45 protein-coding genes and 3 pseudogenes are annotated in these 47660 nt (G+C 66.1%); 18 read left to right on the forward strand and 30 right to left on the reverse strand.

Annotation, left to right across the window (positions count from 1 at the left end; all coding sequences use genetic code 11):
* The 4 genes and pseudogenes from JNB50_RS20075 to JNB50_RS20090 form a co-directional block, all read left to right on the forward strand.
* Window positions 1–1137, forward strand: a pseudogene (locus JNB50_RS20075) (hypothetical protein); the annotation flags it as partial.
* Entirely contained in the window at window positions 1134–2033 is a 900-nt protein-coding gene (locus JNB50_RS20080) for a hypothetical protein (protein WP_208041924.1), read from the forward strand. The pseudogene JNB50_RS20075 and the gene JNB50_RS20080, both read left to right, overlap by 4 nt.
* A gap of 481 nt (window positions 2034–2514) precedes the next feature.
* Entirely contained in the window at window positions 2515–3060 is a 546-nt protein-coding gene (locus JNB50_RS20085) for a hypothetical protein (protein ID WP_208041925.1), read from the forward strand.
* Window positions 3061–3086: 26 nt separating this feature from the next.
* Window positions 3087–3722 (forward strand): hypothetical protein, encoded by a 636-nt coding sequence (locus tag JNB50_RS20090; RefSeq protein WP_208041926.1) that lies wholly within the window; start codon window positions 3087–3089, stop codon window positions 3720–3722.
* An 85-nt stretch (window positions 3723–3807) separates the two neighbouring features.
* Here the strand turns inward: JNB50_RS20090 and JNB50_RS20095 are convergent, their stop codons facing one another.
* Entirely contained in the window at window positions 3808–4284 is a 477-nt protein-coding gene (locus JNB50_RS20095; RefSeq protein WP_208041927.1) for a hypothetical protein, read from the reverse strand.
* Window positions 4285–4647: 363 nt separating this feature from the next.
* Between JNB50_RS20095 and mobF the strand changes: the two genes are divergently transcribed.
* Window positions 4648–8421, forward strand: coding sequence for a MobF family relaxase (mobF, locus tag JNB50_RS20100; protein WP_208041928.1), 3774 nt, complete (start codon window positions 4648–4650; stop codon window positions 8419–8421).
* A gap of 79 nt (window positions 8422–8500) precedes the next feature.
* Here the strand turns inward: mobF and JNB50_RS20105 are convergent, their stop codons facing one another.
* The 12 genes from JNB50_RS20105 to JNB50_RS25850 all read right to left on the reverse strand — a co-directional run bounded on the left by JNB50_RS20105 (window position 8501) and on the right by JNB50_RS25850 (window position 19821).
* Window positions 8501–8752, reverse strand: a complete 252-nt coding sequence (locus tag JNB50_RS20105; protein ID WP_208041929.1) for a hypothetical protein — start codon at window positions 8750–8752, stop codon at window positions 8501–8503.
* 20 nt (window positions 8753–8772) lie between these two features.
* Window positions 8773–9453, reverse strand: coding sequence for a hypothetical protein (locus JNB50_RS20110; protein WP_208041930.1), 681 nt, complete (start codon window positions 9451–9453; stop codon window positions 8773–8775).
* Window positions 9450–11123: a type IV secretory system conjugative DNA transfer family protein gene (locus JNB50_RS20115; RefSeq protein ID WP_208041931.1), complete on the reverse strand. Its 1674-nt coding sequence runs from the start codon at window positions 11121–11123 to the stop codon at window positions 9450–9452. Before JNB50_RS20115 ends, JNB50_RS20110 begins: the two co-directional genes overlap by 4 nt.
* A gap of 25 nt (window positions 11124–11148) precedes the next feature.
* Complete coding sequence (locus tag JNB50_RS20120; RefSeq protein WP_208041932.1) at window positions 11149–11697, reverse strand: hypothetical protein; 549 nt, start codon at window positions 11695–11697, stop codon at window positions 11149–11151.
* A gap of 12 nt (window positions 11698–11709) precedes the next feature.
* Window positions 11710–12813: a hypothetical protein gene (locus tag JNB50_RS20125; RefSeq protein ID WP_208041933.1), complete on the reverse strand. Its 1104-nt coding sequence runs from the start codon at window positions 12811–12813 to the stop codon at window positions 11710–11712.
* Window positions 12810–13277 (reverse strand): hypothetical protein, encoded by a 468-nt coding sequence (locus JNB50_RS20130; protein ID WP_208041934.1) that lies wholly within the window; start codon window positions 13275–13277, stop codon window positions 12810–12812. The genes JNB50_RS20125 and JNB50_RS20130 overlap by 4 nt, the downstream gene beginning before the upstream one ends.
* The gene (locus JNB50_RS20135; protein ID WP_208041935.1) at window positions 13274–14725 is read right to left on the reverse strand and encodes an ATP-binding protein; all 1452 of its coding nucleotides are present in this window, start codon (window positions 14723–14725) and stop codon (window positions 13274–13276) included. Before JNB50_RS20135 ends, JNB50_RS20130 begins: the two co-directional genes overlap by 4 nt.
* Window positions 14722–16374, reverse strand: coding sequence for a hypothetical protein (locus JNB50_RS20140; protein ID WP_208041936.1), 1653 nt, complete (start codon window positions 16372–16374; stop codon window positions 14722–14724). The genes JNB50_RS20135 and JNB50_RS20140 overlap by 4 nt, the downstream gene beginning before the upstream one ends.
* A 3-nt stretch (window positions 16375–16377) precedes the next feature.
* Window positions 16378–17832: a hypothetical protein gene (locus JNB50_RS20145; RefSeq protein ID WP_208041937.1), complete on the reverse strand. Its 1455-nt coding sequence runs from the start codon at window positions 17830–17832 to the stop codon at window positions 16378–16380.
* On the reverse strand, window positions 17832–18287 hold the full coding sequence (locus JNB50_RS20150) for a hypothetical protein (protein WP_208041938.1): 456 nt from the start codon (window positions 18285–18287) through the stop codon (window positions 17832–17834). The genes JNB50_RS20145 and JNB50_RS20150 overlap by 1 nt, the downstream gene beginning before the upstream one ends.
* Before the next feature lie 230 nt (window positions 18288–18517).
* Window positions 18518–18868: a hypothetical protein gene (locus tag JNB50_RS20155; RefSeq protein ID WP_208041939.1), complete on the reverse strand. Its 351-nt coding sequence runs from the start codon at window positions 18866–18868 to the stop codon at window positions 18518–18520.
* Window positions 18869–18960: 92 nt separating this feature from the next.
* On the reverse strand, window positions 18961–19821 hold the full coding sequence (locus tag JNB50_RS25850) for an FHA domain-containing protein (protein WP_208041940.1): 861 nt from the start codon (window positions 19819–19821) through the stop codon (window positions 18961–18963).
* 656 nt (window positions 19822–20477) lie between these two features.
* Between JNB50_RS25850 and JNB50_RS20165 the strand changes: the two genes are divergently transcribed.
* Both JNB50_RS20165 and JNB50_RS20170 read left to right on the forward strand, forming a co-directional pair.
* On the forward strand, window positions 20478–20939 hold the full coding sequence (locus JNB50_RS20165) for a hypothetical protein (protein WP_208041941.1): 462 nt from the start codon (window positions 20478–20480) through the stop codon (window positions 20937–20939).
* Between the two features lie 49 nt (window positions 20940–20988).
* Window positions 20989–21448, forward strand: a pseudogene (locus JNB50_RS20170) (single-stranded DNA-binding protein).
* A 44-nt stretch (window positions 21449–21492) separates the two neighbouring features.
* On the opposite strand, the gene JNB50_RS20175 reads toward JNB50_RS20170, so the two are convergent.
* Window positions 21493–21720, reverse strand: a complete 228-nt coding sequence (locus JNB50_RS20175) for a sigma factor-like helix-turn-helix DNA-binding protein (protein ID WP_208041942.1) — start codon at window positions 21718–21720, stop codon at window positions 21493–21495.
* Window positions 21721–21814: 94 nt separating this feature from the next.
* Between JNB50_RS20175 and JNB50_RS20180 the strand changes: the two genes are divergently transcribed.
* Window positions 21815–22381, forward strand: a complete 567-nt coding sequence (locus tag JNB50_RS20180; protein WP_208041943.1) for a hypothetical protein — start codon at window positions 21815–21817, stop codon at window positions 22379–22381.
* Window positions 22382–22513: 132 nt separating this feature from the next.
* A complete protein-coding gene (locus tag JNB50_RS20185) occupies window positions 22514–23770 on the forward strand; it encodes a hypothetical protein (RefSeq protein WP_208041944.1) in 1257 nt (418 codons plus the stop codon).
* Between the two features lie 143 nt (window positions 23771–23913).
* On the opposite strand, the gene JNB50_RS20190 is transcribed toward JNB50_RS20185, so the two are convergent.
* The 13 genes from JNB50_RS20190 to JNB50_RS20250 all read right to left on the reverse strand — a co-directional run bounded on the left by JNB50_RS20190 (window position 23914) and on the right by JNB50_RS20250 (window position 37911).
* Window positions 23914–24609, reverse strand: coding sequence for a hypothetical protein (locus tag JNB50_RS20190; RefSeq protein ID WP_208041945.1), 696 nt, complete (start codon window positions 24607–24609; stop codon window positions 23914–23916).
* Between the two features lie 44 nt (window positions 24610–24653).
* The gene (locus tag JNB50_RS20195; RefSeq protein ID WP_208041946.1) at window positions 24654–26672 is read right to left on the reverse strand and encodes a hypothetical protein; all 2019 of its coding nucleotides are present in this window, start codon (window positions 26670–26672) and stop codon (window positions 24654–24656) included.
* An 11-nt stretch (window positions 26673–26683) separates the two neighbouring features.
* Window positions 26684–28231: a hypothetical protein gene (locus JNB50_RS20200; protein WP_208041947.1), complete on the reverse strand. Its 1548-nt coding sequence runs from the start codon at window positions 28229–28231 to the stop codon at window positions 26684–26686.
* 56 nt (window positions 28232–28287) lie between these two features.
* Window positions 28288–29100 carry a hypothetical protein gene (locus JNB50_RS20205; RefSeq protein WP_208041948.1) on the reverse strand — a complete coding sequence of 271 codons (813 nt, stop codon included), beginning with the start codon at window positions 29098–29100 and terminating at the stop codon, window positions 28288–28290.
* A 58-nt stretch (window positions 29101–29158) separates the two neighbouring features.
* On the reverse strand, window positions 29159–29545 hold the full coding sequence (locus JNB50_RS20210) for a hypothetical protein (RefSeq protein ID WP_208041949.1): 387 nt from the start codon (window positions 29543–29545) through the stop codon (window positions 29159–29161).
* 74 nt (window positions 29546–29619) lie between these two features.
* On the reverse strand, window positions 29620–30093 hold the full coding sequence (locus tag JNB50_RS20215; protein ID WP_208041950.1) for a prepilin peptidase: 474 nt from the start codon (window positions 30091–30093) through the stop codon (window positions 29620–29622).
* Between the two features lie 19 nt (window positions 30094–30112).
* A complete protein-coding gene (locus JNB50_RS20220; RefSeq protein ID WP_208041951.1) occupies window positions 30113–31285 on the reverse strand; it encodes a type II secretion system F family protein in 1173 nt (390 codons plus the stop codon).
* Window positions 31285–31683 (reverse strand): hypothetical protein, encoded by a 399-nt coding sequence (locus JNB50_RS20225; protein WP_208041952.1) that lies wholly within the window; start codon window positions 31681–31683, stop codon window positions 31285–31287. The genes JNB50_RS20220 and JNB50_RS20225 overlap by 1 nt, the downstream gene beginning before the upstream one ends.
* Window positions 31680–32423, reverse strand: coding sequence for an ATPase, T2SS/T4P/T4SS family (locus JNB50_RS20230; RefSeq protein WP_208041953.1), 744 nt, complete (start codon window positions 32421–32423; stop codon window positions 31680–31682). Before JNB50_RS20230 ends, JNB50_RS20225 begins: the two co-directional genes overlap by 4 nt.
* Entirely contained in the window at window positions 32423–33625 is a 1203-nt protein-coding gene (locus JNB50_RS20235) for an ATPase, T2SS/T4P/T4SS family (protein WP_208041954.1), read from the reverse strand. The genes JNB50_RS20230 and JNB50_RS20235 overlap by 1 nt, the downstream gene beginning before the upstream one ends.
* 81 nt (window positions 33626–33706) lie before the next feature.
* Entirely contained in the window at window positions 33707–36472 is a 2766-nt protein-coding gene (locus tag JNB50_RS20240; RefSeq protein WP_208041955.1) for a hypothetical protein, read from the reverse strand.
* A 111-nt stretch (window positions 36473–36583) separates the two neighbouring features.
* The gene (locus JNB50_RS20245; protein WP_208041956.1) at window positions 36584–37423 is read right to left on the reverse strand and encodes a hypothetical protein; all 840 of its coding nucleotides are present in this window, start codon (window positions 37421–37423) and stop codon (window positions 36584–36586) included.
* Window positions 37420–37911, reverse strand: a complete 492-nt coding sequence (locus tag JNB50_RS20250; protein WP_208041957.1) for a hypothetical protein — start codon at window positions 37909–37911, stop codon at window positions 37420–37422. Before JNB50_RS20250 ends, JNB50_RS20245 begins: the two co-directional genes overlap by 4 nt.
* Before the next feature lie 86 nt (window positions 37912–37997).
* On the opposite strand from JNB50_RS20250, the gene JNB50_RS20255 reads away from it, so the two are divergent.
* The 8 genes from JNB50_RS20255 (at window position 37998) to JNB50_RS25925 (ending at window position 45579) form a co-directional block, all read left to right on the forward strand.
* A complete protein-coding gene (locus JNB50_RS20255) occupies window positions 37998–38657 on the forward strand; it encodes a helix-turn-helix transcriptional regulator (protein ID WP_208041958.1) in 660 nt (219 codons plus the stop codon).
* 8 nt (window positions 38658–38665) lie between these two features.
* Complete coding sequence (locus JNB50_RS20260; RefSeq protein WP_208041959.1) at window positions 38666–39190, forward strand: hypothetical protein; 525 nt, start codon at window positions 38666–38668, stop codon at window positions 39188–39190.
* A complete protein-coding gene (locus tag JNB50_RS20265; protein WP_208041960.1) occupies window positions 39190–40155 on the forward strand; it encodes a hypothetical protein in 966 nt (321 codons plus the stop codon). Before JNB50_RS20260 ends, JNB50_RS20265 begins: the two co-directional genes overlap by 1 nt.
* Window positions 40152–41288: a S9 family peptidase gene (locus JNB50_RS20270; protein WP_208041961.1), complete on the forward strand. Its 1137-nt coding sequence runs from the start codon at window positions 40152–40154 to the stop codon at window positions 41286–41288. Before JNB50_RS20265 ends, JNB50_RS20270 begins: the two co-directional genes overlap by 4 nt.
* A 156-nt stretch (window positions 41289–41444) precedes the next feature.
* Entirely contained in the window at window positions 41445–41699 is a 255-nt protein-coding gene (locus JNB50_RS20275) for a hypothetical protein (RefSeq protein WP_208041962.1), read from the forward strand.
* 600 nt (window positions 41700–42299) lie between these two features.
* Window positions 42300–43946, forward strand: a complete 1647-nt coding sequence (locus JNB50_RS20280; protein ID WP_208041963.1) for a hypothetical protein — start codon at window positions 42300–42302, stop codon at window positions 43944–43946.
* Between the two features lie 248 nt (window positions 43947–44194).
* Window positions 44195–45073: a ParA family protein gene (locus JNB50_RS20285; RefSeq protein WP_243768756.1), complete on the forward strand. Its 879-nt coding sequence runs from the start codon at window positions 44195–44197 to the stop codon at window positions 45071–45073.
* Between the two features lie 83 nt (window positions 45074–45156).
* Entirely contained in the window at window positions 45157–45579 is a 423-nt protein-coding gene (locus tag JNB50_RS25925) for a hypothetical protein (protein ID WP_374222277.1), read from the forward strand.
* A gap of 143 nt (window positions 45580–45722) precedes the next feature.
* On the opposite strand, the pseudogene JNB50_RS20290 reads toward JNB50_RS25925, so the two are convergent.
* From JNB50_RS20290 to JNB50_RS20300, 3 genes and pseudogenes are all read right to left on the reverse strand, one after another.
* Window positions 45723–46584: pseudogene (locus tag JNB50_RS20290) on the reverse strand (IS5 family transposase).
* An 11-nt stretch (window positions 46585–46595) separates the two neighbouring features.
* Window positions 46596–47003 (reverse strand): Hsp20/alpha crystallin family protein, encoded by a 408-nt coding sequence (locus JNB50_RS20295; RefSeq protein WP_208041965.1) that lies wholly within the window; start codon window positions 47001–47003, stop codon window positions 46596–46598.
* Between the two features lie 32 nt (window positions 47004–47035).
* Window positions 47036–47281, reverse strand: a complete 246-nt coding sequence (locus JNB50_RS20300) for a hypothetical protein (protein WP_208041966.1) — start codon at window positions 47279–47281, stop codon at window positions 47036–47038.
* On the opposite strand from JNB50_RS20300, the gene JNB50_RS20305 reads away from it, so the two are divergent.
* On the forward strand, window positions 47282–47431 hold the full coding sequence (locus JNB50_RS20305; RefSeq protein ID WP_208041967.1) for an IS3 family transposase: 150 nt from the start codon (window positions 47282–47284) through the stop codon (window positions 47429–47431).
* Window positions 47432–47660 lie beyond the last annotated feature (229 nt).

Raw genomic sequence — 47660 nt, forward strand, 5'->3', positions numbered from 1 at the left:
CCACTTCAACCTGTCAGAAACATCGTCGCCTGGCCGGAAGCCGACAAGGCCCCCGACCTCGACCGCATCCTGCGGCCCCTCGCCTACTGCTGGAAGTGCGGCGAGATGCGCGAGTCGGTCCAGTCCTTCAAGCCGGGCCGCACGGTCGGCCGCTACCGCCAGGCCTACGTCTACTGCTGCCCCGGCTGCGGCTCCATCGTCGAGCCGGGCTACCTCCCCGCGTCCGTCGCGATCGACTGGTCCATCCCGGGCCGTCCGATCGGTGACCGCCTCAAGCCGAAGACCCGGCTGCGCGTGGCCGCCGGAGTCGCCCGCTACTGGGGACCGACGCACCTGGAGGCGGCAGGCAACACCTACGACGCCGCCGACCCGCGCCACCCGCACCACGGCGAAGCCGACGCCTACTACCGCAGCTGGCCCATCACCGAGCCGCTGAAGGCGCTCCACACGAGCAACTCCAAGGCACTCGCCGTCCCCGTCGACGGCCGCGACGGCAAGAGCGCCTACCCCGTCGACGAGGCGCTGCGCACCCAGACCACTCGCCTGGAGACCGCGCTCGCCTACGCACCCGAGCGCACGCCGTTCATCGCCGAGATGTACGGCACTGGCACCGCACGCCCCGTCACCGAAGCCGCCGGCACTTTCACGGCCGGAGGCAACCACCACGCCCTGGTGACCCCGTTCGTCACCCAGTTCCGTGACCGGGTGCGCGACTTCGACCCGTACGCCGAGCCGATGCGGACCGTGGTCGCCGACGGCGCGAACCACGCCCTCATCCACCGCATGAACGGTGGCGGGGCCGAGATGACCACGCCTGCCACGGAGCCGATGCGTACCCTGACCACCGCCGGGCACCAGGCAATCATGCAGCAGCCGCGCGGCCAGCGCGCACCGATCAGCGCCAAGGACCTCGACGCCGCCATGGAGATGGTCCCTGACACCCTGCTGCGGATGTTCCTCCCCACCGAAGTCGCCGCCGGGATGGCCTTCCCCGCCGACTACATGTGGCAGCCGACCAACCGGCTGAAGCCCGTCTCCCAGCGCGACATCACGAAGGCGGCTGGAAACGCGGTCTGCCCCCCGTGTGCCCGCGACATCGTCGGTATCTGCGTCGAGACGATGGGGCTGGTGGGATGAGCGCCCCGGCATCCCTTCTCTCGCAGCGGTGGGGGTTCCGCCAGCACAGCTGGCGGCACCCCGCCGATGGCGGGTTCCATGCCCCGTCCTTCGACGTCGTGCGGCTGCCCGAGCAGCTCGCACGCGATTTCGTCACCCGGCACCACTACGCCGCATCCTTCCCCGCCGCCAGGTTCAGCTACGGACTGACGACCACCGACGACCGCCTCGCCGTCGACGGCGCCACCGTCGGCGGCCGCGCCCTGGTCGGCGTCGCGGTCCTCAGCATTCCGATGCGCGCCAGCGTGCTGAGCAACGTCTTCCCGGAGCTGCAGCCGAACATGCAGACGCTCGAGCTCGGTCGGCTCGTCCTCACCGACACACCAGCGAACGCCGAGTCTTGGTTCCTGCGCCGCGTCTTCGAAAGCGCAGCCGCCGAGGGCATCCGCGGAGTCGTGTCCTTCTCTGACCCCATGCCCCGCACCCGCACCATCGTCGACCAGAACGGCAACGAGCGCGTCGACGAGTACAAGGCCGGTCACATAGGGGTCTGCTACCAGGCTACGAACGCGCTGGCCCTCGGACGCTCCACCCGCCGGACCCTGACCTACCTGCCGCGTCACGGTCTCGTTCTCAGCGACCGCACCCTGCAGAAGATCCGCGCCCAGGAGTCCGGCGCTGACGGCGCGGAACGCCGCCTCGTCGCCCTTGGTGCACCAGCTCGACGCGCCAACGAGAACCCTTCCACCTGGCTCCGTCATGCACTCCAGGAGCTGCAAGTCACGCGCGTGAGACACCCGGGTAACTACCGCTACGCGTGGGCGATCGGCTCGCCCAGCGAGAGGCGTCGCACGCGGATCGGACTGCCCCGCACCCCGTACGCCAAGCCCGACCAGGATCTGCTCGCGCTGTTGTAGCCGCCAGGGCCGGCCCGCGGGCCGGCGTGAAGGCAGGCTCCGCCGCCCTCACGCTCCCGCGGCCGAGGCGAGCAGCGCGACGACCAGCTGACGAGGAACGGGACGGGTAGCCGGAGCATCGAGAGGGGGAATCGTACTAGCGGCCGCTCTCCGCCTGTCAAGGGCCGCTCCCTCCCCTGCATCTCGAAATGGTCGGGGAAGGTGCTCCGCACCTGCGATCCAAGACTCGTGCGCGCTGGGGGTCGGTCGGAACCCTTGACAGGCTCCGGCGTCCGCCAAGTCGGTCCCCTTATTCGATGATCCGCCCACCTCTGATTCCGCGGACACCTAACGAAAGGGAAGAACCGATGAACACGCAGAACACCACCAGCAGCTTCGACCAGATCGGCGGCTACGAGGTCCCCGTCGACCCGATGGACCTCCTCGGCTGCGACTCCTGCCAGTAACCCCGACACCAGCCGACCGCGAGAGGAGAAGACCGATGACCCCCTACACGCCGACCGAGATCCTGCAGGCAGGGATCGACCAGACGCGCGAGACGTTCGCTGACCTGTACGTCGCCACCGCCCGCGCCCGCAAGGCGATCGACTTCCACTGGCACCGTGCGAACGTCGACTCCGCGGTTGAGCCGATCGACGGCGAAGAGCGGCTGGCGGAGTACGCCGCCGGTGCCGGCTTCGGCAACGAGCTCGCCCTCCCCGCCCGCGCCGTCGACCTGACTCGTCTCACCGACGCCGGCCTGGCACTGTTCGCGATCGGCGCGCGCATCGCCCTCCTCGAGCGAGACGAGCTGATCGCGGAGCACGAGCGACTCACCGAGCAGCTCCAGTGGGCTCGCAACCTCCCGACCAACGAGGAATGGCGTCGCTACGTCAGCACCCTGATCCGCAACCACGAGGCCTACCTCCACCGCCAGCAGCCGCTGGTCTCGACCCCCGTCACCCCGTCGGCATGGGCGGTCCGCGTCCCCGGCACCGACACCATCCTTCCCGCGGCCCCACAGAACACGCTGCCCGCGGCCGCCTAGACCGCAGACTCTCGAAAGGAACCCTCATGGCCACCAAGAACGACGCAACTTGGCTCCAGCGCAAGCTCACCAAGCTCTGCCCCAACATCACCGTTACCGTCGACCGCGACGCGCAGAACAACCTGATCGTCACAGGCAGCAGCACTCTCGGCTCGTTCACCGAACGCAGCGCCGACCACGACGTCGACAGCCGGGACGGGTTCTACCAGGCCGTACGCGGATACTTCCTCGACCTCGACAACGACACCGCCCGCGCAGCCGTCAAGGCAGCCGTACCGGAGTTGCCGTACCCGACTCTCCCGCTGACCGGGTTCGAGCCTTCCGGAACCACCAGCCCGGACGACCAGAACGGCGTCGACTACATCGGCTGCGGAGCAGCTGAGTGCGCCGGAGATTGGGACGTGTCTTACCTCGCAGCAGACGGCCACCTTTGGGACAGCGCACGGGTCGACGCGGCCGAAGAGAACGACGTCCTTGCTGGTTACACCGTCTGCAACCACTGCGGCCGCGTCTACCCCAACGCGCACCGCTACCAAGGCCCGATGCCCACCGTCGCTCGCATCGACGTCACCACCGACATCTGGCTCGACGCGCTCGACTTCTACAACCACCGCACCTTCGCCACCCAGCTCACCCGGGCCGCTAACCAGAAGGAGCGGTGAACCATCTGACGGCTGGCAACGACGAAGCGGCGGGGAGAACCGTAGTGGTTCCCCCCGCCGCTTCGTCGTGAGCGCGGTCCGCTGATTACGCGGCCACGTGCTCGCCGTCGCCCTCGGACTCGAACGATTCTTCCGCGGGAGCCTGCGACGTCGCGACGTTGGGCCACGACGGCCCAGCAACCTCCGACGTCGGCTGCTGCTCCGCCGGCGCGCCTGCGGCCGGCGCCGCGTCGACCAGCTTCGACAGTCGCGTGACCTCCGCCGTGCTGATCCCCAGCAGCTCTGCGATAGTGGCGACCGTCTCCAACGAGCGCAGCTCCGCGATCACCTTGCCCTGCTGCAGCTCGAGCGCGCCCTGCTGCGCGTCGAACTCCCGCATGGCCTCCTCGCGCTGCGCCGCGAGCTGATCGAGCTTGTCGAGCGAGAGGTAGTACGACGTCGCCGCATCTTCGATACGGGCTTCCTTCTTCTTCTGCTCCTCCAGCTGCGCTGCACGCGCGGCACGCGCACGCTCACGCGCGAGCGTGGATGCGGACTTGGGCTTCGTGGTCTTTGCCGACATGGGCACACTCCTTCATCGAGTTGTCCATGCTCAACCTCCACTTGAGCACCTAACGCCGCGATTCTATCCGGCCGCCGGCCCTCGCCGCAGGCGGCGAAACACTTCCGGCAGCCAGGCCATCACGCGCACGAGCATCGCAAGAACCAAAGAGCCAGCATCATCCAACAGCTCACCTTTCAGAGCAGGCAGCATCCAGCGACAGTCAATCGCAGAGCCATGCGAAAGCCAGTCTCAGAGCAGCGACCAGCTACACTGAGACACCAGGAACAACACACCTCTTGCACTAGCAGTGTGCGGAACGGCCAAGCAGGAGCAAAAGGGCTGATAAGCCCGCGAATCTGATCCGAAAGGGGGCGGCTGCCGATGATGACAGTCCACGTCCTCCACGCCGGAGACGGGTACACCTACCTCACCCGGCAGGTCGCTTCTCACGACCAGACACGCAAACGCGGCGAAGAACTCACCGACTACTACACCGCCGAGGGCAACCCTGCCGGCGTCTGGTTCGGCAAGGGAGCGGCAGCGCTCGGGATGTCCGGCGAGGTCTCCGAGGAGCAGATGAAAGCCCTCTTTGGTGAGGGGTTGCGCCCGGACGCGGACGAGTTCATCAAGGCCAAGATCGCCGAGGGAATGAGCGCGAAGGAAGCTCACGCGGCCGCGCGTCTGGGACGACGATTCATGGTGCCGCAGACCGGGACCGACGAGTGGGCGAAGATGGTGGGCGCGGCCTACCGCGAGTTCCGCACCGCTCACGGCCGCGTTCCCGAGCCGGGCGTCGAGCGCGATCTGATCCGCTGGGACCTCGCCACTGCCCACCTGCAGGAGCAGCTGGGACGGGCACCGAAGGACAACGAAGTGTCCCGTTTCCTTGCCACGATCGGCAAGCAGGACCGTCAGCCTGTCGCCGGGTATGACCTGGTGTTCACCCCCTCCAAGAGCTTCTCCGTGCTCTGGATCCTCGCCGACAAGGAACGCTCCCAGCAGCTACACGAGATCCACAACGACGCCGTCCGAATGACCCTCAGCTGGATCGAGCAGGAAGCGGGAAAGACGCGCGTCGGCGCCGGCGGGATCGCCCAGATGGACACGCACGGGCTCACAGTGACGATGTTCGAGCACTTTGACTCCCGGTCCGGTGACCCCAACCTGCACACCCACGCGGCCGTCTCCACGAAGGTCCAAGGCATCGACGGCAAGTGGCGGAGCCTGGACGGACGCATCCTCCACAACCTCGGCGTCGCCGCCTCCGAGCGGTACAACATGCTCGTCCAGGTGCTGTCCATGCAGCGCCTCGGGCTGGCCTGGACCGACACCAGCCGCGGCCGCGACAAGCGCCCCGTTCCGGAGATTGCCGGCGTCGACCAGGACCTGTGCCGGGCGCGCTCCAGCCGCAGAGTCGCCATCGAAGACGAGTACGCCAAGCTCGTCAAGGAGTACGTCACCACCCACGGCCACACTCCCCCGCGCAAGGCGCAGCAGGCCATGTTGGAGAAGGCGAACTTGGCCACACGCGAAGCCAAAGACCAGCTGCGCAGCCTGGACGAGATTCGCGACACCGAGGCCGAGTTCGCCGAACAATACCTCGGTGCGGGCGGCACCCAAACCATGCTCGACGCCGCATTCAGTGCGACCGATATCGGCGAACGCGCCCGCATCCTGGAGCCGATGAACCTCGACCAGGTCGCCGAGTACGTGCTGCGCAACGTCGAGAACTCACGCACCACCTGGCGCATCGACCACCTCGAGGCCGAAGCCAACCGAGCCGTCGCCGCGTACTTCACCACCCACCCCGACCTCGACCCGCTCACCTTCCGCGACGCCCTCCTGCAGCGAACGGTCGACCTCTCAGTGCGGCTGACCGCGGACGAACCGAACCCGGTTCCCGCGGCGCTGCAGCTCGCCAACGGGTCCTCGATCTACCGCCTTTACCGCGGCGAGACCTACACCTCACAGCGGATCCTTGACACCGAAGAACGCCTGGTCCAGGCAGCACCGACCACCGCCGGATTCCGCGTCCCGGAAGACGTTTTCGACGCGACCCTCGCGCAGGTGAACGCCGCTCAGATCGCCGCTGGCAAGTACGCGCTCGACCCGACCCAGGCTGCACTCGCCCGCCACTTCGCCTGCAATGGTGGACTCATCGACATCGGAATCGGCCCCGCGGGAACCGGCAAGACCACCTCCATGCGCGCCTTCGCCCGCGCCGTTGAAGCCGCCGGCGGCCGCGTGCTCGCCGTCGCACCCTCGGCCGCGGCGTCGACCGTCCTGGCGGAAGAGATCGACGTCGAAGCCGACACCGCCGACAAGCTCATCCAGATCCACACCACCGGAACGCCCGAACAGCGCGCCAGCGACCGGTACCGCATCGACGCCAACACCGTGCTCCTGATCGACGAGGCCGGCATGGCGAGCCTCCCCATGTACGCCAAGCTCCTAGAACTGGCAGAAGCTCACGGAGCCAGCATCAAGGCCCTCGGCGACTACCAACAGCTGGCCGCTGTCGAAGCCGGCGGCACGCTGCGGCTACTCGACAAGACCGTCGGCGCCGTCGCACTCGAACACGTCTACCGGTTCGTCGACCAGGAAGAAGCCGCAGCCACGCTGCGCCTGCGGGACGGCAAGGAGACCGCACTCGACTTCTACGTCACCCGCGGCCGCACTCACGGTGGACTGCGGATGACGCTGCTGGAGGACATCTACGACGCCTTCCTGCGCGACGAGGCCGACGGCAAGGAAGCGCTCATGCTGGCGGCCACGAACGAGGAAGTCGTCGCGCTCTCCGCCCGCGCCCGCATCGACAAGATCGCGGCCGGAACCGTCTCCCCTGAGGGCCCGACCCTGCACGACGGCAACCGCGCCGGCGTCGGCGACCGGATCGTCACCCGCGACAACAACCGGCGATTGCGCGCCAACCAGGGCAAGGACTTCGTCGCCAACGGTGACCTCTGGCACGTCCTCGAAGTCGGCGACGACGGTTCGCTGAAGGTCAAGAGCATCCGCCACGAGGGCGTCGTGACGCTCCCGGCCTGGTACGTGGCCGAGCACGTCGAGTTGGGCTACGCCACCACCGTCAACCGCTCCCAGGGCATGACCGTCGACACCACCCACACGATGATCGACCCGGACGGGACTGCCCGCGAACAGCTGTACGTGGCAGCGACGCGCGGCCGCCAGGGCAACCACCTGTACGTGATCACCGACGACACGTTGGCCGCCGACGGCCACAGCCCTGACCGGGATAAGGACTCCATCCTCCACGGCCTCGAACGAGTCCTCGCCCGCGAACAGGCAGAGCTCTCCGCTACCGAGACACTAGAGCAGGAGCAGGAGGCTGCAAACTCGCTGCAGCGGCTCGTGCCTGCCTACGAGGACGCCAACGTACGCGTTCTCGGCGAAGTCACCAAGATGAAAATGGAGATCATCCTGCGCAGCGTGCTGGACCGCGACGCGGCCGGCCGCATCACCGACGACCCGGCGTGGGCGGCCCTTGCCGAACGTCTCGCCGCGCACGAAGCGCGCGGGTCGGACGTGCGAACGGTCCTCCGCAACGCCACAGCGAGCCGGGACATCGACGGCTTCAACGAAGCTCGGTCCTTGGCCAAGGTGCTCCACTACCGGGTCGGCGACCCCGCCGGCGTACCCACTATCGAACTGCCGTCGTGGATCACCCCGGCACCGGGAAGCGTCGGACACGACCCGACGGTGCGCGATTGGGTGAACCAGCAGGCCGACCTCATCGCCAACCGCATCAACGCCCTCACCGACCTCACCGAAGCGACCCGGCCTGTGTGGATGGAGTCGCTGGGCAGCGCCCCGGAGGACAGCACCCAGCGGGCACTTTGGCGGCGCAACCTGGCGCGGATCATCGCGTACCGCGACTATCACCACATCACCGCAGACACACCACTGGGGCCGCCACCTGCCCACGATGACCCAGCCTACGCAGACGCGTTGGCGGCCCTGCGAGAGCTTCGGGCGCCGGCGGCAACCAACGGCCGACCCACCGCAGAATCGTCCCCGGCCGATCGCGTCGACGTCGCGGAACGGGTGGACAACGTCACCGCGGCCCAGACCAGCCGCAGACCGCTCGACGTCGACGAGGAACCCCACCGCTCTCTCAGCGGGCCAGAGCTCTAACCGCCCGCCAGCACAGAACGGCCGCCTCCGGGATCACCGGAGGCGGCCGTTTGTACGCGGGATTGGTGGGGACGTCACATCACGCAGTCGCCACGAGGGAAAGTCCTGAGGCTGCAACCGCGGGCGATGGCTCTCCCGCCTTGCGTGTGAGCGCGGTGCGGCGGATCAGAGTGTCAACGATGGTAATGGTGCCGTTGCCGGCGGATGACGTTGTCGTCGTCAGTGTCCAGCCACGCAGGATGAGGGTGGCAAGACGCGTCTCACGCTCGCCGATCCGTCGCTCCTGTTCGGTGCTGGATGCTGGTCGGAAGGTGGTGACAACGGTGGTCACCGGAGAGTTGTCACCATCCCTCATTCGGCCCAGTCCTCCTCCGTCGGCGGTGCGTCCGCATCCGTGAGCGCGGGCGGACCGTCGGCGCGTACCGGCTCCGTGACGTGCTCTCCTTCTGGGCGTGAGCGAAGATCGTCGAGCACGAACTCGGCAAAGTTGTCGTCGTCAGGAGTCCTGGGAAGGGGGTCCGCGGGCGTCCAGGGTGCGTCGGTGGCGTGGCTGGTTGGGAACAGATTCAGCGCCCGCATCCGTTGGAAGGTGGGCCACAAGCAGCGTTCATGCCACTCAACGAGGTCGAATGATGGCGCTGCTCTCGTGCGCCGGTAGACGTACTGGTGGGAGACCATCAGGGCGGTGAGCATTTCGACCGCGACCGGATGCTTGTACCAGTCGTTCAGCAGACGATAGGTGTCGTCGCCGCTGAGATGGACGAGGTATCGGTCGCGCAACCAGTTCACCCAGTCATAGAGCTCAGCCCACAACTCCTTGGCCGCGTCCTGGTCGAGTGTGCGCCACGACCAGGGGCCTCCGGGGCGCGCCTCGAGCCAGTCGAGGATCTTGGTCATCTGACCGCCCAGGCCCTGGAAGGCTCCTTCGAGGTTGTCGATATCCTCTGCTTGCGCTCCGATGCGGCCTTCATGGTCGGCGACTGTCGCGCCGAGCGTGAGTGGCCCGAGCGGCTGCTTCTTCCTGCGGCTCATGCGGCAAGCCCTAGCTCGCTCCGGGTGTGGCTCTGGCTCATCTCGTAGTCACCGGCATCGTCGCTTTCCCACCATGCGGGCAGCCGCACGATTACGGCTGGGAGGTTCCGGTAGAACATGATCGCCATGCCCTCGTCGAGCGCATGCAGACGGCCCACCGTGAATACGTCGGTCTCCTGGGTGGAAGCCGACGTGGACGTGCCGGACGGCCCGTCCGTAGTTGACTCGCGAGTGACCTCACGCTTGTCCGCGAGATTAGAAAGCTCGCGGAGGAAGTCGTAATCGCGCGACCCACCGAACAAGATCAGGCAGGACGAGAGCCGGAGGATGATGTCCGCGCCTTCGGTGCCGAAACGCTGCTCGCATTGCTTGCGGCCCTGGAGGATGGCAGCGACCTGAATGCCGTGCCCGCGCCCGTCGGTCATCAGTGACGGCGCAGACGGGAGCGGACACACGTTGGCCAGCTCGTCGAGCACGATCGTCAGCACGGGGCTGAGCGGCTTCTGCTCGCCTGCGTCCATAGCGGCAGACTGGAGGGACTCGACCAGGGCGGTGATGACCGGAGCCGCCAAGCCCTTCTTCTTGCTCATCAGGTAGAGGGTGTCGGTGGAGGCGATGAACGCCTCGAGGTTCAGCATGATCACGCCGTCGGCCGGGCAGACCGCGTCGAGGATCTCGTCGATCGCCAGCGCCTTCAGCAGGATCGTGATGGTCTGCTGAATGTTGTTACGTGTCTCGACTGCATCCCCGCGGGCAAAGGTCTTCAGGTCATTGAACCAGCGGTGGTTTGCCTTCGGGTGCTCGCGAAGGATCGTGTACGGCGTGTTGTTGGAGAGGTCCTGCATCCAGTCGATGACGTCGCGGAACGTGTACTTCTTGTCACTGCCGGGCATTCCCAAGGCGGCGGCGTGCATCATGCAGCGCAAGATCAGCGAGGCCGACTCTTTGAAGAACCCGGAGTTCTTTGAGTCCCCGGACAGCGGCATCGCGTTGGCGATCGCGTCGGCGCGCTCCATCGCCACCGCCGCACTCTCACACCCCGCGACGATGTCCCAGTGGACGCGCCACTTCCATGGAAGGAGTGTGCGGTATTCGGGGGCAAAGGTGAGGGCACGACCGACGCGGCCGCGGATCCACGCGGTGAGCAGGAACACATCCAGGCGCGTGGAGGTGGTCACGCAGGCGCCGGCAGCGCGCGCGACCATTTGAACGACGAAGCGCATCGTCTTACCAGCGCCGGATGAAGCGACGACGGTGAAGGAGTCCTCGCTGTTGGCGTGGAACGGTTTCCTGCCGATGAACGCGAACGGATGCGGGAGCGTGTTGGTGCGTGCGTTCTGTTTCCGCCGGTGTTGCGCCGTCATCAGGCCGTTGTCGTCCGAATTGCGACCGGGGTGGAGGCGGCGGATCGCGACCACGATTGCCCACCATAGAAGGGCGCCGACGATCAGGCAGGTCACGAGCACCGTCACGAATGCCGGCAACGATCCGAGGGTGACACCGTGCGGGAGCGGCTTCCCGATGACGAGGGAAAGCAGCACGATCAGGCTGCGGAGCGGGTTGGTGATGGGGACACCGGAGCCCGTGAGGACGAGCGCGATGTGGGCGCTGGCGAGAATGATCAGTCCGCCGAGCGTGAAATCGATCTTGGCGCGGGTTTCGCTGGACATGTGAGTTCCCTCTCGTGGGCGGCGGTCAGGCCGGGGGCGGGCAGGCAGTTGCGTTGTCGCAGCTGGCTGGCTGCGGGTCGGTGACTCCGCCGAACCAGCTGTTGGCTTGCGGGACGAGGAAGAGCAGGCCGATGGCGACGACAGCCGTGATTGCGGCGGTGACGATGACCGTGCGCAGCTTCATTCCGTTGAAGGAGCGCGTCCCCCGGGCGCGGGAGGTGCCGGCGACGATGGCGATGACAGACGCGGCGGCACCGACCGAGGCGACAGCGTAGGGGATCAGCTCCGGCCGGGAGAGAACGGTCATCACGACGGCCCAAATAGCCCCGGCGGCGGCCCAGATGAGGGCGAGACGCAGGCGACGGCGCGTGTGCTCGGTTCGACGGCTAACGTCGCCGTCGGGTCCGTTTGGAGTGCTGGTTCGCTGCGAGCCGAGGATCCTGACCAGGAGGATCGTCTGAACGGCGGCGGCAAGGATGCCGACGACGGCGACTGCGGCACCAAGCCAGGAGGTGGAGGTGAGCACGGACAGCGCCCACGCCGAGGAGGGGGACGCGGCGATTGTTTGAACCATCTGTTGTTCCTTTCAGCCGGCGGGGAGGATCAGCTCGGCGGTTGTGCGCTGGAAGTCGACATGGACGTGGTTGCACGTGTCGGCGATTTGCTTGATTCCGGGTAAAGACAGGCTGGTCCCAGCGTTGGCGCGGCAGTCGGACTGGCCGACCTGGGACCCGGCGGGAATGATCGGGCCGATGAACGTGATCAGATCGATCGACGGCTGGTTCGCGCCGGTGAGCGTGTGCCCGCCGGCCATGTAGAAGTCGACCGCTGTGGAGGGGTCGAAGCAGTGCGCGGAGAACTCGCAGTTCTGCTTGGAGCCGATGCAGGGGCGGTTGAGGTCGCTGATCCCGATCGTTTCGAACTTGTGCAGTGCTGCCACCAGGAGCTGCAGCACGCGGACATCGATGTGGCAGCTCGCCGTGACCTTGCCTGACGCGATCGGCGCGATCTCTGCGTCGATCAACCCGGGCTCGGCCTTGTCGGTGAACGTGCCCGCCTTCTGCGCGGCCAGGAGCTCGTTGGAGAGGGCGACAGCGTCGCCTGAGACCGCGCACCCCGCGGCGTTGGTTCCGCTGAGGACCGCGACAACCTGCACTGCGGGCGCCCAGTAAGCGCGGTAGAAGAAGGGATCGGCATTTCCCTGCACTTTGTGGGCAGCGATAGTCGGTTCGAGGTCCTGCCAACCGGCGACACCGGCGAGACGCTGGAAGAACGTCGTCGCGGCGTGGGTGGGGTCCATCACTTCGGCTTTGGTCCCCCAGGTGCCAAGGCACCACTGCTGCTGGAACAGGCCGAGCGAGCAGGTGAGAGATCCGTCGGGATTGGTAACGCCGGCCAGATCGTCTCCGTAGCCGAGGTTCCGCAGCCCGGACTCGCCCATCGCGGTCATCACTCCGATGGTCTGCGCGGTGCGGTCCATGCCGAGCGCGGCGGCAGCATTCATGATGAGGGCCGCGTTCACCAGCCGATCGTGTGCGTACCCGGCGACAGGCTCCGCCTGGACGCTGGCCACATCAACGGAGGCACCGGCCTGGGGGCCGCACGCCGATGCGGCGCCACCGGAGAAGAGGAGAGCGACGATCATTGCGCCAACGATTGCCGGGACGGCGAGGATGGTGAGGATCTTCACTGCTCGGCTCCCGGCGCGATGGCCCGGTCGACCTCCCAGCCGCCGGCCGGGTCGGTGCGTGCGAGCTGGACGAGATATGTGCCTGCGTCGGTGGGGATGCGCACCTGCGCGGCGACGTCGGATGTCGAAATGATCTCGGCCGGCCCGATGACGTGACGAGCCGGGATGAGGTTCGGGTCCGTGTCCGCGTAGGCGGTGCGAGCGTAGGAGGACAGGTACGGCGCGATTCCGTCGAACCACTCATTAGGAGAACGGCTCGTGGCAACAAACGCCTGCATGAAGGCGACGGCAACCTGGTCGGCCGCGGAAGCGTCAGGGGCGGGGGTCACAGCAGCGGGAGTCCAGCCCTCGACGTCGACCGTGGGAGCGACGGTCGGTGTCGTGGTGGCGGGCTGGGCGCATCCTGTCAACGCCGCGGCGATCGCGAAGGCGAGTACGACGATGACGCGCCGACGAGCGCTCATGCGGCGGTCCGTCGCTTCTCGTCACCGACGAGGCCACCGTCGGTGTTGGTGAGCGTCTCCTCGAGCTTGGAGCGCAGATGGCGGACGTGAATCTCTGCCTTCTGCCCGCGCTTGAGGTAGTGGTGCCCCTTCTCCAACGTCATCAGGGTCTGCGCGGCACCCGGCTGCAGGCCGGTGATCCGCTCAACGGCCTCCGCGTCGTCGCGCCGCTCTTGCCGGTACAGGTGCAGGGTTCCGGCCTCTTTGATGAACGCGATCGCGGGGTCATCCGGCGGAATGTCGTTGACGTGGTGCAATCCGACAACAAGGCACAGCCCGAGACCGCGGGAGAGCTTGGCATTGGAGCGGATGATTTTGCCCATCGGGCCGCCGACGAGAAACCACCCCTCGTCGACGATGAAGTAAGTGACGATCTTCTGACCGGCCACACGGGAGCGACGAATCGTTCCGAGCACCCAGACGTTGATCACCATCATCACGATCGAGATCAACGGGCCGTCTTCCGGAAGCCCGTTGATGTCGAAGACGGTGAGCTTCTCGTCGAGCCTCACGTCCTCGCTGGTAGGTCCGTCGAACAGGCCCGGGAACTCCACGATTAGCCGCTCGAGCAGCGCGCCGACAGTCGCGGCCGCCAGCGCGTACGCCTCGGCCACATTCGCTCGCAGGTTGTCGGCGGGGGCGAAGTATTCGAGTTCGGCGATCAGATCCATCAGCTGCGCCCTGTCGCCGCGTGACGTGACAACGTCGGCAAGCGCGTGGCGCAGCATCTTGCGCTCAATGGCTGTCAGCGGGGTGCCATCGTTCAGCAGCTGGCACGCGTTCGAGAGGATCGCGAGCGAGCCGCCGGAGTTTCCCGCGGCGAGCAGCGCAGGGTCCAGCAGGTTGATACGCGAGCCGAACCCATCCAGCGAGAACCGGATCGGATTGACGCCTGCAGTCTTGGCGACGGGCTGATATTCGCCGTAGAGAACCTGTTCGCCGTTGGGGTTCTCGTCCACGCTGCCCGGCTTGTAATCGACGACGACGAACCGGGTGTTCTTCAGCAGCAGTGGGCGCAGGAGGTAGACGCATTTGATGAGAGATGATTTGCCGGAACCGACAGCTCCGAGCACGGCGACATTGGGGGAATCAACGATGCCGAGCAGGTACGCGGTTACGGGGTCGTGGGCGACCATCGACCAGGTGAGTCCGTCCTGGCCGATCAGGATCCCCTCTGTCGAGGTGGGGGCTGCGGTCAGCGCAAGGTTGAGGATCTCCGTCTGCCGAGTCGTCGACGGCGCCCCCTGCACTGCGACCCGGCCGAAGCCGAGCATTCTCTTGAACCAACCCTGCTCTCGTTCCCAGCCTTGAGGCTCATGCGGGGCATCGGCCAGCAGGATCATTTCCATTGATGGAGAGGTCAGACGGTCGATGTCGAGGTCGATCGGGGTTTCTCGGGTGTCGGTCACAGCGCTTCCTTCGGTCCGGTGCCGGCCAGGACGTCGCGCACGCGCGCGTCGGTCGAACGGGGTGTTGGGGTGATGCCGCGGCCGGTGGGCCAAGTGGTCGCGTTCGCGGTGGCGTGCAGGGAGTCGATCCACTCGAGGTGATCGATTCCGGCTTGGCCGGCGGCGTCCTCGATGGCTTCCGTGGCGTCGACCATCGCTGTCTTGTTCGCAGCGTGGATGGTGATGTACCCGACCCAGTTCGCGCCATGGATACCGGTTCCCGGTTCAAGATCGCCGAGGCGGCGGGCTGAGGCGCGCTGCCCGACGTTCGTCGCCGCGTCGACCAGTTCGCCCTTCTTGACCGCGCGGAGCCGGTCCGCTTCATCCGAGGTGAAGTCCGCGGCGGCCGCCTTGCGGGCTTCCTGCTGCGAGGTGACCTCAATGTGGAAGGAGATCGTGCGCACGACCGGGCGGGTCATCCTGGTGAGCAGTGCGTCATGCCAGAACACTCCGCGTTCACCCGTCTCGACGTGCTCGGCCGTGATTCGCGCTGTACGCGCCAAGGAGACGGCCAGCTCACCGTCGAGCTCCGCAGAGTAGGTGGTGTACGACCACTCGTCCTTCGAGGGGAGCCAGCCGCTGTAGGCGGACAGGTCGTCGATGCGGGCGATGTCGTACTGCGGCAACTGAAGGTGCCGGAACACCGCGGCAGTCTGCAGGGCGGTGAGAGCGGTGACGTTCTTGAATCCCGCAGCCAGAAGGTCGGCTTGGATGCTGCGGATCTCATCGTCCATCAAGGCAACCCAGCCCTCACGGCCTTCGCCGCGGCGGGCGGCGCGGGCACGAAAGCGAGGCGACAGCGGCCAGCTGATGGTGATGTACCGATGCTGGACGGGTGATGAAGCGGTGTACTTCGTTAGGAGCTGCCGGTAGGAGACGGCGAGGATACGCGGGACACGCGAACGGACGACCCCGTCGATGGTGACCGTCTCATCATCGAGTCTGCTTCGGAGCCAGGACGCGTGGAGCGCGGAATCGGCGTGCTGAACGTGAGAGACGTACTGAATGCGTTGCGCAAGAGACTGCCGGGAGCCGAAGCCAGCTGCAAAGCGTCCCGCCGCGGCGGACGCGTAGTCGTAGACGGGCTCCCCGTCGAGCCCTTCGACCTGTCCGGCCGTGGCGAAAGTGACCGCCAGGTAGCTCTCAGCACCGTCAGGCTCGTGAAGTTGGATACCCGGCTGACGGCGGCGGGATCGCAGCCACGAAAACCCGTCCATCCCGTCCGGGACATCGCGCATGGCCCGCAACTGAAGCAGCGCCGCCCGTCGCTGGCGGCGACCCTTGGCGGTGTTGTAGGCCTCGGTGAACTCCTCCCACATCTCGGGAATGTAGGGGATGAAGTGGTCGTAGCCGTTCTTCACCTTGCCCCGCCAGGCAGCCCTGCGCACCACCCGGGAAAGGAGGGAGCCGTTCCGGGTGGACATGGTTGCCACCCACGCGGCCGCCACCAGGAGGATCCCGATAAGAAATCCCCAGGGCATGAAAAGCAGCGCGACGATGAAAGCGGCGACGCCGGCGATTGCGAGCGTCCAAAGGCGGCCCTTGCCGACGTTGCCGCCGAGGAAGCCGCGAGATGTCGACTCGCCGCCAAGAACTCCGGTCCGTGCCATTGATCAGTCCCTCTCGTCTCCGGCTTCGCCGATCTGATTCGCGTGCGCCTCCAGCTTCTGAAAGCCAGCGGCAACGGCCCGAGCGCCCGCGGCAAGCAGCATCGGCACGCCAACGGCGGCCCCCACACCGGTTGCGGAGGCTGCCGCCCCCGCCCCGGCCATCGCGCCCGCTCCGCCTGCCGCGGCACCGGCACCACCGGCAGCGGCTCCAGCGCCGCCGAGCGCGCCCCCAGCGCCGCCGAGCGCACCCCCGGCGCCGCCGAGGGCTCCGCCCGCGCCCGTTGCCGCTCCTCCTGCGCTGCCGGCGGACGCTGCCGCGCCGCCTGAAGCCGGGCTCGCTGCGGCACCGCCGCCCTTGGCGGCCGCGGGGCCAGCCGCAGGGATCGGCTCGCCAGAGGCTCCGCCCGGCGATTGTTGAGCGGTTCGCGCGGGCGAGCTGGACCCTTGGGGTGCCGGGATGTTGTTAGGGTTCGGCGCAGACACGCCCCCGTCGCGGGTTGTGCCACCGCCGCCGGCCGGGTTGGTGAATCGAGCCAGGCGCCACAGTGCGGCGGGGGCCAGCGCGGCGATACCCATCATCAGCACGGTCAGTCCGAGTTTGACGAAGGTCTGCGGTGCTTGGAGAGGGTTGGTTGCGTCCGACTCGATGCTCGCGATGTTCGCGTTGACCGCCTTGTAGGCGATGCCGAGGAGCAGGAACAAGAGCACGTGCGAAATGGCGATCCCGGAGAAGATGATCGGGCCCTTCCACCCGAACTTCCGTGTAGCAGGGTGCACGATCCAGACGTAGCCGAGCGGGATGATCGCGCCCATCAGGTACTGCATCGCCAGCTGCACCATCAGCATGAGCACCACGGCGACGAGCGTGACGATCATTGCCAGGAGCAAGAATCCGCCCATAAAGTACCCGATGCCGGATCCGACGACGTCCAGCTTGCTGAAGGAGTGAGCGAGGTTCGAGTAGAAGTCGACCGTGCTCGAGGACACTCCCCACTGGGCCAGCCAACTGACCAGGGACGTAATCAGAGTGGAGGTAGCGATACCGATCGCAGGACCGAATGCCGTACCAATGAGGAAGGCTGGCATCGCGATTCCGAAGGTATCGATCACCGTCCGACCAGAGCTTTTACCGCTCTTGCGCTCGAACACCACGAAGAGACTGATAACAGCAAGGACTAGCAACGAAAGCCCAAACGACAGCGCGTACGACTGGAGGAACCAGCGCGCGGAGAAGTCGGGCTTCAGCGCGTTGAGCACCCAAGGAATCAGCCCTCCGGCGAGGAACTGGATGGCGTTCTGAAACTGCTCGATGATCCATCCGGGCGGGTTGGCCGCGAACTGGATTCCACCGGTGATCGCCTTGACGGGTTCGGGGATGAACCCGCCGATTGCGTCTCCGATGTTCGAGCCCGTGTCGCACACCCACTGAAAGGGCCCGCAGCTGTTGTCGGCGGCCATCAGCAGCCTCCGGAGAACGGGCTGCCGGTACGCTCAACCGCGGCCGCGTCGACAGTGGCCCCGTTGACGAGCTGCCAACCGTCGTCAGTCGGGGTGAGGGTGAACAATCCCCCGCCGCGGATCCCGTGCTGGCCGTCCGTGCTCGACGGTTGCCCGTCCTTCAGCAGGTACCCGGTGAGGGCGACGACGACCTGGTCGGGCTTGGCTGACTCGATCACGTAGCGGGCGGTGTAGAGCGAGAACGCATGGGATGATTCGTCGCCGAAGGGGTTACCCACGCTCGGCAGTGCTGTCGCCCGCTCAAGGACGTTGCCGGCGCTTGCCGCGATCAATGCGTCACGTGCTCCGACCGCCATTCCGGGGTCGGAGTAAGTGGACAGCTGCTGGTAGGCCCCAAGGAACTCGACAGCGCCAACGGGGGTGAAGTTCTTTTCCGCCCGAAGCTTGTTGAACATGACGGCGGTTGGCGGTGTGCCGAGGAGACATCCGCGAGCGGCGGACGCATCTGGGGCGGCAGTTGCCGCGGGCGTCGGGCTCGATGGTGTACGGGTCGGTCGAGGGGCCGCCTCTGGGGCCTTGCCTGCCTGGCCGATCAGAATCCCGGCCGTTACGGCGACCACGAGGGCCGCCCCTACGCCGATCACCCACCAGATGCGCCGACCCTTTCGTGACGTCGCAGGGCTGGTCATGCCTTGCCCGCGTTCGCGAAGAAGATCATGCCGGCGAACAGCGTCGGAACCAGCACCAGGGCGCCGGCTGTGACGAACGCGCCGATGACCTTGTTGCGTCCCTTCGACTTCTTCTGTGGGTTGTCCTCGCTGTTGATGTGACGCAGGTGGATGAGCGAGAAGATGACGATGAACGCGGAGGCGACGATGCAAGCGCCCCAGGCGCCGCCGAGCCACCACTGCCAGGTGCCTTTGAACGCACCGCCGAAGAAGTCCATAGACGGCTTGACGCCGTCGAAGGGGTTCTGGTCGGAATTGTCGGTGTGGACAAGGATTGCGCTTTCGAGACGAACGAGATGGTGCAGCATGGGTGGTCCTTTCTAGGTTGTGGTTGAGGAGAGGTGAAAAGTGCAGTCGGGCGATGTGCGCCGACACGCACCGAAGGTGGGTGATAGGCAGCTCATCCGGCTTCTCCGTCGACACGGAGGGTGATCTGGATACCGCCGCACTCGAAGACATCCCCGGGGGCCAGGGTGTAACGCGTCTCCGGGATCAGCTGCCCGGCCGGGACACCGGCCCAGTTGACTGCCCAGGTTCCGTTGGCCGAGGATCGGTCCATCACCCACACGCCGTCGCCATCGAGTCCGAACGCGAAGTGAGTCCGCGAGAGCTCGCGCCCCAGATCGGCGATCTGTACGACGCGCGTGACGGAGTCCTCGACGTGGGGGGCGCGCCCCACCACCCCTTCGCCCGTAACTGGCACCCGCAGACCGGTGCTGAACTGGAGATACCGGCGGGTTTTGACTTGTGCAATGCGGGGCGGGCGTAGCATCGTGCGCTCGTCGAAGCCGTCGTCGAGGTCCTCGTCAGCGGTGCGGGCTGCGGCGACATCCTCGGGTCCGGCCGCAATGATGAGCGGCGGCGCGGGTGCCAACGGTTGCACGCGCGAGAGCAGTCCGGGATCTACCTGAACGGTCTCGGCCGATGCCAGCGGCGGGACGGCAGGTAGCTCCGGCTCTCCGTGCGGCGATGCTGCAGGCACATTGTTCTTCTCGGAGCGTCGACGCAGCAGTGAGAGCCGCTTTCCTCCGGCTGGAGGCTGTGCAGCGACTTCGGCGACGTGACGCTCCTCAATCACCTGGCGTGCCAGCTCGGCGGCTGTTTCGGGTGCCACCGTGGGGGGAAGGGCGAGTGGTTCCGCGTGGGTGGCAACTCGGCCCGCTTCGGGGAAGAGATCGCTGAGGGTGCCGCCCAGCGGCAAGCTGCAGAAGGAGCAGAAGGCGCCGTTCGGAACGTATTCCTCGCAGTGGGGGCAGGTCACCCACGCTGAGGCGGAAGGGGTGCTTACCACTGGGCCGCCTCGTCACGTTGGGTCTTCTGCTGTGGCCGTGTCAGCCGTGCATTGCCGTTCATTCCCGTCTCCTCCACAGGTCGGTATCGAGGCCAGCTGAGCCGGGGGTGGAGGCCCCGACTCAGCTGCCCTCATTACCTAGATGGGCCAAGCGCGCACCGAGCTCGAACGGAGGCGTAACGGACAGCGTCCAATGCGACTGCGCGCTCGGCCCATCTAGGTAGTGAGCGGCACAGCGCGCTCAGTACCGGAAGGATCATTCGTGGAAGAAGACCCCCGCTCGTCGGTGCCACCGAGCCCGGCAGTCAGCCCAGACACTCAGTCCGACAGCGTCGGCGGCTACCAAGTGCCCATCGACCCGATGGACTTTCTGCAGTGCGACGGATGCCAATGACGGCACGGCGGCGCGAGGTCGAAAGACTCGCTCGCTGCACCGAACCAATCCCCCTAACCCCCGTCGACGCGGACGCTCAGAGAGCGGAAGCGGCCGCCCTGGCTCAGATGAATGCGGATCTAGAGCAGCTCAGGGACCAAGGCTGGCAAGTCAAGCGTGAGAACAGGATGACCAACCTGGAGGAGCGCACCTACATGATCCAGCACATGCTCGAGCGCCCGATCGAGGCTCAATGCTGAACTGGGTGGTCGCGAGCAGGAAGCGGATACTCATCGTCGGTGTCGCACTGTGGATCGGCGTCGCCATCATTGCGGTGCTCAACCCCCTGAAACCGGGCGTCATCGACACAATGGCTGCGACGTGGCCTCTCTGGCTGGGGATTCCGGTTGCTCTAGTAGCGGTCGTTCTCCAGTTCGGCAGCTGGGCTACTTTGGTCATCATCCCCATCACCATGTTCGCGCTGATCGTCTACGGGGAACCCTGGCGCGAACGCACCGCGAATCGATCCGTCGTCGCTGCCCCGCCGAGAGCGGGCAACTACATCGGCCGGAAGGACTCGATCGCCGACACCGCAATCCCGGCACGAGGGGCTGTGGCGGACCGCAGCACCGGCGTCAATCTCGCGCTGGAGGCCACCCTCGAAAAGACCCGCGTCAACTCGCGGCGCACCACCAAGAAGGGAACAACAGCATGACAATCAGCATGTCATCCACAACCGCTAGCTCCGTGACGAGGATTGCCTGATGGCCGGCGAGACGGTCATCACCGTGGTGGGGAACCTGACGGCCGATCCCGAGCTGCGTTACACGCAGAACGGGCTGGCTGTCGCCAACTTCACCATCGCGTCCACCCCCCCGCACGTTCGACCGTCAGGCGAACGAGTGGAAGGACGGTGAGGCTCTGTTCCTCCGTGCCAGCGTCTGGCGCGAGTTCGCGGAGCACGTCGCGGGTTCGCTGACCAAGGGGTCGCGCGTCATCGCGCAGGGCCGCCTCAAGCAGCGTTCTTACGAGACGAAGGAAGGCGAGAAGCGCACCAGCATCGAGCTCGAGATCGACGAGATCGGCCCGTCGCTGCGCTACGCCACCGCTCAGATCACCCGCACCTCGGATTCCGCCAGCGACCCAGAAGCTAGCGCCTCGACTGAAGAAGAACCGTGGGACCGCTGGAATCGACCATCATCCGACGAACCCCTCCCCTACTGATCCTCGCTGCTCCCGATGGCGCCCGGTGTCAACGGCACCGGGCGTCATTTCGTGCGGAATTCTGGGTTCTCCGCGACGTAGCGCTCGTAGTCCTGGCGGGCGCGCTCTCCCGAGACTCCGAGCATGCGGCCGATCTCCGCGAAGCTGTACCGCTCCTTGTATGCATCGAAAACGGCGCGTCGACGCCGGGATGTGAGCGCTTCCTGTTCAGCCCTCACCCGCGCGCCTTCGGCCGCCAACGCGGCCAATCGCTCAGGGATCGGGGTCGTCATGGCGGCCAGCCTAACGCACGCCAACAGGTATTGCCGAAAACCAAGGAACATTGTTGTAGCGCAATGGCTATTGCGAAATCACAATAGCTCTTGTATGTTCGTCCACATCGACCTCGAAGAAAGGAAGGAGCCGACGCCGATGACCGGACACACGAAGATCGCCGACCCGCTCCCGAAACGTGGAGGAGCGATTCAGCTCGTCCACTACTTCCCGACTCGCGACGGCTGGTCCTCCGAAATCGTCCAGGGGAAATACCTCTCGGCGACGACCTCGACGATCAGGATCAGACGCGACGACAGGACCGTGGAACTGGACCGCGGGCAGTGGGCTGTCTGCATTGCAGAACCGTCGCCTGAACCTGAACCTGCAGAGGATGCGCCCCAGTCCGCGCCGGACCCGGTCTCCGACCCCGACGCTCCCCCGCCCTCCTGCCCGGCCGTCCGTACTCGCTTCGTGGATGATCCGGACGTCGTAGACATTCGGCCCGTCGGATCACATGGGAGCCAGCGGGCCGGCACGCGAAAGTGTGGGCAATGCGGCGCGGTGGTGACGGTTACCCAACGACTTGCCGGAGGTGAACCCGCTTCCGCTTGGCTCTACGAGGCGCACACCGTCCCGCGAGAGGACCCCACGCAGGAAATGGAGTCCGCTACCACCTGACACGCCCTTACCGATCCGGGACCAGCGACCGAGAGTGCGAACTGAACCACCTCGGTCTCACCACAGCACCAGCCCGCTTCGGGCGAATCCGTGAGCGCCGAGCGCTCTAATCTACCCAAGGGGGAAATCACCTTGAGCACTGAGAACACCACTGATGCCGCGCGTCCGCGAGGCCTGAACCGACTCTGGACGTGGGCACGCTCGCATCGCGGCTCCGCGATCGCGGCGGGTGCGGGCGCGGTGATCATCATCGCGGCGGCCGCCGTCGGTATCCCGGCGGGCGTCAGCACTGCGCAGCATTCCGACGCGGACGCGGCTTACCAGGCCGCCCGTATCAAGGCGGTCACCCAGTACCGCCAGGACCTCAAGGCGCAGAAGGAGTTCGCCGCCGCCCTCGCTACCGCTGGCGAGCTGCAGAAGCAGCTGACGCAGATCCACGACGAGGCCAAAGTAGGGCAGTACTTGCCGGATGCGCAGGTGAAGGCGCTGGATGCCCAGCTCACTCAGCTGAAGATGTACGCCGCATTCAAGGCCGGAGCACCGGTCCAGGATCCGCGACCAGCCGGTAAGCCGTCTTCGACGACCGAACAGCTCCGGAGTGAGACAGCACGACTGACGGCGCTGGTCGACCGTCAGGCCGGTGCAGCGGGCAACACGCTGAAGGGTGGCCCCGGGATCTCCGCCCAGGTGAAAACCACCAATCGCGCCCTTGCTCAGATCGTCACAGGCCTGGACAAATCGGCCAACGCGGCCGCCGTCCCCGCTCTCGACGTCGACGCGAAGGGCATCATCACCGCCCTGGCGAAGGCCGGTCAGGGTGAGAAAGACGCACTGACCAACGCCGCGGCCGCCGCGAAGAAGGCCGTAACGGACGGCAAGAGCCCGGCACCGCTGCTCCTGGACTTCCTGGCCAAGGCCAAGGCAGTGCACGACTCGCACGACAAGACCGTCGCCGCGGAGGCGGCAGCGGCCGCGCAGGCCGCCGCGGAGGCTGCTGCTCGGGCTGGTCAGTCCAGCTACACCGACCCCAGCACGGGCGAGGTCCGCCAGACCCCGCGCGGAAGCGGCGGGGGCAGCCGTGGCGGCTCCGGCGGTGGCGGGTCGACCGGTGGCGGCGGCTCCACGGGAGGCGGCGGGTCGACCGGTGGCGGCGGCTCCACGGGCGGTGGCGGCGGCGGCGGTGGCGGCGGCTACACGCCTCCGCCGGTGGACCACACCCCGCATGTCAACGCGAACGGTGCGTACACGCCAGGCTGCGATGGAGCGTTCAGCTACTCGCAGACCACCTCGAGCGGCGGGGCGATCAGCATCAACGTCGGCTACCCGTACACCTACAGCACGTTCTCGACAGACAGCGGGTGGGGCCTCTCGGTCTACGCTTGCATCTAGGCCGCATCCCTCCCCCTTGGGATGCTCTCGGCGCCCCGCCCCTCCCCCGGGCGGGGCGCCGCTTTTTCCCAGTCCACACGCGAAGAACCCCGCGAGCTCGATGAGCCCGCGGGGTTCTTTGCGAAGGCCGCCTGCTGTTGCGCTTACGGAGCCACGGCCGCGATCATCACCGCCGTGCGTCCGTCCTCCGTCGACGCCGATGCGAACGACACGTCCGTGCCCGTCGAGGCGAGGAGCAGCTGTCGCACGTCCTGGGGGCCATCCTTCTGGGCGGAGCCGAACAGCAGGATCTTCTCGTCGATACCGCCGGCGCCGGCGATCAACGCGACCTGTCTCCCGCAGAGCGTCGTGACTCCGAACGTGGACTTCCCGTCGAAGTCGTGAACGTGCTCCCGGACCCAGCTCTCCATGCACGAGTTCGGCACCAGCGTCGCAGCGACTGGCTGCGCCGCGGAACCGCTCACCATCGCACGCGCCATCAACAGATCCTTGGCGAAGGAGTCAGCGAACAGCGCCGTCGTCGACCGCGCCGGCGAGGCCGGATCAGCTGCGCCCGGCGGCATTGCGCGGTTGGCAGCCACCTGTGGCTGCGGCGGCGGCGTGTAGGCCGCTTCGGGATCCTGCCCGGACCGCGCGTTCGCCTCCTCCCGCTTCTCCTCCTCGGCCGCCGCCTCCTGCTTCATCTTCAACTCGGCGGCCGCGCGCGTCTCCTGCGTCTCACCGACAGGATGATGCTGCGCGTACACGCGGTCGGCCTCCGACTGGGCACTCAGAGCCCCCACGCCGAAGAAGAGGCCCCCGGCGGCGATCGCCACCCCGAGCGCGGCGATTCCGGCCACAGCAAAAGACCGCGTACGAGGCGACATCCGCTTCCTGTGCGCGCTCACGGGAACACCGTCACCGTCACGCCGGCACCAATTGGACTCATCGGGCTGACGTATCCCCACGGGGTTGCGCAGTTGTACTGGGCGTTCGTGTACGTCACGTTGCGGGCGACCGCGTTGGGAAGCTGCCAGTAGTCACCGAAGCCGAAGTTGTGCCAGTACTGGCCGCCACCCCAGTCGGTGGACATCCAGCCGTTCGAGTTGAGGTTCGACCCGGCGGCGCAGTAGGTGATGTAGTTCACCGCGAGCGACGAGCAGCCGCTGGGTGCGTTGCACGTCGAGTGCGTCCAGTAGATCGGGGCGGTGTAGGTGTAGATGTTGTAGGCGTTCCACACCGGCGCGCCGGGCTGCGCCATGGGCGTGATCCACTCCTTTGACTGCACCTGCACTATGGGGCTGTAGAGCCCGTTGGGGGACGCGCAGCGGGTCTGCAGGCCCATTCCGTAGGGGTACCCCTGCATCGCGTACGAGGGACCCCAGTTGACCTGGGTGAGGTTGTTCGTGAACGGGCCCTGGTATTGGACGGCGTTGTTGTAGGTCTTGCTGGTGGTGCCCGCGTGGTTCTCCAGCTGAGACGCCTGCAGCGTCGTCCCCGCCGGGCAGGTGCCGGTGAAGTTCCATTTCACGTTGCCCGATGCGTAGTTGCCGTTGTAGCCGGTGCGCGTGTAGGTCATGTTGGCGCCCGCCGGCGTGGTCGGCCACGGTGTCGTGATGACGGCGGGGGTGGAGGCCGCGCCGTCATTGTTCACCAGCGCCGTCAAGTAGTAGTTGGCGTCGGCCCCGTAGGTCCAGCCCTGCGTCCACTGCACGTCATAGGTGAGAGCGGTCGTGGTCGCGATCACAGCACCTCCTACGCTCGGGACCTTGGTGGAAGCGAGGCCCAGCTGGAAGGTGGTGGGCAGGCTCGACACTGCCGTCCAGCTGAGGGAGTGCGTCCAGTCGTTCGCTCCCTGCTTGACCGTCAGGAGCGACGGTGGGACGTCCTGGTGATAGTTGGCGCTTGCCGTGCTCGTCGCGCTGCCGGTCCCGCAAGCGGCGGTGAGGGTGACGGTCCCGCTGCTGCCGTTGGGCACGCCGGCGAGGTCGATGGTGGAGGCGGCGCCGGTGAGGGTGCGCGCCGTCACGACGTTGACCGGCGGCACACCGGCGGGCGACGAGGTGGTGTAGGTGAGGTTGAGATTCGTGGGCATCGCGTCGCATACGCCGCCGGTGAACGTGACGCTCACACCTTCCCTTGCACCTGAGTAGGTGGCGCCCAGGGTCTGTGATCGGACGATGCTAGTGATGCGCAGGTCGGACGGGGTGGGGATCGGGCTCGTGGGCGGTACGAAGCGAATCTCGCCTGCGGCTGGCGCGTTGACGATTGCGGTAGTGCCGGTGAAGACTCCCTGGCGCGAGAACTTGGCGAGGTCCTCGTCGGCGCTCTTGACGTCGATGCGAATCAGGTAGGGGCGCAGGTCGTTCCAGTCTGCGTCCGTGACGTTTGCGGGCCGCGAACCAGAGGAAAGTGTGGGGTTACCGGTCGCGTCGAAGGTGATGGTTCGGCCTCCGAGGTTCTCATAGACGATCGGGGCGGACTGCAGCTGGTCGACGCGCAGCTCTGACTGTGTGGGCGATGGGTCGATCGGACTCGACGGGCTGCACTCTCCGCTCACGGTCGCCGCGGTCGAGCGCAGCGTCGTGACACCGTTCGAGGTGGTGGTGTACCACTGCTTGACCGAGCAGTTCCCGCCCGTTGTGGAGAGCAGCGCGACTCGGTCCGATCCGTACCCGTGTACGAGTGTCGATGCGCGGACGTCCTGCTTGAACTCGATATCCCCAACATTGAGACGCACGGAGGCTGTGGCTGAGTTGCTGAGGATGGAGTTGAGGGTGACCACGACGATGGTCGCTGCGATCGCTGCAGCGATGAGGGCGGCGCGGATCGGGGCGTTGACCACCAATTCCTTGATGCTGCCGGCAGCGTCTCCTCTGGAGCCCTCCAGGAGCCGGAGCCGGTGTGAGATGAATTTGCGCATGGTGCCTTCCTCTACTTCCAGCTGGGGGGTGTGAATCCGGTGGGGCGGGGCATTCGTTGAGCGCTGGCGGCGTTGCCGCTCAGCGTGGTCGGCCAGAGGCCGCTGCCATTGGTGCCGATCGCCCACAGCATCCCGTCGGTGTCCACGGCTGCGGTGACGTTCCCGTCGACCGTGGTCTGGACGCTGCGGAACTTGGCGCTGCCCGCGTCTACGGGGGTTGGTGCTGTCTTGTTGCTGGTGTCGCCCGTTCCGAGAGCACCGGAAGATCCTGCTCCCCAGGCCAGGAGACGCCCGGTGCTGTCGATCGCGAAGGCGCGGCCCTGGCCGCCGGAGACCTGTACGAAGATCGTCCCGGCTGCCACCTTCACTGGCGTCGACCTGTTCGCCGTGGTGCCGTCTCCGAGCGCCCCGTTGGCGTTGTTCCCGGCAGCCCAGAGCTGGCCGCTGGGGTCGATGCCGTAGAAGGCTGTCGCTCCGGCGCTGATCTGTGTGAACGTCGTGGTGGCTGGGATGCGAGTGGCGGTGGCCGTCGGGGTGGTGGTACCGGTGCCGAGCTGGCCGTATGTGTTGTCGCCCCAGCTCCAGATACGCCCCTGGACGTCCAAGGCCCAAGTACTCGCGCCGCTGGTCGCGACGGCGGTGAAGCGGGTGCTCGCGGCGACCTGTTGAGGTGCGTTGTAGGAGAGCTTTGCGCCATCGCCGAGCTGACCCGCCGTTCCTAGGCCCCAGGCCCACAGTCGATGCGAGGTGTCAATGGCGAAGCTCGAGCCGCCGGCAGTCGTGATGGCGATGAACTTGTGGTTCTTGATCGCCTCGGGTGCGCATACCTGGTCGCCGGAGCGTCCCAGCCCCAGCTGGCCCTGAGTGTTGTTGCCGTATCCGTATGCGGTGCCGGTGGCGTCAAGGAGGAAGGCGGTGTCGGTGGTCGCGATGACCGTGCGAACATCGGTCAGCGAGGTGAGTCCGGCTGCGCTGACTGGAGTGGTGGAGGCTGCACCGGTTCCCGCCTGGCAGGCCGTGTTCGCTCCGTAGACCCAGCGTTGGCCCGCGCTGTCCACCCCGTTGCGGGCGCTGGCCGTGACCCACGTGGTGCCCGACTGCGGCCCCTTCATCTGGTCTTCGGTGACCTTAGTGGTCTGCCCGGCGGCGACTCCCCAGATCGTGAAGGGGGTCTCGCCATCTACCGTCACCCAGGTCGGGTGCCCTTTGGCGTCGAGAGCGCTGATGTGTGAGGCCTTGGTGGCCTGGATGACGACGTCGCGGGTCATGATGAGGCCGCCGTCGACCTGGTCTGCCTGAACGCGAAGGGTGCGGCTGGTGCCCGCGGCGTTGAGCTCGTCGGAGACGATGCTGGTGCAAACGGCGGGGTTGGTTCCGCATTGGCGACCGGTCGGAGGGACGCTGCTGCCGCTGAGGTTGCTGTCCAGCGATGCGGCGTAGGCCTGCGCTCGGTTCTCGAGCGCCTGGCCGAGCTGCACCGTCAGGGCGGCCTGTTCGGTCACGGCAGCGTTGTTGGTAACGATCGTGGTCATGACGTAGAGGCCGGTGATGGCGGCCACGCCGAGGACGATGGTGACGCGGAGATCTCCGCGTTTCCCTCTGAGTCGTTGACGAATCATGAGGCTGCTCCTGCGTCGTAGATGAGGATGGTGTCGGTGACTGCGGCACCGTCGCTCACCACGAGGGTGACGGGTGCGCCCGCGCTGACCGCAATCGTGCCGATGTAGTTGGCCCCGTCTGCGCTGATCGGGATGGTGGCGAGTGTTTTGCCGCTCTGCAGGAGGCGCAGCTCGGCGCTTGTCTGAACTGATCCGGCGTGAATGAGGTAGCGCCAGATGCGAGCGGCGCTCGGGGTGGCCGTCGCAAGTACGGTGCCGGTCGCGGCGGGGAGCGGGGAGGCTTGAACGGCGGGGTTAACGGAGCCGATGGGTGTCTGCAGGCTCGGGTCCATGCGGATGATGGGTGCAGGGACGAGGGTTGTGACGTCGTCGGCGCGGAAGAGGGACGCGTGCAAGCAGCGACCGTCCGCGACGTTGACGACGGTGGTGCAGGTTGCTGTCGTGTCGGCGCGGTCTCGGGCCGTGAGGGCCTCGTAAGTGACGCCGCCGGGCTGCGTTGTCGCCCAGAGTGCGACTTTGGCGATGGTGCCGGAGGGGAGAGTGACGGTGCGCAGGTCCGGGCTCGTGGCGGTGCCCCAGGTGATGCTGGGGCGTTTGTCGTCGACGAGCGCCGAGATGGCTGAGAGGCGCTCGGAGACGCTTCCGGTTGCGGTCACGACTCCGGCGGCCGCCGGAGTCGTGGTGGCGATCAGGGTGGCCACCACGGTGAGCACGATGACGGCCGCGAGAGAGTCGCGGATGCTGCCCTTCTCGCCGGCTAGAAGTCGCCGGAGGGGCTTGCTGGCGTTGGGGAGCAGATTTACGGGCACGGGAGTCCTCCGAGTGAGGGGGCCGGCTCGGACGAGCCGGCCCCCGGGACGGGTTCTTTTACGGCGCCGCCGGGCAGGTGACGCCCGCGACGGTGGGGATGGTGTCGGCGGAGCGGGTTGCTCCCGAGTAGGTCCACATCGGCTTGCCACCGTCCGCGACCGCGACGGCGCAGAACGCGGCCCCGTCGCCGCTGACAGCGACGGAGACCTTCGTGCCATCGGGGACGGTCAGGACGCCGGCAGCGGTGAGCTGGTCGGCGGTGCCGTAGCTGCCGTGGTTGGTCTTGTAGATCGTCTGGGCGCTCTGCACGGTGCTACCGATGCCGCCGGAGTTCGACGTGTTGAGGCCGATCAGGACGCCGACCATGATGACGCCGAAGATTGCGACGGTCGCGATCCAGCCAGCGTTCGTGGTGAGCCATTCTTTGATGCCACCTGCGGGCATGATTTCTCCTTTGGGTTAGTGGTGCGTGGTTGTGTTGAGGGTTGCTTGTCCGGGGTACGTCGGGTCCGATTGCCCTAGGCGGCCACCTCCCCGGTTCCGTGGGTGAGGATCGTCAGCCCGACGATCGCGGCCGCCGCCAAGGCGGGACCGTGAGCGGTGTTCTCCTCATCCGCGTTGTGGACTCCGCGGGTGAGCTGGGCGATGACGGAATGGAAGATGAAGCCGAGCAGGAACACGACCGCGGCCAAGAGTGGGCTGGCCATTCCGAAGACCCCAATCGGAACGCCGATGAGCTTGATGTCGCCAGCGCCCACGGGTGTGCGCCCGGCGGCATCGTCAGCGACAGCGCGCTCGAGGTAGAAGACGAAGGCCAGCGCACCGCATGCAGCGCCGGTAACCCACTGAGTCGAGTTGAGGTGGTCGAACGCGCTGGCAGCGACGACGGCCGTTCCAAGCGCGAGGATGCTCAGGTTTGGGATAGTGCGGGTGCGCGCGTCCACGGCAGCGATGGCAAGTAGCCCCACGGTCAACGCCGTCGTCGCAGCCACAGGTTGCCCCGGGATCAAATCAAACATGTCCGGTCATGCTCCCCATGTCCTGGAGCGAGATCGCCATCGGCGTCATCAGCATGAACACCGTCGCGACGCCGAAGAACAGCGAGAAGTCCTCCACCTTGCGGCCGAGGCGGTTCGCCAGTTCCGTCGACGCGTTCTGCGCCTTCTTGCCGTAGGCGACGCTGAGCTCCTGCAGAACCGTGATCCGCTCAAGGGCTCCCGGCTGCAGCGTGAGCCGGTGAGCCAGGATCTTTGGGAAATAGGGCGACGCGGCGACGCCGGCGAGGTCTTCGACACCGTCATAGATCCGCTGAATGTGCTCGTCGACGTGGAGAATGATCGCCTCGTTGCCGGTTGCCCGGGCGGCCGTGCGGAGCGCCTCCGGCTCGTCCATGCTGGCGTCGAGGCTGGACGCGAGGACCTCGCAGAACTTCGCCGCCGCGTCGTGGATGGTGACTTTGCTCAGCAGCTGGCGCAGCTTGGCCCGCTTGCGCTTCGGAGCGCTCAAGATGAGTCGGTCGAGCTTCAGCCGAGTTCGCGGGTTCTTCTTGCCGGTTTTGTTGTACCAGGTCATCGCCGCCACGCCGCCGACGAGCGCGATGCCGGCGAGGATGCCGAGCACCTTCGTACCGTTCATCATCATGGTGGCCACTACGGCAGCGCTGGGCCCGAGCGACGCAGGGTTGCTGAAGGCGAGGTTGACCGAGACCACGATGATGATCACCGTGAGGATCGCCAGACTGATCGGTCCGCCGAGCTTGACGCGGAGTTCGGCGGTCAGGTTGGAGTTGTTGCGGATCAGCTCGGCCGATCGGCGCAGGTTCCGCCAGAGAATCTGCTGGTTGACGCCTGCGATGAGTAGGTCGCGTGCAACGCGCGGGAAGACGTTCTCCTCGTTGTTGAACGCATCCGTGAGACTCACGCCCTCGGCGATCCGCTCCGCCATTCGGCCGTAGGCTTCGCCGACCGTGGAACCCGCGTAGACGCGCGAGAGGGTGTTTACCGTGCCGTACTCAGATTCTCCGGCGCGGAGCAGCGACTCGACGTCTTCCAGGGTCTCTGCGATCTCTTCGCGTGTAGACCGGTACAGCGCGACGGCTTTCGCAGGCTTCGCCTTCGCTTTTGGAGCTGGGGTCAGTTCCGCAGCCGCGGCGGGTGCTTCCTCGAGGAAGTTGATGTCGGACATTACGCCTCCAGGTCGGTGCGGACGGGCATGTTGAGTGCTTCGGTGAGCGCCTTGGGGTCTCGGAGGGTGGCGGCGGCGGTTTCCCGGGTCACCTTGCCGTTGCGTACGAGGTGCGCGAGGGAGTCCTCGAACGGCACGTTTCCGGCGCGGCGGCCGGCACTGCGGAGGTAGCTGCGCACGTGGTGGAGTGCACCGCCGCCCGTGGCGTCGCCACGGATGGTGCCTTCCAGCTCGCGGTCGTTGATGGCTACCTCCTGCACGAGCGCCATCTGCATCTCGTCCGGAGCGACGTTCTCCCCGTCTTTGCGGACGAGCGACTGGACGACGATCGCCTGCAGGGCCTGAGCAAGCTGGGTGCGAGCCAGGTGCTGCTTGTCGGCGGGATAGAAGGAGATCATCGCTGCGATCGCGTCTTCGACCGAGCTCGCGTGAAGGGTGTGATCACCAGGTGTCCGGAGAGCGCCGCATCCAGCGCGGCCTGCGCGACCTCACCGTCGCGGATCTCGCCAATGACGATCACCCGCGGGTGGGAGCCCTTGGCGTCCTTGATGCCGTCCTCGTAGCTGCGGAAGTGCGTGCCGAGCTCACGTTGCGTCACCAGTCCCCGGGTGGGGAAATGCAGGAACTCGGCCGGGTCTTCGAGCATGTAGACGTGCGAGTCGACCGTGTTCATGAGGTCAGCAAGGCAGGCCGCCATCGTGCTGCTCTTACCCGAACCTGTTGGTCCGGCGATGCCGATGAATCCGGAGGGGCGGTGTGCGAGCTGGACGACCTTCCGCGGCAGCCCGAGCTGCGCGGCAGTGGGAATGGTGCGAGGGATGATTCGCAGGGTTGCTGCGGTGCCGTGGACGGTGCGCTTGAACGTGGCACGAGCGCGGTAGTCGCGCGCTTGATCGATCGAGGCGAAGGCCTGCCAGGTGGCGGGCGTCCACCCGCCTTCGCGATGGTGCTCAAAGAGCGACTCAGCGAAGGCGTCAATCGAGCGGGGATCCAGCTGCGGGATCTCGGGGATGGCGGTGGTCTGCTTGTACTTGACCGTCAGAACCCCGCGGTGTGGGGTGAGGTGGATATCGGAGCAACCCTCAGCTCCGTATCGGTCGACTAGTTCAGCGACGTCGGCAGCGGTGAATGTCGTCATCAGCGAGCCTCGATCCCGAGGATGCGGACGGCTTCGGCCTGGTCTGTGACACCCTCAGCGATGAGCTGGTCCAAGTTGGTGGCGAACTTCGTGGAGTTGGCGTCGGCGACCGCGTGCAGCTGCGTGCTCGAGCGGCCCTCGATCATGGCGTCGATGAAGCTGTCGGTCTTTGTGAAGATTTCGTGCACCGATCGCATCCCCGAGTAGCGCCGCTGACCTCCGGTGCGGTTGAGGGTCCGGACGAGACGCTGAGAGACGACGCCGCGAACCCCGTCGAGCATTGAGAGCGGTTCGGCCTCAGCAAGTTTGACGAATCGGCGTAGCGCCGCGACGCCGTCGGTGGCGTGGATGGTCGAGAGAACGAGCTTCCCCATGTCGGCGAGTTGCGCGGCCAGCCGGGCTGTATCGCGGTCGCGGACCTCGCCGACCACGACCAGGTCCGGGTCGGCCCGGACGATCTTCTCGAGGATCGCGGCGAAGCCGGCCTGCGCGCCGTTAGATTCGTTCACTTCGATCTGCTCGACGCCGTCCATCAGCTGCTCGACCGGATCCTCGATTGACATGATGGTGCCGAACTGGCTGCGGACCTCCATCACGATTGCGCGCAAGAGCGAGGACTTGCCCTCATTCGTCGGCCCTGCCGCGAAGACGATTCCGCTGCGGCGGGCGAGCATCCGACCGAGCGCTGCGGAGTTCTCGGCGGTCATACCGAACTCGTCGAGCGGCCGCACGCTGCCCACCTGAGGCAGACGCAGGATGACCTTCTCGCCCTCGTCGACCAGGAGGAAGCGGACCGCTCGGGCTCGGTAGTTGTAGCCGTTGACCGGAAGCAGGATGCGTCCGTCCACGGGCTCCGACGCCTTGTGCTGGCTGCCAAGGCTGGCGTGCGCCTTGATCGCGTTAAAGATGGTTCGCGCTTCCCCATCGGCCGCGCTGTATTCGATCAGGTCGTGCCGCTCGCGCTCGAACTTGGTGTAGATCCGCAACGCCTTCGTTGCGCTGTCAATGACCATGTGGACGTCGCTCGCGCCGGCCCGGGCCAATGCGATCAGTGCCTCGTGCTTCCAGTCGGTGATTTCGCGCTTGCGAATCATCTCGGCGACTTCAGCAAAGCTCTGCTCGCCTCGAGTGCCGCTGGCCGGTCCTCCTGGGGCTGCGAGGGCGTCAACGGTGGTGAAGCTGTCCGGGATGGTGAGGGTCATGCTAGGTCCTTTGCTCGGAGAGGAAGATCGGAGAGGGGGGCGCGGGCCGTGTGTGAGGGGTACCCGCGCCCCCCGGTCTGGTTACTTCGTGGTCGTGCGCTTGGTGCGTCGAGTGACCGCGAAGAGGACGATCCCGGCAGCCAGGAGGATGCCGCCGAAGGCGCTGAGGATCCATACGGCTCCGGCTTCGTCTGAGCCGGTCTTGGCGAGCGCGGTGACGGTCGTAATTTCCCCGTCGGCACCGCACTTGCCCTGGTGGGTGATTTCCCCGCGAGCGTTCCGCACGATCTCCACCCAGAAGTAGGTGCCCGCGTCGGTGAACGTGTAGTCGTCGGAGGTGTACTCGCCGGTGGCAGGCAGCGGCTGAGGCTTGCCGACCTTGACTTCGTTCGCAGCCGCGCAAACCGGGGTGGAGCCCTGCTGCTTGTAGACGGCGAACTCGATGGTGGCGTCCTTCGGGATCACGCCCGTCACCACCGCGGTGTCATGGCCCTTCTGGCCGATGCTGAGCAGCGGCGTGGCCTTGGTCACCACGTCGTCCTCCGCTACAACCGTCTTCTCCTTCTGGTCGCCGCACTCCCCCGTGTTGATGACGGTGCCGTCACCCGCCCGGAACGTGGCCACCCAGTAGTAGACGCCGACCTTCTTGAAGATCACGTCGGCGGACGGGAACCGGCCCGCCTGATCGACGGGGACCGGCTTGTTGTAGAAGTACGCCGGGTCGCGCTCGATCGGCGCGTCGGGAGTCGGAGTCGGTGTTCCGGCAGCTGCAGCGTTGGGAGCAACGGGCTGGTCCGACTCAGGGACGTATCCGGTGTTGAACACCTCGTTGTCCGCCTCGCACACCGGCTGGTCGCCGAGGTCGTGCTGCAGGTAGGCGGCGAAGGTGACTGTGTTCGGGCAGCTCGTTGCACCGTCAGCGGGCTGGGTGGCGCCGCAGTAGGGTGCGGGGATCTGGCCGTCGACGATGGCGGTGTCGTTCGTCTCGTCGCCGAGCGCGACCGAGGCGATCGCCTCCGTGGACACCGTGGGCGGGGAGACCTTGGTGACCTCACCCTGAGTCGCCCATCCGTCGGTCCAGTCCGCGAAGTACCCGGCTCCAGGACCGTCCTGAATGATCGACCACACGTTGACCAGGTAGCCGGCGGCCGTCGGCGGAGCGGTGATCTCGTCGGAGCTGTAGTCACCGGGAGCGGTCACCGTGACGTCGGTCGTGTGAAACAGCTTCGCGTCGGCCGGGATGCTGTCACCAGGAGTAGGAGCGGTGTCGCCTTCCACCCAGTACGTCTTGTTCTGGAAGTGCGCAGGGATGGGTGCGCCGCCGATGGTCGGCCACGGTCCCTCGTCGAGCGAGACGGTCAGCGTGTCCGAGGCCTCGTGCCCGAACCCGACCTCGTCCGCCGATGCCTTCGAGACGCCGGAGAGCTTGGCGGCGACGACGTGCGCTTCCGCTTGCAGGCCGAACTGATCGGCCCAACGGTATCCGTCCGGCATGAACAGTTGCGCTCCGACTGAGGAGTCGGTTGCGTCGATGTCCCAGACCCACTGGTAGAAACCGGGTGCGTGGTTGGTGGCGAGCACTGAGGGTGCCGTGTACGCGCCCGGGCCGTTGAGGGTCACCGTGGCGGTACCGGCCACGGGTGCCCCGGCCGGGACGGTCGCGGACGGCGCGGGCTGGTCGGCGAACGGGCCGTAGAGTGTGCCCTTGGCGACGACGGGGATGTAGCGTCCCGACGTCGTCTGCCGCCAGGGCTGCGACCCGGCGGCGACGTCGGCCTGCAGCGTGTCGGTGAAGCTGCTGCCCTCGTCGACGAAGCGGCTCTGCACAGAGGTCGTGACCACGGGAGAGAACAGCGTCGAACGCTCGACCGGGTCGCTGGCGCTGATGGTGTAGTTGGCGTGCTGCGTGGTCGTCGTGCCGGCCTTGATGACGCGCTGCTGGCCACCGGTGTAGTAGATCGTGACGTTGCCGTCGTAGGTCCACCCGGCGGGGGCGTTGACGTTACCTGTGGCGCTGATCTTGTAGAACGGGGTGCCGTCGGCCGGGACGCCCTTCACGGGGTACGTGCCGTTGCCAACACCGTTCTTCGCGCTGCTCCCAGAATCAGTGAAGATGCCGTTGGTCAGCTGCAGGTTGACGGTGGCGCCGGCGGGCAGGTTCACCACGCGCAACGAACCGGTGTAGTTGTTGTTGTCGACGCTGAAGCTCATCGAGCCGGTGAGGGCCGGAGCGTTCTGGGGCTGGTTGTACTGGGTCTCCGTCTGGTCCCAGATGTAGTTGAACGCGCCGAGCACCGTCTGGTTGCCGTCGATGTAGTGGACGCCGGTGTTGTAATCCTGGCCGTTGTAGTGGGCCCACGTAGAGGTGTACGCGTAGACGTAGGCGTTCACCGCGGCCGCCTGGGTGGCGTCCGCGGTCTGACCCCACCTGGAGAGCGCGTAGTTGAGCCGCTGCAGCACGGAGCTGTCGAGCGCGTCGCCCATCTCGGTAGTCAGCGCGCCCACGAGGGAAGCTCCCCCAGTCGCGCCGCTGGGCCAGTCAGCGGAGGAGTCCATGCAATAAGCGCGAGAGCCGTCAGGGACAACGTAGTTCCCCAGGTAGCCGCCCTCCGGTGTGATCCCGGCATAGCCGGCACCGGTGGACGCTGCTTCCGCAGGAGCGAGCGTTCCCATACCAATGGCGCCGACGACGGCGAACGCGCCGACGCTAAGTGCGAACCGCTGCAGTCGCTTCATCATCGGCGACTTGCGGTGACGTCGACGGGGAAGCGGCGCGTGCTTACCTGCCGTGCGGGTCAGAGCGGCGCGGATCCCACGCCCCTTCGGATGATCGTTCGCGGATTGCATGCTGCGACTGGTCCTCTCCTGCCACGGAAATCCGCGGCGGTCAGGGCCGGAGCGGGTCATCCGGCCTTCACTACCTAGATGGGCCGAGCGCGCAGTGAGCTTCGGTGAGCGTCAGAGAGCGAGGTCGGCAACGCCGGCCAGAACGGACTCTTGACGTACCCGACCCTGGAAGACGCGAAGGGCGCTGAGGTGGGTCTCGGATTTGCGTGGGTTGAAGTTCCGGTCCGTCAGGAACGCGTACAGCAAGGAGGTCTCCTGCGGGCGCGGACGCCCGCCCCAGCTGATGTTCGCCACGGCGCGGAGCTCTACGGTGCTGACCGGTGAGAACAGCTCTGCCGCCTCTGCGATGCGCTCGCCCTCGTGGCCCTGTCGCGTCGACGGGTTGTCCGCCATCCAGCCCACGACGTCGGGCAAGTGCTTGGCCAGCTTGGCGGGAGTGCGCGGTTCGAGGGTCGCGACGGTCAGATCAATGGCTTCGTCGATGGTCGCGCCCACGCGTGTGCCGTATGAAGCCGGGTCCGGAAAGGTGGAGTGCGGGATGCGCAGCTCAGGGTTTTCCAGCCAGTCGAACTGGGCGCGGTGGAAGATCCGTCCTGTGGGGTGAATCTCGCGGTCGACCCCCGTGCGTTGACGGAATCGCGCCCGCCCGGTCTCGATGCCGATCCATTCGCTAACCAGCGTGGCGGCGTAAGCGAATGGGGATGCGGCGTTCTCGACGAGCGCCTGGCATTGTTCGGGACTCGTCGCGAAGGAGACGAGGATCAGATTGACGAGATCGTCCTCGTCGCCAGCCTGGTAGGGATGGCCGAGCTTCTGGGCGACGTTGATCGCGTTAGGGATCAGGTGTCGTCGGATGTGGTCGAGGAAGTCGCTCAGCTGGGCAGAGTTCAAGAACGCAGTCGGATTCTCCCCCAACGCGGCGACGGCCGCCCGGAAGGCCTCCGGCTTCATGATGCCAACGCGGTGGGGCGACCACTGACAAGCTCGCTGATCATGTCGACCTTGGCCAGCACGTCGTAGGCCACGGCGACCGCGGCGCGGAAGTCTTCAACGCTCGTGGGATCGGCTTTGATCGCCGCCGCGACATCGTGAACGTCGACGCCTTTGTAGGTGCTTCCGCACTTGAGAATCGGGTCGAGCACGCGATTGACCAAGAGCGTCGCGCGCCGGTCGAGCGCAGCGGGTTCGGGTACCACGGCCTTGGAGTAGACGTCGCGCGCGCGGCGCATAGCACGCTCCCCGTTTAGGGGATCGTCAAGGTTCGGTAATTCCGACAGAATTTTCGTGCGCTCTGTCGCGCTAACACGGGGGTCATCAGCCCACGCGTGCACCTGTTGATGGCGAGGAGAAATCTCCTCAGGAGCGTCGATCTCACGAGGATCGGCGGCCAGGCTAAAGCCTTCAATGTCCGTAAATAGGTCCGGCTGATGTCCCCTCACGGGGACGAAGATAGCAGGAACTAGGGACATTTGGACGCCAATAGGGACTTTCTGCCGGTGAGGCCCTATTTCGGTACCCTCCAGGAATGGGCAGAGGGAGCGCCGCGCCGTCGACAGAGTTCTCGATGCGCGTTGTCTCCAACATCGAGCACCGCCGCCAGGAAGTGGGCAAGACCCACCAGCAGTTGTTCACCGAGGCCGGCCTCAGCAAGAACTACTACTGGAAGCGGCTCAACCATGAGCTTCCTTTCAACACCAACGACATCGACGCCCTGGCGCGAGTGCTCGGCGTTGAGCCCGAGGACCTCACCTCGAAGCGGATGGTGGGCAACCGCGCCCTGCGTCTCGGCGGTCCGGAACTCGCCCGCCGCCTTCGTCTACTCGCTGGGGCACCAACCGCGCATGGTGACGAGTTCCGCATCTCCGATCTCGTGGACTTCCTGCGGTCGCAAGAGGTCGAATTCTCTCCCGAGCGTTGGGCCTCCCTGATCGAAGAGACCGCCTCCGTGACGAGCCAAAGCGAGAAGCTGCTGGTCGAGATAGCGACGTTTTTCGACGTCGATAGGGTCTATCTCACCAACTTCGCCCAGGAAGACGTCACCGAGCACGTCGAGGCACAGCTCGTCCTCCGTACAACGCTGAAGCAGATCGGGGGCGCGACCGTCTCGGCGCGCGCGCTCGGCAATGTTCCCGCCAGCGCACTCCTCCAGATAGCGAAAGACATTTCAGCAACAGACCAGAAGTAGAGCCATAAATGAGCGTCAATTCGGGGACGCCCCATGGTCGAACGCCTGCAGACATTGCAAAGAACGCGCAACGCAAGTTCGACAGCCTCCAACTCAACGACAACACCTCCACGACCCTCCTCGACATCGTCGGCCTCGTCGTCGACCGGCTAGGGAAGCCGATCGCGATCGAACCCATCGGGGACAAGAGCTGGGCAACAGTCACCGGTCTCTGGGTCGACACTGCCGACCGTCACCGCATCCTCATTCGCAAGACCGATACGCCGCTGTACCAGATGCACGTCGTCTTGCATGAGCTCGCGCACATCCTTTTCGAGCACCCTGGCTGCAAAACGGCGCGGGCCACTGCGCCAGGGGTGGCGATCGATGCCACCTCGGCCGAGGTCCGCGCCCGCAAGGTCATTGCCTCCAGCTCCAGCGCGAGTGTCGTCTCAGACGCCGTCCTCGAGGGGGAAGCCGAGCACCTGGCCTTCTTGCTGTCGCGGATCCTGCTGCGACCCAAGAACGACTCCGACGAGCGGATCTTCGGCTGATGCACGAACTGAAAACAGCCGCGACAATCATCCTCGCCCTCGTGTTCGTGCTGCGCACGCCCTCAGCGATTAGGGAGCCACGCAGCCGCCTGTCCTGGTTCGCCTCCGGCGTCGGAACACTCGCGCTTCTCACCCTCGGAACGGTCATCCCCCAGCCGGTCATTGACGGGTGGATTGGGGGCGAGAACTGGATCAACCTCGCTCAGAACCTTCTCTGCACCATCGCGTTCTGGCTGGTGACGCAGGCCGCCATCTCTCAAGACGGACAACGCCGGCGACTGCGCTGGTGGCCACTCGCGCTCGCCCTGATCGCCTTCACCATCCCGTTCCTCTTCATCACCGACCGCGGCACGACGGACCACTACTTCATCCCCCACCGCACAGGCCAGACCGCGATGGGGCTCTACGCCTCGATCTACATGGCGACCATCGCCGCCATCTCGTTCGAACTACTCCGAGGAGTCAGGAACCGACAGGCTCGCTCATACTGGCTCTTCCGCATCGGCGCGGCGCTCGTCATCGTCGCCAGCCTCGACGAGATTGTCTTCCTGACGTTCGCGCGCTTCCAGATGGCTCCTCCCTTCATAATCGAACTGCTCAACATGGCGTTCGACCCGTTCTTCTACGTCGGCGTCATCCTGATCGTCGCCGGCATCGCCTCGTTCACAACCACCCGATCCGTACGCGAACTGCGCCTCCAGGCAAAGCTGTTCCTCCTGGGACGGGTGCTCGCCCGCCGCGGGCTCCCACGGCCGCAGTCTGTCCCGTCTACGGACACCATTGGCCGGGTCTACGACCACGTGATCACCATCCGCGACCAAGAGACCATGGCCGAGATCACCCTCAGCCGCGGTGAGGTGATCCTCGTGTCCGGAGCCGAGCGCTTCGTCTCCCGCACACTGCCAAACGCGCCAAGTGAGCCGATGGTTCACTCGCTCACCATCACGAACGGAGCCTCAGCATGATCTGGGCAATCATCGTCGTCGCGGCGGTCGTCCTCATCGCGATCGCCATCGGCGCTCTGGCCGTCGTCCTCGCCCGACGTGTGGTGCTGCCGCGGCCGCCGAAACTCACGACGATCCGGGACATCGACCTCGCCTCGGAAACGATCACTCTCGACGCGGACCGCAAGACGCGGCATCCCGGCACCTTCGGACTATGGACCAATGACGACGGTTACGCACTCGTGGGCGACATTGTTGGCCTCGACGCATCAGGCGACTCCGTCACCCGCCAGCTGCTCGAAATCGACGGTACGGGGCTCTCAGAGGCCACCGAAGGGCGTTGGACCGGACACGTACTCCGCTCCCCTGCCGTCCTCCAGCGCAATGACCGCGAGATCCTGATCCCCGTCGACGGCGGAAGGGCACCGGCTTGGCTCATCGAGCCCAACGGAACCCCGTCCACCACCTGGGCCATCCACATCCACGGCGTCCGCACGACCCGAATCACCGCGCTACGTACCGTGCCGGCCGCCGACCAACTCGGCATGACCTCGCTCGTCGTCTCCTTCCGCGGTGACACGGAGGGACCAGACGTGATGAACGGCGCCTCCGGCCTCGGCACCACCGAATGGCCCGACGTCGACGCGGCGATCGCATACGCGCTCGAGCACGGCGCCGAGCACGTCATCCTCTTCGCCTGGTCCATGGGGGCCAGCATCGCCTTGCTCCTGACCGAGCGCTCCCAGCACCGCGCGGCGATCGCCGGTCTCGTCCTGGTCGCGCCGTCGACGGACTGGCGGGCCGTCATCCGCCATGGCGCACACAAGGCCCACCTCCCCGCGTTCATGGCCTCAGCTGCAGCTGGAGCCCTCTCCGGACATCTCAGCAGCCGAATCGTCGGCCTCGCCTCGCCCATTGACCTTGATTCGCTCGACTGGACTCGTGGCCCGCGCTTGGGGACGCCGACCCTGGTCGTCCACTCTGACGGCGACACCGAGATCCCGGTGAGTCTCAGCAGGAGGTTCGCGGCCGCCAATCCTCAGTACGTCACGCTTGTCGAAATCGACGGCGCCGAGCACGCCTGGGAATACAACCTCGCCCCCGAGCGATTCAACGCGACCATCGTCGACTGGGTGCGGTCCACGACACGCTAACGGGGGACGCCAATAGGGACAGACAATGCCCCTATACCGGGTAGTCTGCTGCTCGTGCATAAATCCGGAGCTAGCGAGACGGCCGATTCGGCGGACTCTGCGAACACGCCCGCGAGCCTGCCGTTAATCCCGGGATTAACGGGACAAACTGAGCGCATGGCAGGCCGAAACGCGGGCAAGAAGCGCAACTACTTCGTCCGAGGTAACAAGGACGCATGGAGAGCGGACCTTCTGCTCTCGCCCTTCATCGAAGAAGCCATCGACAGTGCCGCCGCCGAGTCAGGGAACTTCTCGCCGGCGCTCTACCTCGAGCTGTTCATCCGCGAGTACGTCGCGGAGCACGGCCACTTGCCTGCCGTCCCGGTCGCACTGATGGAGTCATCGGAGGTGTCCTCGACGGCAGCAGCTTAACGAGAAAGGGCCGCCTTCCGGCGGCCCGTCCCAGGTTTTCACTCTGGAGCTCAAGTCCCTCACTCGCCAAAGTTTTGGCTTGAGCTTCTTCCCAAATAAATCCGGATCGGCCCGGAGGCTTTTCCGTACCCTCTGAGAGGAGTTGGCAGCATCGTAACCCAGATTTCGGGTTCTTGCACGTGCGCGCGCGATCTGCGTGTCGGCGTGTCGGCCACACAGCGCTCCGTCGTGGGTCTCGTCGACGTCGAGCTTCAGCTGTCCCTCTCCCCCGTTTCTTCCCCGTCACGGCCTGCCACGACGTCGTGCGCGGCCGCTGACGGGTCACATCCTGCACGCCCGGTCGACATGATCGACGGCGCGTGCGCGCAGCTCCTCACGGTGAGGAGGACGGTCACCTGATCTAGCGCGCAGAGACCGCGGCCGGCGCATTGGCGCCCGCCCTCACCCGTACCGGTCGGACCTGCATCGAGGGGTCCGGCACATCGCATCGAAGGAACGCCGAGTCACAGTCGGCGATTTTGGTGCGCCCGAAAACAGAGCCGAGCACATACCGGCAGCTTTGCTGCGCCCATTTTCAGGCCGTGGAGGTCATCAGAAGCCATGAGAACACCCGTCGCCCCCGTGCGCGGCCGCCGTAGCGCGGTCGATGCCGGCGACCGCTCATGGCTGCCCACCCCCGGCGAGGTCGCCGAAGCCCTTCACGCTCAAGAGGCCCGCGACACCCTTCAGCCGCCGTCCCTGAAGGAAGCGCCCGCTCCGCGCAGCTGGGCGATCCACGTCCCGGCCGAGGAATGGGCCAAGATCCCCGCCTGGTGGTCCGGTGGCCATTGGTTCGACACGCTCATGGACTGGACGCTCACCCCTGAGCGGGAGAAGGCGCGGCAGCGCTGGCACGTCGCTGACGCGACCCTGCTGGCGATCGCGCACGTGCTCCGCTACGCCGCTGAGCCCGCCACCGGCCGTCACGTCACGCTGTCCTACGCCACGATCCGCGCCCGCGTCCTGGCCAACACCGAGGCCGCCGAGGGCCGCACGATCCGGCTGAAAGCCGACGAGAGCGTTCGCCTAGCCATCCGCACTCTCGAGGCCGGCGGATTCGTCCACGTCCACGCCACCGGCCGAAATCTGCTCTCCCGCGAGGAGAAGGCCGAAGCGTTCGAGACGCACGGTGGCCACCAGGAGCAGGCTGCGAACGTCATGGCGCTGACGATCCCCGCCCTGCAGGCTGTGGATAACTCGGCATCTCTAGATCCCGTTTTGGGCCTAACCGCTTCCAACCCATCAAAACCTTCTTCTTCGGTAGATCTAGAACAACAATCCCCAAGGGGAATGGAGCGCGCTCCGCGCGCCAGGCTCAATAGGAACAAGGTTTTCGCTGACAATCTGTCAACTCCCGTCCCCGAGAAGGGACGATCCCTCGACAGACTGCGCCTCATTGCACATTTGGACCGCCACTACGGCGGCGTACTCGCCGGTCCTCGACTCGGAAGGTCCGGAAAGCTCCTCACCCGCCACATCGGCCAGCTTGATCACGCCCTCACCGCCGCCGGCGTCGACCTCGACACCTGGACCTGGTGGCAGATCGCCGACCTCGTCGACGCCCGCCACTCCAGCGACAAGACCACAGCAGCGCAGCGCATCGCCGCAGCCGCCGACCCGCTGCGCTACTTCATCTGGATGGTCAAACAGGTGATCACCCCCGGCGAACAGCCCCGCACCATCATCCGCACCACCCCCGTCGACCACGACACCCTCTCCCCCGTCCAAATTGAGGAATCCCGGCGGCCGGCGCCACTCCCACCGGCCGAGCGCGAGCAGGTCGACGCCACGATCCGCGAGATCCACCGCCAGGCCGCCGAGGACCTCCAGGCCCAGCGCGCGCAACGGGCGCTCGATCGCAGGCGGATCACCGACGTCCTGCTCGGCGAAGGCACCCACCCAGCCGACTTCCCCACCGTCGTCCGCAAGCTTCACAGCGAAGTCCAACAGGTACACGACCTCCTCACCAACCGCGGCTGGCACCTCGATCACCACGAACTCGACCGCGGCACCGTCCTCTGGATCGACCCCCGCAGCTCTGTAGACCTTGACGAGAACGAAGACGTCAACGCCATCAGTACAATCCGCTTCACTCCCCCAGCCAGTGCTGACGATCGCGAGACGTATGTGCTCAACGCCGCCGGGCGAGAGCACACCGACCGTCGCATCAACGTCGGGGCGCTGATACGCGCCGCCGTCTCGATGTAGGCATGCGCTCCGCTTGACAAGCAAGCAAAGCAACAAAAGGAAGTGTTGAAAGCCAAGCAATAAACACAATACAAGAAAGACTTGTGTTTATTGTGTTCGTTCCCTTATCGTCGAATCGGCGAGTCGCACTGACAAGAAAAGCAAGAAAGACAAGACTTGAAAGGCAAGTGTTTCGGATGAGGAGACTGATGGGACCCCGTGTTCTAAGGCGGAAGCTGCTCGAGCTGTCGAAGCGCTCCCGAGTATTCATGTTCGGCAACCACAAAGGGGGAGTGGGCAAGACCACGGTTGTCCTGCAGCTCGCGGCTGCGCTCGCACGGATGGGCTTCCGGATCCTGGTGATCGACATGGATCCGCAGGCCAACCTGACTCGGCGCATGGGCCTGGAGTACGACGAGAACGATCCCTTCTCTACCGTGTCAGAGGCGGTCAAAGAGAACAGGGAAGGCGTTGGGGCCGGAGTCGTCTTGGGCGTCAACTGGAACGACGAACGCACGGGCCTGCCGACCTCCGAAGCGGAATTGATCGACATCATTCCAGCGCGATTTGACCTCATCAACCGTGAGCAGGAAGCCGGTGCTGTTGGTGCGGTACGCCGACTGAAGAAGGCTCTGACCGGGTGGACGAGCCACTACGACTTCATCCTCATCGACACTCGGCCGGACCTTGGCCACCTGGTGCAGCTGGCCATGGCGGCGGCCGACGAGGTGGTTCTGGTGTTCGAACCCGACTATGACACTGTGGCCGGCGCAATCCGAATGCAGGAGTTCGTCGAGGAGCACGGGGAGGACCTGGGCAACCCGAAGCTTCGTGTCGGCATGGCGTTCGTCAACCGATATGACCGGAGCTCCGAGCAGGACTACCAACTTGCCGGATTGCCTGAATCGCTGAAGTCCAAGCTGGTTGAGCTGGACTCAGGCGGTGCGGTTGTCGGTCTGGATGACGGGGGAGAGGACTACCGGATCCCCAAGTACATTCCCCGTATCGCACGCATCAAAGAAGCCGACGGGGCAGGTGTTTCCGTTAGCGAGTATCGCAACCGCAAGGGCCGTGAGACGACCGCGATATTCGACCGGTTGGCGGAGAAATTTGTCGAGCGAGTCATTCGAGAGGCGGAAGCCGCATGAGCCCCCAGCGACGCAGACCGGGTGATGTTCAATTCCCCACCCTTCCTCCGGCGGTGGAACCGATCAACACGGGCGCGGAAGTCATGGACGAGGTGCCGACCGCGGCCCCTGTTGCACAACCGACCGCCGTCCCGCAGGCGCCTGATGCCGGGTCGGTGACGTCGGGGGACGCAACGGATGGTTCGGGGCCTGCAGCAGGGGAGCAGGCGACTCCGCGGTCTAGGAAGACCACCAGTCGTGCTCCTAAGCTCCCAGAACCAGGTGCGGACGAAGACGCGAACGCCAAGGTGCCGACGACGCTGCAGCTCAGGGCGTGGATCCGACAGCGGGCGCAGACTGCGGTCTTGCGAACGGCGGGCATGGAAGGCGGGTACACCTCGATGCAGGCTTTCGTCGAGGGAGCCATGCTGCGAGAGCTGGACCGGTTGCAGCGTGAGTTCAATAACGGCGAGCCATACCCGCCCAATCAGCAGGGCTTCCGTACCGGGCGGCCACTCGGAAGCTAACCGGAAGCGGGCCTTCGACGTCTAGCGGATGTCTCGGGGGTCCGCTTCCGGCCGCGCCCGGACGAATCGGGCCGCGTGTCGGATCGTTCCCCCCACAACAGCCGTATCCGCGGAGATCTCGACGGTGAGCGGCGCGATGAGGGTTAGGCCGTGTTGATAAACCCGGTGTTGAGCCAGTGGAGGGTGGCGGCGAGGCAGAGGGCGGCGTGGTAGTTGCGGGCGGTCTTGTCGGAGCGCATCGCGATGCCGCGCCATTGCTTGAGCTGGTTGAAGCAGCGTTCGACGACGTTGCGGCCGCGGTAGCGGGTCTTCTGCTCGTCGCTGAAGTCGATCGGACGTCCCGGCTTCTTGCGGCGGTGGGCGATCTGGTCGTCTCGCTCGGGGATCGTGGTCGCGATCCCGTGCTGGCGCAACCATGCGCGGTTCTTCTTCGACGGGTAGCCCTTGTCAGCGAGCACCCGATCCGGTCTCTGACGGGGCCGCCCGACGGTGGGCACCCGGATCTCGGCCAGGGTGGTCGGGAGCATGATCGTGTCGGCCACCTGACCGCCGGTGAGCACGAACGCCAGGACCCGGCCTCGGCCATCGCAGACCAGATGGGACTTGGTGGTCAGGCCACCACGGGAGCGGCCGATCGCGTGATCAGGCGGCTCAGCGGCGAACTTCGTGTAGTTCGACGGGGCCCTTTTTTGGGCGCGGCAGGGTGGCGCCGTGCTGGTGCACGCGCACGATCGTGGAATCGATCGAGGCCACCCAGTCCAACTCGCCCGAGGCGTGCGCCATCGCCTGCACCCGCTCGAGGACCTTCGCCCACACGCCCTCCTTGGCCCACCGGTCGAAATTCTTATAGACCGTGTTCCACTTCCCGAACCGCTCCGGCAGGTCACGCCACGGCGCCCCGGTCCGATACCGCCAGGCGGTGGCCTCCACGATCTGGCGCCGGTCGACCGGGGGCCGGCCAGTGGCAGCAGCCTTCGGCAACAGCGGCCCGACTACCGCCCACATCTCATCCGAAATCACATCACGCGACACGTCATCAAGCTTCGCGGAACGACCACCGAGAAGCGTTTATCAACACGCCCTAGGCTCAGCACGCCGTTGTTGTATGAGGCCGTGATGTTCGCCGAGTCGACGCCCTCACCGATGCTGAACTGCCGCAGGTAGGTTCCTGAGGGGCGCTCCTGCACGAGCCATTTTGCGCCATCGGCGCGCGCGGCCGTCCGCTGGGCACGGATGGTGAGGAGCTGACCGTCCACGTCGATGTCCACTGACCCCGGGTCCACTCCGGGCAAGTCGGCCGACAGGATGTAGCGGTCGCCGTCGCGGTAGAGGTCCACGGGCATCACGCGGGGGCCCGGGCGCGATTGAAGTAACCCGGCTGCCAGCCGGTCGAGCTCACTGAACGGATCGAATGTCATTGCCATGGAGAATCAGTGTCCCTTCTCCCGTATATTCATCAGACGAGCGTGGCTTGAACATACTGCGCCCGGCCTGATAGTGCTACCCCATCTTCGGAAACTCCTGGATGCGAGGGGGTCAGCACCGCGTCGGCGACGGCGCGGGCGAGTCGCTTGCCGATGAGGTGGTTGGTAGACCGGACCCGACGGACTGTGACGCCCCGCATCCGCTCGACGATGCGCAGCACCGCTTCCGACCGAAACTCGTCGAGGTTGCCCATGATCACGTCGACAGGCGCCTTCACGTGAGCAAGGTCTCGAAGACGCAGCTCGCTTCGGCCATGTTCGAGCGGATCGAGTGCTTCTACAACCCGCGCCGCCGACACTCCGCCCTCGACTACCTCAGCCCCGCCGACTACGAAGCCCTTCACACCACCGCCGAAATCGCGGCATGATCAAAACACAACAACCGTCCGGGAAACCGGGTCAGGCTCCATCTGCCTGGGTGGCCTCGATTTCGCCCGTCGTTAATGCTTCAATTTCGACCGTCGCCGACAGCTTTCTCTAGGGCGTGTGGATCAAGTCTGATTTGATCCAGATCAGTGTGGCGGCGAGGGTGATCGCGGCGTTGTAGTGGCGGGCGGTCTTGTCGGAGCGCATCGCGATGCCGCGCCATTGCTTGAG

The sequence above is a fragment of the Leifsonia sp. TF02-11 genome (assembly GCF_017565305.1).
Taxonomy (GTDB): Bacteria; Actinomycetota; Actinomycetes; order Actinomycetales; family Microbacteriaceae; genus Leifsonia.

Coding starts and splice junctions, on each gene's coding strand:
- JNB50_RS20210 (WP_208041949.1), bottom strand. CDS start 29,545: ATGCCCGCAGGTGGCATCAAAGAATGGCTCACCACGAACGCTGGCTGG.
- JNB50_RS20195 (WP_208041946.1), bottom strand. CDS start 26,672: ATGCGCAAATTCATCTCACACCGGCTCCGGCTCCTGGAGGGCTCCAGA.
- JNB50_RS20155 (WP_208041939.1), bottom strand. CDS start 18,868: ATGCTGCACCATCTCGTTCGTCTCGAAAGCGCAATCCTTGTCCACACC.
- JNB50_RS20265 (WP_208041960.1), top strand. CDS start 39,190: ATGCACGAACTGAAAACAGCCGCGACAATCATCCTCGCCCTCGTGTTC.
- JNB50_RS20240 (WP_208041955.1), bottom strand. CDS start 36,472: ATGCAATCCGCGAACGATCATCCGAAGGGGCGTGGGATCCGCGCCGCT.
- JNB50_RS20165 (WP_208041941.1), top strand. CDS start 20,478: ATGCTGAACTGGGTGGTCGCGAGCAGGAAGCGGATACTCATCGTCGGT.
- JNB50_RS20145 (WP_208041937.1), bottom strand. CDS start 17,832: ATGGCCGCCGACAACAGCTGCGGGCCCTTTCAGTGGGTGTGCGACACG.
- JNB50_RS20255 (WP_208041958.1), top strand. CDS start 37,998: ATGGGCAGAGGGAGCGCCGCGCCGTCGACAGAGTTCTCGATGCGCGTT.
- JNB50_RS20120 (WP_208041932.1), bottom strand. CDS start 11,697: ATGGTTCAAACAATCGCCGCGTCCCCCTCCTCGGCGTGGGCGCTGTCC.
- JNB50_RS20130 (WP_208041934.1), bottom strand. CDS start 13,277: ATGAGCGCTCGTCGGCGCGTCATCGTCGTACTCGCCTTCGCGATCGCC.
- JNB50_RS20230 (WP_208041953.1), bottom strand. CDS start 32,423: ATGACGACATTCACCGCTGCCGACGTCGCTGAACTAGTCGACCGATAC.
- JNB50_RS20180 (WP_208041943.1), top strand. CDS start 21,815: ATGTTCGTCCACATCGACCTCGAAGAAAGGAAGGAGCCGACGCCGATG.
- JNB50_RS20280 (WP_208041963.1), top strand. CDS start 42,300: ATGAGAACACCCGTCGCCCCCGTGCGCGGCCGCCGTAGCGCGGTCGAT.
- JNB50_RS20090 (WP_208041926.1), top strand. CDS start 3,087: ATGGCCACCAAGAACGACGCAACTTGGCTCCAGCGCAAGCTCACCAAG.
- mobF (WP_208041928.1), top strand. CDS start 4,648: ATGATGACAGTCCACGTCCTCCACGCCGGAGACGGGTACACCTACCTC.
- JNB50_RS20275 (WP_208041962.1), top strand. CDS start 41,445: ATGGCAGGCCGAAACGCGGGCAAGAAGCGCAACTACTTCGTCCGAGGT.
- JNB50_RS20285 (WP_243768756.1), top strand. CDS start 44,195: ATGTTCGGCAACCACAAAGGGGGAGTGGGCAAGACCACGGTTGTCCTG.
- JNB50_RS20095 (WP_208041927.1), bottom strand. CDS start 4,284: ATGTCGGCAAAGACCACGAAGCCCAAGTCCGCATCCACGCTCGCGCGT.
- JNB50_RS25925 (WP_374222277.1), top strand. CDS start 45,157: ATGGACGAGGTGCCGACCGCGGCCCCTGTTGCACAACCGACCGCCGTC.
- JNB50_RS20150 (WP_208041938.1), bottom strand. CDS start 18,287: ATGTTCAACAAGCTTCGGGCGGAAAAGAACTTCACCCCCGTTGGCGCT.
- JNB50_RS20235 (WP_208041954.1), bottom strand. CDS start 33,625: ATGACCCTCACCATCCCGGACAGCTTCACCACCGTTGACGCCCTCGCA.
- JNB50_RS20115 (WP_208041931.1), bottom strand. CDS start 11,123: ATGTCCAGCGAAACCCGCGCCAAGATCGATTTCACGCTCGGCGGACTG.
- JNB50_RS20080 (WP_208041924.1), top strand. CDS start 1,134: ATGAGCGCCCCGGCATCCCTTCTCTCGCAGCGGTGGGGGTTCCGCCAG.
- JNB50_RS20260 (WP_208041959.1), top strand. CDS start 38,666: ATGAGCGTCAATTCGGGGACGCCCCATGGTCGAACGCCTGCAGACATT.
- JNB50_RS20270 (WP_208041961.1), top strand. CDS start 40,152: ATGATCTGGGCAATCATCGTCGTCGCGGCGGTCGTCCTCATCGCGATC.
- JNB50_RS20140 (WP_208041936.1), bottom strand. CDS start 16,374: ATGGCACGGACCGGAGTTCTTGGCGGCGAGTCGACATCTCGCGGCTTC.
- JNB50_RS20220 (WP_208041951.1), bottom strand. CDS start 31,285: ATGTCCGACATCAACTTCCTCGAGGAAGCACCCGCCGCGGCTGCGGAA.
- JNB50_RS20175 (WP_208041942.1), bottom strand. CDS start 21,720: ATGACGACCCCGATCCCTGAGCGATTGGCCGCGTTGGCGGCCGAAGGC.
- JNB50_RS20245 (WP_208041956.1), bottom strand. CDS start 37,423: ATGAAGCCGGAGGCCTTCCGGGCGGCCGTCGCCGCGTTGGGGGAGAAT.
- JNB50_RS20295 (WP_208041965.1), bottom strand. CDS start 47,003: ATGGCAATGACATTCGATCCGTTCAGTGAGCTCGACCGGCTGGCAGCC.
- JNB50_RS20085 (WP_208041925.1), top strand. CDS start 2,515: ATGACCCCCTACACGCCGACCGAGATCCTGCAGGCAGGGATCGACCAG.
- JNB50_RS20225 (WP_208041952.1), bottom strand. CDS start 31,683: ATGATCTCCTTCTATCCCGCCGACAAGCAGCACCTGGCTCGCACCCAG.
- JNB50_RS20110 (WP_208041930.1), bottom strand. CDS start 9,453: ATGAGCCGCAGGAAGAAGCAGCCGCTCGGGCCACTCACGCTCGGCGCG.